General features: G+C 50.5%; 65 protein-coding genes, 1 tRNA gene, 1 pseudogene and 1 other annotated feature. Of the genes and pseudogenes, 45 read left to right on the top strand and 22 right to left on the bottom strand.

Annotated elements, in window-relative coordinates; all coding sequences use genetic code 11:
* Positions 1-221 precede the first annotated feature (221 nt).
* The 3 genes from EVJ33_RS04570 to cls all read right to left on the bottom strand — a co-directional run bounded on the left by EVJ33_RS04570 (position 222) and on the right by cls (position 3,787).
* On the bottom strand, positions 222-1,127 hold the full coding sequence (locus EVJ33_RS04570; RefSeq protein WP_131434854.1) for a sensor domain-containing diguanylate cyclase: 906 nt from the start codon (positions 1,125-1,127) through the stop codon (positions 222-224).
* 135 nt (positions 1,128-1,262) lie between these two features.
* Entirely contained in the window at positions 1,263-2,255 is a 993-nt protein-coding gene (locus tag EVJ33_RS04575; RefSeq protein WP_131434856.1) for a hypothetical protein, read from the bottom strand.
* 74 nt (positions 2,256-2,329) lie between these two features.
* Positions 2,330-3,787 carry a cardiolipin synthase gene (cls, locus tag EVJ33_RS04580; RefSeq protein WP_131434858.1) on the bottom strand — a complete coding sequence of 486 codons (1,458 nt, stop codon included), beginning with the start codon at positions 3,785-3,787 and terminating at the stop codon, positions 2,330-2,332.
* Between the two features lie 94 nt (positions 3,788-3,881).
* On the opposite strand from cls, the gene EVJ33_RS04585 reads away from it, so the two are divergent.
* From EVJ33_RS04585 to EVJ33_RS04600, 4 genes are all read left to right on the top strand, one after another.
* Positions 3,882-4,307: an OsmC family protein gene (locus tag EVJ33_RS04585; protein ID WP_131434860.1), complete on the top strand. Its 426-nt coding sequence runs from the start codon at positions 3,882-3,884 to the stop codon at positions 4,305-4,307.
* Between the two features lie 79 nt (positions 4,308-4,386).
* The gene (locus tag EVJ33_RS04590) at positions 4,387-4,875 is read left to right on the top strand and encodes a GNAT family N-acetyltransferase (protein ID WP_131434862.1); all 489 of its coding nucleotides are present in this window, start codon (positions 4,387-4,389) and stop codon (positions 4,873-4,875) included.
* A gap of 59 nt (positions 4,876-4,934) precedes the next feature.
* Positions 4,935-5,933: a Gfo/Idh/MocA family oxidoreductase gene (locus tag EVJ33_RS04595; protein ID WP_131434864.1), complete on the top strand. Its 999-nt coding sequence runs from the start codon at positions 4,935-4,937 to the stop codon at positions 5,931-5,933.
* A gap of 231 nt (positions 5,934-6,164) precedes the next feature.
* Positions 6,165-7,208, top strand: coding sequence for a lipid II:glycine glycyltransferase FemX (locus EVJ33_RS04600; protein WP_161566894.1), 1,044 nt, complete (start codon positions 6,165-6,167; stop codon positions 7,206-7,208).
* Between the two features lie 41 nt (positions 7,209-7,249).
* Here the strand turns inward: EVJ33_RS04600 and EVJ33_RS04605 are convergent, their stop codons facing one another.
* Positions 7,250-8,284, bottom strand: coding sequence for a PTS sugar transporter subunit IIC (locus tag EVJ33_RS04605; RefSeq protein ID WP_021067347.1), 1,035 nt, complete (start codon positions 8,282-8,284; stop codon positions 7,250-7,252).
* Positions 8,285-8,536: 252 nt separating this feature from the next.
* Between EVJ33_RS04605 and EVJ33_RS04610 the strand changes: the two genes are divergently transcribed.
* Together EVJ33_RS04610 and EVJ33_RS15700 are read left to right on the top strand one after the other, a co-directional pair.
* On the top strand, positions 8,537-11,200 hold the full coding sequence (locus tag EVJ33_RS04610; RefSeq protein ID WP_131434868.1) for a cation-transporting P-type ATPase: 2,664 nt from the start codon (positions 8,537-8,539) through the stop codon (positions 11,198-11,200).
* Positions 11,201-11,256: 56 nt separating this feature from the next.
* On the top strand, positions 11,257-11,391 hold the full coding sequence (locus EVJ33_RS15700; RefSeq protein WP_269088559.1) for a hypothetical protein: 135 nt from the start codon (positions 11,257-11,259) through the stop codon (positions 11,389-11,391).
* 55 nt (positions 11,392-11,446) lie between these two features.
* Here EVJ33_RS15700 and EVJ33_RS04615 read toward each other — a convergent pair whose 3' ends face one another.
* From EVJ33_RS04615 to EVJ33_RS04625, 3 genes are all read right to left on the bottom strand, one after another.
* Positions 11,447-11,725: a hypothetical protein gene (locus tag EVJ33_RS04615; RefSeq protein WP_236634534.1), complete on the bottom strand. Its 279-nt coding sequence runs from the start codon at positions 11,723-11,725 to the stop codon at positions 11,447-11,449.
* A gap of 121 nt (positions 11,726-11,846) precedes the next feature.
* Positions 11,847-12,479, bottom strand: coding sequence for a hypothetical protein (locus EVJ33_RS04620; protein WP_131434870.1), 633 nt, complete (start codon positions 12,477-12,479; stop codon positions 11,847-11,849).
* An 87-nt stretch (positions 12,480-12,566) separates the two neighbouring features.
* Positions 12,567-12,923, bottom strand: coding sequence for a PilZ domain-containing protein (locus tag EVJ33_RS04625; protein WP_131434872.1), 357 nt, complete (start codon positions 12,921-12,923; stop codon positions 12,567-12,569).
* Between the two features lie 146 nt (positions 12,924-13,069).
* Here EVJ33_RS04625 and EVJ33_RS04630 point away from each other — a divergent pair, with 146 nt between their 5' ends.
* Positions 13,070-13,318: a hypothetical protein gene (locus tag EVJ33_RS04630; RefSeq protein ID WP_131434874.1), complete on the top strand. Its 249-nt coding sequence runs from the start codon at positions 13,070-13,072 to the stop codon at positions 13,316-13,318.
* A 32-nt stretch (positions 13,319-13,350) separates the two neighbouring features.
* Here the strand turns inward: EVJ33_RS04630 and EVJ33_RS04635 are convergent, their stop codons facing one another.
* The 5 genes from EVJ33_RS04635 to EVJ33_RS04655 form a co-directional block, all read right to left on the bottom strand.
* A complete protein-coding gene (locus tag EVJ33_RS04635; RefSeq protein ID WP_131434876.1) occupies positions 13,351-14,046 on the bottom strand; it encodes a queuosine precursor transporter in 696 nt (231 codons plus the stop codon).
* 136 nt (positions 14,047-14,182) lie between these two features.
* A tRNA-Thr gene (locus EVJ33_RS04640) sits at positions 14,183-14,253 on the bottom strand.
* 110 nt (positions 14,254-14,363) lie between these two features.
* Positions 14,364-16,736 carry an immune inhibitor A domain-containing protein gene (locus EVJ33_RS04645; RefSeq protein WP_131434878.1) on the bottom strand — a complete coding sequence of 791 codons (2,373 nt, stop codon included), beginning with the start codon at positions 16,734-16,736 and terminating at the stop codon, positions 14,364-14,366.
* Between the two features lie 136 nt (positions 16,737-16,872).
* A complete protein-coding gene (locus EVJ33_RS04650; RefSeq protein WP_131434880.1) occupies positions 16,873-17,667 on the bottom strand; it encodes a class I SAM-dependent methyltransferase in 795 nt (264 codons plus the stop codon).
* A gap of 38 nt (positions 17,668-17,705) precedes the next feature.
* Positions 17,706-18,017 (bottom strand): hypothetical protein, encoded by a 312-nt coding sequence (locus EVJ33_RS04655; RefSeq protein WP_021067357.1) that lies wholly within the window; start codon positions 18,015-18,017, stop codon positions 17,706-17,708.
* A 181-nt stretch (positions 18,018-18,198) separates the two neighbouring features.
* Between EVJ33_RS04655 and EVJ33_RS04660 the strand changes: the two genes are divergently transcribed.
* The 9 genes from EVJ33_RS04660 to EVJ33_RS04700 all read left to right on the top strand — a co-directional run bounded on the left by EVJ33_RS04660 (position 18,199) and on the right by EVJ33_RS04700 (position 25,993).
* Positions 18,199-19,062 carry a cation diffusion facilitator family transporter gene (locus EVJ33_RS04660; RefSeq protein WP_131434882.1) on the top strand — a complete coding sequence of 288 codons (864 nt, stop codon included), beginning with the start codon at positions 18,199-18,201 and terminating at the stop codon, positions 19,060-19,062.
* Positions 19,063-19,148: 86 nt separating this feature from the next.
* Complete coding sequence (locus tag EVJ33_RS04665) at positions 19,149-19,625, top strand: GNAT family N-acetyltransferase (RefSeq protein ID WP_131434884.1); 477 nt, start codon at positions 19,149-19,151, stop codon at positions 19,623-19,625.
* A 47-nt stretch (positions 19,626-19,672) separates the two neighbouring features.
* Positions 19,673-20,659, top strand: a complete 987-nt coding sequence (locus tag EVJ33_RS04670) for a LacI family DNA-binding transcriptional regulator (protein WP_131434886.1) — start codon at positions 19,673-19,675, stop codon at positions 20,657-20,659.
* Between the two features lie 110 nt (positions 20,660-20,769).
* A complete protein-coding gene (locus tag EVJ33_RS04675; RefSeq protein WP_131434888.1) occupies positions 20,770-21,714 on the top strand; it encodes a carbohydrate kinase family protein in 945 nt (314 codons plus the stop codon).
* Positions 21,711-23,141 carry a sucrose-specific PTS transporter subunit IIBC gene (locus EVJ33_RS04680; protein WP_131434890.1) on the top strand — a complete coding sequence of 477 codons (1,431 nt, stop codon included), beginning with the start codon at positions 21,711-21,713 and terminating at the stop codon, positions 23,139-23,141. The genes EVJ33_RS04675 and EVJ33_RS04680 overlap by 4 nt, the downstream gene beginning before the upstream one ends.
* A gap of 22 nt (positions 23,142-23,163) precedes the next feature.
* A complete protein-coding gene (locus EVJ33_RS04685; protein WP_131434892.1) occupies positions 23,164-24,582 on the top strand; it encodes a sucrose-6-phosphate hydrolase in 1,419 nt (472 codons plus the stop codon).
* Positions 24,583-24,702: 120 nt separating this feature from the next.
* Positions 24,703-24,990: a hypothetical protein gene (locus EVJ33_RS04690; protein ID WP_131434894.1), complete on the top strand. Its 288-nt coding sequence runs from the start codon at positions 24,703-24,705 to the stop codon at positions 24,988-24,990.
* 89 nt (positions 24,991-25,079) lie between these two features.
* Positions 25,080-25,496, top strand: coding sequence for a YhfM domain-containing protein (locus tag EVJ33_RS04695; protein WP_131434896.1), 417 nt, complete (start codon positions 25,080-25,082; stop codon positions 25,494-25,496).
* 77 nt (positions 25,497-25,573) lie between these two features.
* The gene (locus EVJ33_RS04700) at positions 25,574-25,993 is read left to right on the top strand and encodes a YhfM domain-containing protein (protein WP_131434898.1); all 420 of its coding nucleotides are present in this window, start codon (positions 25,574-25,576) and stop codon (positions 25,991-25,993) included.
* A gap of 21 nt (positions 25,994-26,014) precedes the next feature.
* On the opposite strand, the gene EVJ33_RS04705 is transcribed toward EVJ33_RS04700, so the two are convergent.
* Positions 26,015-26,860 (bottom strand): alpha/beta fold hydrolase, encoded by an 846-nt coding sequence (locus EVJ33_RS04705; protein WP_131434900.1) that lies wholly within the window; start codon positions 26,858-26,860, stop codon positions 26,015-26,017.
* Between the two features lie 113 nt (positions 26,861-26,973).
* On the opposite strand from EVJ33_RS04705, the gene EVJ33_RS04710 reads away from it, so the two are divergent.
* The 3 genes from EVJ33_RS04710 to EVJ33_RS04720 all read left to right on the top strand — a co-directional run bounded on the left by EVJ33_RS04710 (position 26,974) and on the right by EVJ33_RS04720 (position 29,816).
* Positions 26,974-27,969 (top strand): helix-turn-helix transcriptional regulator, encoded by a 996-nt coding sequence (locus EVJ33_RS04710; RefSeq protein WP_131434902.1) that lies wholly within the window; start codon positions 26,974-26,976, stop codon positions 27,967-27,969.
* Between the two features lie 219 nt (positions 27,970-28,188).
* Positions 28,189-29,049 (top strand): metal-dependent hydrolase, encoded by an 861-nt coding sequence (locus EVJ33_RS04715; RefSeq protein ID WP_131434904.1) that lies wholly within the window; start codon positions 28,189-28,191, stop codon positions 29,047-29,049.
* A gap of 8 nt (positions 29,050-29,057) precedes the next feature.
* A complete protein-coding gene (locus EVJ33_RS04720) occupies positions 29,058-29,816 on the top strand; it encodes a DUF817 domain-containing protein (RefSeq protein ID WP_131434906.1) in 759 nt (252 codons plus the stop codon).
* Between the two features lie 41 nt (positions 29,817-29,857).
* Here EVJ33_RS04720 and EVJ33_RS04725 read toward each other — a convergent pair whose 3' ends face one another.
* Complete coding sequence (locus EVJ33_RS04725; protein ID WP_131434908.1) at positions 29,858-30,265, bottom strand: hypothetical protein; 408 nt, start codon at positions 30,263-30,265, stop codon at positions 29,858-29,860.
* Positions 30,266-30,340: 75 nt separating this feature from the next.
* On the opposite strand from EVJ33_RS04725, the gene EVJ33_RS04730 reads away from it, so the two are divergent.
* The 6 genes from EVJ33_RS04730 (at position 30,341) to EVJ33_RS04755 (ending at position 38,385) form a co-directional block, all read left to right on the top strand.
* A complete protein-coding gene (locus tag EVJ33_RS04730) occupies positions 30,341-30,754 on the top strand; it encodes a hypothetical protein (protein WP_131434910.1) in 414 nt (137 codons plus the stop codon).
* Between the two features lie 309 nt (positions 30,755-31,063).
* Positions 31,064-31,924 (top strand): ABC transporter permease subunit, encoded by an 861-nt coding sequence (locus EVJ33_RS04735; protein ID WP_201739660.1) that lies wholly within the window; start codon positions 31,064-31,066, stop codon positions 31,922-31,924.
* Positions 31,924-32,979, top strand: a complete 1,056-nt coding sequence (locus EVJ33_RS04740) for an ABC transporter permease (protein ID WP_131434912.1) — start codon at positions 31,924-31,926, stop codon at positions 32,977-32,979. Before EVJ33_RS04735 ends, EVJ33_RS04740 begins: the two co-directional genes overlap by 1 nt.
* Before the next feature lie 226 nt (positions 32,980-33,205).
* Positions 33,206-33,904 carry an ABC transporter ATP-binding protein gene (locus EVJ33_RS04745; RefSeq protein ID WP_131434914.1) on the top strand — a complete coding sequence of 233 codons (699 nt, stop codon included), beginning with the start codon at positions 33,206-33,208 and terminating at the stop codon, positions 33,902-33,904.
* A complete protein-coding gene (locus EVJ33_RS04750) occupies positions 33,897-37,583 on the top strand; it encodes an ABC transporter permease (protein WP_131434916.1) in 3,687 nt (1,228 codons plus the stop codon). The genes EVJ33_RS04745 and EVJ33_RS04750 overlap by 8 nt, the downstream gene beginning before the upstream one ends.
* A gap of 385 nt (positions 37,584-37,968) precedes the next feature.
* A complete protein-coding gene (locus EVJ33_RS04755; RefSeq protein ID WP_131434918.1) occupies positions 37,969-38,385 on the top strand; it encodes an SRPBCC family protein in 417 nt (138 codons plus the stop codon).
* Between the two features lie 163 nt (positions 38,386-38,548).
* Here the strand turns inward: EVJ33_RS04755 and EVJ33_RS04760 are convergent, their stop codons facing one another.
* From EVJ33_RS04760 to EVJ33_RS04770, 3 genes are all read right to left on the bottom strand, one after another.
* Positions 38,549-38,968 (bottom strand): DUF7674 family protein, encoded by a 420-nt coding sequence (locus EVJ33_RS04760; protein ID WP_131434920.1) that lies wholly within the window; start codon positions 38,966-38,968, stop codon positions 38,549-38,551.
* 59 nt (positions 38,969-39,027) lie between these two features.
* Positions 39,028-39,444, bottom strand: a complete 417-nt coding sequence (arr, locus tag EVJ33_RS04765) for an NAD(+)--rifampin ADP-ribosyltransferase (protein ID WP_131434922.1) — start codon at positions 39,442-39,444, stop codon at positions 39,028-39,030.
* Positions 39,445-39,584: 140 nt separating this feature from the next.
* Positions 39,585-40,031: a GNAT family N-acetyltransferase gene (locus tag EVJ33_RS04770; RefSeq protein ID WP_236634535.1), complete on the bottom strand. Its 447-nt coding sequence runs from the start codon at positions 40,029-40,031 to the stop codon at positions 39,585-39,587.
* Positions 40,032-40,122: 91 nt separating this feature from the next.
* Here EVJ33_RS04770 and EVJ33_RS04775 point away from each other — a divergent pair, with 91 nt between their 5' ends.
* The 8 genes from EVJ33_RS04775 to EVJ33_RS15415 all read left to right on the top strand — a co-directional run bounded on the left by EVJ33_RS04775 (position 40,123) and on the right by EVJ33_RS15415 (position 44,852).
* A complete protein-coding gene (locus EVJ33_RS04775) occupies positions 40,123-40,641 on the top strand; it encodes a Rossmann-fold NAD(P)-binding domain-containing protein (RefSeq protein ID WP_131434924.1) in 519 nt (172 codons plus the stop codon).
* Positions 40,642-40,689: 48 nt separating this feature from the next.
* A complete protein-coding gene (locus EVJ33_RS04780; protein WP_131434926.1) occupies positions 40,690-41,340 on the top strand; it encodes a hypothetical protein in 651 nt (216 codons plus the stop codon).
* Between the two features lie 53 nt (positions 41,341-41,393).
* Positions 41,394-41,665 (top strand) — a binding site (T-box leader).
* Between the two features lie 68 nt (positions 41,666-41,733).
* Entirely contained in the window at positions 41,734-43,371 is a 1,638-nt protein-coding gene (gene metG / locus EVJ33_RS04785; protein WP_131435293.1) for a methionine--tRNA ligase, read from the top strand.
* Between the two features lie 57 nt (positions 43,372-43,428).
* Complete coding sequence (locus EVJ33_RS15730) at positions 43,429-43,671, top strand: HAD family hydrolase (RefSeq protein ID WP_330857559.1); 243 nt, start codon at positions 43,429-43,431, stop codon at positions 43,669-43,671.
* Complete coding sequence (locus EVJ33_RS04790) at positions 43,634-44,071, top strand: HAD family hydrolase (RefSeq protein WP_330857560.1); 438 nt, start codon at positions 43,634-43,636, stop codon at positions 44,069-44,071. The genes EVJ33_RS15730 and EVJ33_RS04790 overlap by 38 nt, the downstream gene beginning before the upstream one ends.
* A gap of 28 nt (positions 44,072-44,099) precedes the next feature.
* Entirely contained in the window at positions 44,100-44,237 is a 138-nt protein-coding gene (locus EVJ33_RS15410) for a hypothetical protein (RefSeq protein ID WP_161566895.1), read from the top strand.
* An 11-nt stretch (positions 44,238-44,248) separates the two neighbouring features.
* Entirely contained in the window at positions 44,249-44,692 is a 444-nt protein-coding gene (locus tag EVJ33_RS04795) for a serine hydrolase domain-containing protein (protein ID WP_161566896.1), read from the top strand.
* Positions 44,679-44,852 (top strand): hypothetical protein, encoded by a 174-nt coding sequence (locus EVJ33_RS15415; RefSeq protein WP_161566897.1) that lies wholly within the window; start codon positions 44,679-44,681, stop codon positions 44,850-44,852. The genes EVJ33_RS04795 and EVJ33_RS15415 overlap by 14 nt, the downstream gene beginning before the upstream one ends.
* Here EVJ33_RS15415 and EVJ33_RS04800 read toward each other — a convergent pair.
* Entirely contained in the window at positions 44,845-45,681 is an 837-nt protein-coding gene (locus EVJ33_RS04800; RefSeq protein ID WP_131434929.1) for a GGDEF domain-containing protein, read from the bottom strand. The genes EVJ33_RS15415 and EVJ33_RS04800 overlap by 8 nt on opposite strands.
* A 215-nt stretch (positions 45,682-45,896) precedes the next feature.
* Positions 45,897-46,634, bottom strand: coding sequence for a UMP kinase (pyrH, locus tag EVJ33_RS04805; RefSeq protein ID WP_131434931.1), 738 nt, complete (start codon positions 46,632-46,634; stop codon positions 45,897-45,899).
* Between the two features lie 134 nt (positions 46,635-46,768).
* Between pyrH and EVJ33_RS04810 the strand changes: the two genes are divergently transcribed.
* Complete coding sequence (locus EVJ33_RS04810; RefSeq protein ID WP_131434933.1) at positions 46,769-47,680, top strand: alpha/beta fold hydrolase; 912 nt, start codon at positions 46,769-46,771, stop codon at positions 47,678-47,680.
* Positions 47,681-47,760: 80 nt separating this feature from the next.
* Here the strand turns inward: EVJ33_RS04810 and EVJ33_RS04815 are convergent, their stop codons facing one another.
* The 3 genes from EVJ33_RS04815 to EVJ33_RS04825 form a co-directional block, all read right to left on the bottom strand.
* The gene (locus EVJ33_RS04815; protein WP_131434935.1) at positions 47,761-48,984 is read right to left on the bottom strand and encodes an MFS transporter; all 1,224 of its coding nucleotides are present in this window, start codon (positions 48,982-48,984) and stop codon (positions 47,761-47,763) included.
* Positions 48,985-49,185: 201 nt separating this feature from the next.
* Positions 49,186-49,587, bottom strand: a complete 402-nt coding sequence (locus EVJ33_RS04820) for a group-specific protein (protein ID WP_131434937.1) — start codon at positions 49,585-49,587, stop codon at positions 49,186-49,188.
* 28 nt (positions 49,588-49,615) lie between these two features.
* A complete protein-coding gene (locus tag EVJ33_RS04825) occupies positions 49,616-50,062 on the bottom strand; it encodes a hypothetical protein (RefSeq protein ID WP_131434939.1) in 447 nt (148 codons plus the stop codon).
* Between the two features lie 126 nt (positions 50,063-50,188).
* Here EVJ33_RS04825 and EVJ33_RS04830 point away from each other — a divergent pair, with 126 nt between their 5' ends.
* The 11 genes and pseudogenes from EVJ33_RS04830 to EVJ33_RS04875 all read left to right on the top strand — a co-directional run bounded on the left by EVJ33_RS04830 (position 50,189) and on the right by EVJ33_RS04875 (position 56,089).
* Positions 50,189-50,512, top strand: coding sequence for a hypothetical protein (locus EVJ33_RS04830; protein ID WP_131434941.1), 324 nt, complete (start codon positions 50,189-50,191; stop codon positions 50,510-50,512).
* The gene (locus EVJ33_RS04835; protein ID WP_131434943.1) at positions 50,505-51,137 is read left to right on the top strand and encodes a hypothetical protein; all 633 of its coding nucleotides are present in this window, start codon (positions 50,505-50,507) and stop codon (positions 51,135-51,137) included. Before EVJ33_RS04830 ends, EVJ33_RS04835 begins: the two co-directional genes overlap by 8 nt.
* Positions 51,127-51,846, top strand: coding sequence for a hypothetical protein (locus tag EVJ33_RS04840; RefSeq protein ID WP_131434945.1), 720 nt, complete (start codon positions 51,127-51,129; stop codon positions 51,844-51,846). The genes EVJ33_RS04835 and EVJ33_RS04840 overlap by 11 nt, the downstream gene beginning before the upstream one ends.
* 90 nt (positions 51,847-51,936) lie before the next feature.
* Positions 51,937-52,359, top strand: coding sequence for a DUF5412 family protein (locus tag EVJ33_RS04845; RefSeq protein ID WP_131434947.1), 423 nt, complete (start codon positions 51,937-51,939; stop codon positions 52,357-52,359).
* Between the two features lie 44 nt (positions 52,360-52,403).
* Positions 52,404-52,538, top strand: coding sequence for a hypothetical protein (locus EVJ33_RS15705; protein WP_269088560.1), 135 nt, complete (start codon positions 52,404-52,406; stop codon positions 52,536-52,538).
* Complete coding sequence (locus EVJ33_RS04850; protein ID WP_131434949.1) at positions 52,522-53,082, top strand: hypothetical protein; 561 nt, start codon at positions 52,522-52,524, stop codon at positions 53,080-53,082. The genes EVJ33_RS15705 and EVJ33_RS04850 overlap by 17 nt, the downstream gene beginning before the upstream one ends.
* 53 nt (positions 53,083-53,135) lie before the next feature.
* Positions 53,136-53,402 carry a hypothetical protein gene (locus EVJ33_RS04855; protein WP_131434951.1) on the top strand — a complete coding sequence of 89 codons (267 nt, stop codon included), beginning with the start codon at positions 53,136-53,138 and terminating at the stop codon, positions 53,400-53,402.
* Between the two features lie 30 nt (positions 53,403-53,432).
* Positions 53,433-54,209: a hypothetical protein gene (locus EVJ33_RS04860; protein WP_131434953.1), complete on the top strand. Its 777-nt coding sequence runs from the start codon at positions 53,433-53,435 to the stop codon at positions 54,207-54,209.
* Positions 54,210-54,677: 468 nt separating this feature from the next.
* On the top strand, positions 54,678-55,388 hold the full coding sequence (locus tag EVJ33_RS04865; RefSeq protein WP_131434955.1) for a DUF2750 domain-containing protein: 711 nt from the start codon (positions 54,678-54,680) through the stop codon (positions 55,386-55,388).
* A 132-nt stretch (positions 55,389-55,520) separates the two neighbouring features.
* A pseudogene (locus tag EVJ33_RS04870) lies at positions 55,521-55,694 on the top strand (DUF2199 domain-containing protein); the annotation flags it as partial.
* Positions 55,695-55,708: 14 nt separating this feature from the next.
* A complete protein-coding gene (locus EVJ33_RS04875) occupies positions 55,709-56,089 on the top strand; it encodes a hypothetical protein (RefSeq protein ID WP_131434957.1) in 381 nt (126 codons plus the stop codon).
* Positions 56,090-56,318: the final 229 nt, after the last annotated feature.

A 56,318-nucleotide genomic window follows, 5' to 3' on the forward strand; every position in this document is an offset into this window, starting at 1 on the left:
CGAGAGGCCACCCAGGGGCGGCCTCTCACGGCGCTCATCCGACGGCGCCGGAGACTCCTGAGGGATCAGCGAGCGGAGGGAGACCCAGCAGCGACAACGTCGCGATGCGGCTCCCTGCTCGCCCCTAGGAAAGCGGAGGCGCCAAGAGGATGAGCGAAAACATTCTGTTAGTCAACAATCTGAGGATGCCTGTGCATCCTCTTTTTATATATACGATTCGATTAGCGCTTGCTCGACACTTGATTTCGGCCGCGATTCTTGGCGACATACAGTGCCTCATCCGCATCTTGTAGCGCCTGCTCGACCGTCTTTCCGCCCTCGAGCGAACTGACGCCGAACGAACAAGTGACACGGGGGACGGGACCGAATGGCTCGGCGTTAATCTTTTGCCGGAGCTTATCGGCTAGTTGGACGCCATCGATGAGCGTAGACTGGGGTGCGACGATTAAAAATTCCTCTCCTCCCCAACGACCGATCGAGTCCGATTTACGGATATTGCGTCTGAGCAATTGGGCAATCGAGCGCAAAACGAGGTCTCCAGTCGGATGACCAAACGTATCATTGACGAGTTTGAAATAATCGATATCCAGCATGATGACAGCAGCGGGTGCTCGCGATTCGACCGTCTCTTGAGCTGTCGTGGACAACACATCGCCAACTTTTTTCCGATTGTACAGCTCTGTCAAAGGGTCGAGCGACGACAAATGTTCCATCCGTTCTTCATAGCGCCGTTGTTCGGTCGCGTCCTCTAAGATGCCGACACCACCGTCAAGTTGTCCATCCGCTGAAAAACTTGGAGACATCGTCGTCCGGATGAAGCGCACCTGTTGATCTGGTGACTCATACCAGCCGGCCATCCGGACTGTCTCCCCGTTCAAAACGTTTCGGATGGCGCCTGACAAATCGAACGAGGAAGAGGTGCATCGCTCGAACGTTAAGTTCGCGGTCGGAATAACACCGAGCAAGTGGACAAATGATTCGTTGCAACTGACGATATGACCATGTCGATCGAAGGCGAACAGGCCAATCGGGAGCTGGTCCCATGAGGAAGGATCGGGTTTCGTGGTGTGAGTGTCATGATGAGTCCGTTCTTGATCAGCCATTGTATGACATATGCGTGAACGCATACTTCCTCCTCTCCTAACCGTAGCGGTAGTGTAGGACGTTCGTACTGATACTTTATACCCTAAATCGAGGTTTAATTAGCTGAAAAGGTAAAAAAATGTTTTGATTTCAGTCCAGCGTTGAAAATGTAGCATTGGTCACAAATCAAATAGATCGTTTCGGTTTTGTAAGATGATTGAAACGTTCGTTTGGACGCGAGGTACGGGATCATTTTGCTGATATTGAAGTAGTACGCTTTCTATTTCAGATGGGACGGGTTCGAGTATTCTAGGGGATGATTCGGCGACGTAAATTCCGCCGTACCCTTCCACGCAGTTGACCATCGTATCGAGCGCGACTAAACTGAGTGGGCGTCCAAGCTGAAGCCACGCCTTCATAATCGACCATGTGGGTAAACTGACGGCAGCGAGGCTACCCCAATGGTCATCAAACTGTTCACAATGTGATTCTATCCAATCTAGCACGTCCGGAGAACGGAAGCGATATAAACAAAAGAAGGCGGCATTAGGGAGTTCGTTTCGACTGACCGTACTCAATTGATGATAGACAAGTGCCAACCCTTCATCAGGCGGTAAACTACTCGAGGTCGCGGCTGCGAGTGGATAGAGAAGGGGCTCGTCATATGTATACCACAAGTCACGGATCCAATCGGATGCTTCCGTCCCGATGACATCCGCAGCGATTTCCAACATCCGCGATTTCACCTCGACGTTGTTGGTCTCTTGAAATCTCATTTTAACGGCATGTAACGTTTCCAATGCATCATGCTGTTTGAACGCTTGAATGACATCAGCTTCTAAATACCATCTGGTGACGGCGAAATTGAGCAACGGCGTGAGCTCGTGCTGAATATGCTTTAGTGTCGGGGCTAGTTCACATTCTGTCGCGACAAAATCGTCCTCCGGTTGACATGCCAGTCCGTCCTCGTCGTAGAAATCATCATGCAGTAGCGGCTTGGTCGGCGTGTGAATGCTCGCCAGGTTGTACCATTCAATGGGACGAAGGGCGCGTGTATGTAATCTGTGATGACATATAGTACATAGACGATACGGTTGATTCGGGTCATCCATCGTTTCAACGACCTCAACCATACGATTTTGACATGCTTCACAAACTGGTGCCGTCAGCATATTGATCACTCCTAGTTGTAGGTTTATATGCATACTAATACGTCCGCTCCATAGCGAAGCGGACAATACTTGTGTTATAAGATCGGACTGAGCAGTCGTGACACGCCTTCGCGCATCCGAACAGTCCATTTCCGGGCTGCATAGTCATCGACCGTGTACTTGCGGCTGACGGCGACGTCTGACTCGAACAATGAAGCGAGTTCGAGCGCGACCCGCTCGTCATAGAGGACGGCGTTCACTTCAAAATTCAACCGGAAGCTGCGGGCATCCAAGTTCGTCGTCCCGACAGTTGAAATTTCATCGTCGACGACGAGCGTCTTGGCATGCAAGAAACCTTGCTCATACATATAAACGTTCGCCCCGTAGTCGAGCAGTTCACCAAGGAACGACAACGACGCCCACATGACAAACGGGTGGTCAGGCTTCCCGGGAATCATAATGTCCATCTTGACGCCGGACAGGAGCGCCATCTTACAGGCATCCATGAAGCTCGTGTCGGGGATGAAATAAGGCGTTTGAATGATGACGCGATGTTTCGCCGACATGATCATCTTGATCATCATGTTTTTCAAATGTTCCGTGTCCGAGTTCGGTCCGCTCGTCACGATTTGCATCGGCGACTTGTCCTTAATGTCATGGCGTGCGAAACAGAATGAGTTCTCCGGATCGTGATGTTTGCTGCCGGAATAGTTCCAATCGAGTATGAACCGGTGTTGCAAATGATAGACGACGTCCCCTTCGACACGAAGGTGTGTGTCACGCCAATAGCCGAACTTCTCAACGAGACCGAGATATTCGGTTCCGACATTGAATCCTCCGACATATCCAATCTTGCCGTCGATGATGACGACTTTTCGGTGGTTCCGGTTGTTCAACTTGAAATTGATCAACCCGAGCGTCGGTGGGAAGAAGACGCGGACCTCACCATCGTGTGCGATCAACTCTTTAAAGTCGGAGTCACGCAAGCTGCGTGAGCCGACCGCATCATATAGCAAGCGGACCTTGACGCCTGCCTTGGCACGCTCGATCAGCTCATGGATGAGCGCCTTGCCGAGGGCGTCCCGTTGGATGATGTAGTACTGGATGTTGATCTCGGTCTCGGCGCTCCGAATGTCGTCCATGAGCGCTTTGAACTTCTGCTCGCCATCGTGCATGATGGCGGATTTGTTATGGACGCTGATCAAGGATTTGGATGAGCGTAAGTTCATCTCAAGCAGTTGTTCATACTTTTCGAACACAGGTTGAGCCAAAGCGGTCTCTTTCCGGCGAATCTGTTCGATTTGACTGTCGACTTGAAGCGCGTGGAACGAGCGCTCTTCGACGCTCAAATTAAAGAAGTTGTCTTTCTTCAACTGCCGGCCGAGGAAGAGATAAATGATAAATCCGAGAATCGGCAAAAAGAACAAGACGAGGAGCCACGCCCACGTCGCTCCGACATCGCGTCGTTCCGCGAAGATGACGGCTAAAGCGAACAATACATTCAACCCGAGGACGATATACAGTCCCCAACTAATAATGACCGACCAATCCATTCGACCAACTCCTAAACAACGATTTCACTACATAGATTAATCATACCTCATTCTAGGGAATAGTAAGCTATCGAAACATAAGGAGGAAACAAAGATGCATTTACAAGTGAACTGGAAACAAGGGATGGCGTTTCAAACGACGACTCCATCTGGACATGACGTGACACTCGACGCCGGGGAAGATGTCGGTGGTCTCAATACGGGACCACGTCCGACTGAGATGCTGTTGCAGGCAACAGCCGCCTGTACAGGGATTGATATCGTCTCGATTCTTCATAAGATGCGATTGCCGCTCGAACGGTTCGAGATGAAAGTCGATGGGATCCGGGCGACGGAACATCCGAAGAAGTTCACGGCCATCCATATTTTGTACGTTCTCGATGGGGAAATGCCAGAAGAGCGGGTGCGTCGTGCCATTGAATTGTCCGTCGATCGCTATTGTTCCGTGTCGCACAGTTTGAGTGCGACGATGACGTACAGCTATCAATTGAACGGGGGCGAAATCGTCCCGTTCACGTGACGTGAGCAGGATGGTTGAAAAGAGTCGAAACGGTCCGTTATATTTGTATTTCAAATACTGCAATACAAAGGAGGACGTTATGATTCGACTCGCGACGAAACGCGATGCTAACCACATTGCGGACCTAATCGAACAACGAGCCGTAGCGCTAAAACAACAAGGTAGCGACCAATGGGCGGAATATTTGGAGCAAGACCTCATAGACCGGGTGCAGACGGACATCACCTCGGGATTTGTGTACGTGTATGAGCAAGACGAATCGATATTGGCCTCGATCGCCTTACTTCCGGCCGATGACTGGGATCACAATTTATGGGAAGATGGCGAGCGCGGTCAATACATCCATCGAATCGTTGTCAGTGAACGGCTGAAAGGGCGAGGCGTCGGTCAACAACTGATGGAGCACGTCTTACGTGAAGCCGACACGCAGGAACCGGTCCGACTTGATTGTGTGGCCGATAATGATTTCTTGAACAGTTACTATCCACGGTTTGGCTTTGTCTTCGTGGACTCACGAGACGGGTACAATACGTTTGAATACAGCATGGATGAGAGTGTCAGTGCATAAGGGGTCGATTGACTCCTTTTTTGATATACTGATATGTGAATGGATAGGAGGAGAACAGTATGATTCAAACGATACTTGTCGGCTTCGGTTTTTCCGCGACGACATTTCATTTACCATTTTTACAGGAACTCGATGACTTCCACATCGCCGGTGTCGTCTCATCACGACCTAAAGACGTACAAGCCGTACTCGGCGACGTCACCGTCTACGCGACGATCGATGAGGCACTTGCAACTGACGCCTCGTTGTTCGTCATCACGACGCCGTCCCATTTACATAAAGACATGGTCGACCGTTGCCTGAAAGCAGGAAAAGACGTCCTCGTTGAGAAGCCGGCTTTCTTGACGACGGAGGAAGGGGAGGCGTTGATCACGCTTGAACAGGCGAGCAACGGGCTCGTCAACGTCTTTCATAATCGCCGGACGGACGGCGATTTCTTGACCGTCAAGCGATTGCTTGAGGAAAAACGACTAGGAGAGTGGAAAGTGCTCGAATCACGATTCGACCGATTCCGTCCGACTGTCCGTGACCGCTGGCGCGAGAATGCGGGACCTGGGGCCGGGATTCTCTTTGACCTCGGCAGCCATTTGATCGATCAAGCGCTCGACTTGTTCGGGGCGCCGGACAAAGTATCGGCCGATGTCATGATTCAACGTGACGGGGGCCAGTCCGATGATGGGTTCCATGTGACGTTGCATTATGGAGAGAAACGGGTCTATCTTCGCTCGAACCCGTTTATCGCCGTCGAGGCACCTCGGTTCGAAGTGCATGGGACGGAAGGTAGCTTCTTGAAATTTGGACTCGATCCGCAAGAAGCGTGTCTCCGGAAGGGCGAAGTCAAATGCCCCGACCACGAGACGGGGACAGTCGTCACAGATGGTGAATCAGTGATTGACATCGAACCGGGCGGCTATTTGTCGTTTTATCAAGCGCTCGCGGATAGTTATGCGACGCGACGCCCGCTTGTACCGCTTCGTGATGCGCTCTTGACGACGAGAGTGATTGAGACGGCTCGTGAAGCATCAAAGCTACAACGCATCGTCGATTTCAAATCATGACCATGACGGACGACCAGCCATCACAGGCGAGGTCGTCTTTTTTATAAATTAAAAGAAATCGCTATGATTTTATTGTGAATGAACATACTCGCTTCATGTTTGTTAACAACAAAAAGCTATCCCCATCTTTTAAATAGTCAGCTTTGAATGGGAACAGGACATAGGAAACAATTCGAGACTGTCCTGTCACACTTCAAACTATGACGATTTAGAGGAAGAGGGGAACGGATGATGTTCAATCAGATTGTGAAAAATCGATGGGAGTGGGAGAACTGGTTGCGGGAGGTCAGTTGTGATTCGTACGATCATTACGATTATGTATTGGCCAACTGTGAACCCGGCGAGCAGCCTGAGTTGTATATTGCGGCCAAAGAAGACGGTATCTTGCTGTATCCGTACATCCGTCGTCCAATTGCACATCGTCATGATGACCTCGTGACGGCGTATGGTTATGGCGGCCCCTTCCGTGAAGGCAACTTTTCGAACGAGGACGTCGCAGAGGCTAGACGTCTCTTTTTAAAACGTCCTGAGAATCAAGCCACGGTTACCGAGACGATTCGTTATCACCCATGTCGCGTCGACAAGGATTTGATGCGTGTCTTTGGCCACGCCGTCCCGATTCGTCAGACGGTGCACGTCCGACTCGATGAGTCGTTCGAACAGCTCGAGCAGCGTTTCAGCAAAATGACGAAGCGGAACGTAAAACGGGCCATCCGCGAACAGGTAAAAGTCGTGCGAGGACAGGCGGATCAATTATGTGAGTTCATCCGTCTCTACCGGATGACAATGGACCGTCGTGCCGCGAACGGCGTCTACTATTTCTCAGACCGCTATTTCGAGGACCTATGGAACAGCGAAACGTGTGAGACGGAGCTATTGTTTGCTGTCCATAAGGGCATCATCGTGGCAGGTGTCTTCATGTTGTACGGGGACGATGGGGCCCATTATCACCTTGGCGGTTCAGATGCGAACTATTTGGCGCTCCGACCGAACCACTTCTTGTTCCGCGAGATGATTCGTCGTGGGGGCGAGAAAGAGAAAGCATATGTGCATCTCGGTGGCGGAGCGACCGGAGAGGATGCGCTCTATGACTTCAAGCAGAGCTTCTCAGGGGACGAACCGCTTACGTATTACATCGGCCAAGCCGTGCTCAATGAGGCGATGTATCAGCGCTTGAATCAAGACCATTTGCTCCGCTACGGTCCGTCTGACTTTTTCCCGCTCTATCGGACACCGGGCGCAGAAACGGTCGCCAAGGTACAAGCAAAACGATAACAAAAAGGTTCCCACTCTATCAGAAGTGAGAACCTGTTGCATCAAGCGGCCTCTTCGTCAGAAGCGGCCATTTTTTCCGTTTGGCGCGTGATTGGGAAATTACTGAACAATTTACTGCCGACGAGTCCGGCGACAATCCCGACGCCGAACAAGATGAGTGCCGTCACGGTCACTGTTTGCCAGTCATTGAAGCCGTACATGACGAGCAATCCTGGGATTCCGGCAGCGGAACCTGGCGCGTCGTTCACCATGCCGGTCATCGCGACGATGAGCCCCGCGATGGCGCCACCGACGAAGTTGACACTATAGATCGGAATCGGGTTCGCCGAGATGAGGTCGGCTTGCGTGAGCGGCTCGATTGCGACCGATAGTTGATCTTTCTTCGTCCCGATGTTCAAGCGTTTAAAGAGTAAGAAGTTCATCGAGATAGATGCCGTCAATGCAAGTGCGGCAATCGCCATCGGGACACCTGTAAGTCCAAGCATCGCCGTCAGTGCCATCGAACTAAGCGGAGACGTCGACACGACCGTGACAATACCACCGAGGACGAGTCCCATGACGACCGGGTTTTGCGTCGCTGCGAGCTCGATGACCGCCCCGATTTGTGTCAGCGTGTTCGTGACGAGCGGATCGACGCCTGTCGCCACAAGACGGGCGAGCGGAGCCATGATGATGACGTAGAAGATCATGTCGACACCGGCCGGCAAGTGCCGGTCCAATTTTCGACCTACGAGCGCGAGGATATAGCCGGCGAAAAAGCCAGGAAGAATTCCGAAGCCCGCGACCGATAGTCCGAGCATGAGTGCATAGACCGGGTTGATCCCGAGGGCGATCGAGACGAGCGCGGCTGCGGCCGGACCTGATAGTGAACCGGCTGCTTGTCCGACTTCTTCATATAAAGGAAGCGGAAGCAGACCGCCGATGGCATAGGCGTTGAACGCCTCGACTAGAAAACTGGCGATAGCGGCGCCGGCGAGGGCGCCCATCGCTTTCATACCAAATGGGGCTTTGTAGCTGAATAACGTGAATAAGGCAAGAATCAATAATAAAAGTGCAATCCCTTGAATAATGACCATACGTTGTACCTCTTTCTCTCTATTTTATATTTCCTCTATATTTAACCATCTGAACGGTTCTGTAAAGCCATTTCATTCATCTGACACGACTTTTTTTAATGGTAGCGTTTCCACTTATCGTTTTGGAAAATTGTGAACGGAATGTTTGAAAAAAATCGTGAAAAACCGAGCTCATATGTGTCAGTGAGCCCAGGAGTGGGAAATAGGAAGAGGAAAGACTTTTCATATAGGAATGACCAAGGAGGAGTAGAGATGCAGATGGAGAACAAAAATTGGCACGCACTCGAACCGGATGCGGTAAGGAGTTCGCTTGAGACGGACACGGCTAGCGGTCTGTCGAAAGATGAAGTGTCAAGTCGGCAGGAACAGTACGGGAAAAACGTATTGCCCGAGAAAGAGAAGACACCTGAAATCATAAAATTTTTGCGTCAATTCAATGATATTCTTGTCTTCGTCTTACTTGGCGCCGCTGTCGTCACCGGCTTTTTAGGGGAGTACATCGATACGATCGTCATCGTGCTCGTCGTGACGATTATCGCGGTCGTCGGGTATCTACAGGAGAACAAGGCCGAACAAGCGTTAGAAGGCATCAAAAAGTTACTCGAGACGAAAGCGAGCGTCATTCGTGACGGCAAGCAAATTCAAGTCGACTCGAGCGACCTCGTCGTTGGGGACATTTTGGTCCTAGCCGCCGGTGACAAGGTTCCGGCTGACGCACGAGTCATTCAAGCCGAGAAGTTTAAAGTTGAGGAATCGGCTTTAACGGGTGAAGCGACAACAGTCGAGAAAAAGATTCAAGTCGTCCCAGAAGATGCCGTCCTCGGTGATCGCAAAAACATGATCTATTCCGGTACGAGCGTCGCGACAGGAAGTGCGAAAGCGATTGTCACATCGATCGGAGAAGGCACGGAGCTCGGTCAAATCAACGCTTCGATCGCTGAAGTCGAAACGGTCAAAACGCCGCTCATCCGCCAGACGACGAAGTTTGGTCAAACGGTATCCATCGCGATTCTCGTCATCTCAGTTGTTATTTATGCATTTGGTTACTTCGTCCGTGAATTTGATCCGATCGAGTTGATGCTGACGACGATCGGTCTCGCTGTCGCCGCCATCCCAGAAGGCTTGCCAGCCGTCATCTCGATCATCCTCGCACTCGGCGTTCGCAACATGGCTGAGAAAAAAGCCATCGTCCGCAGTTTGCCATCGGTCGAGACGCTCGGTGCCGTCTCTGTCATCTGTACGGATAAGACCGGGACATTGACGAAGAACGAAATGACCGTCAAACAAGTCGTCACTGCGAAACATGACATCGAGGTGTCGGGGAGTGGGTACGCCCCGGACGGCGATTTGGAGATCAATGGGCAGCCGTTCGATTTGGACGACGATGAGTCGATGATCGATCTTCTCACGGTCGGGAAAACGTGTAATGACGCCCAGCTGTATGAAGAGGGCGGAGAATGGGTCGTCAACGGCGACCCGACGGAAGCTTGTCTGCTTACGCTCGCTGAGAAAGCGGAGCGGCCGATCGAGCGTTTGAACGTCATCTCGAAGATTCCATTCGATTCGGAATACAAATACATGGCGACGCTTGTCGATTATAAAGGCGAGCGTATGATCTTTATTAAAGGAGCACCGGACCGCCTATTCGATATGGCGGAAGATACGGAGTTCGACCGCGCCTACTGGGATGAGAAACGAAAAGAGATTGCCGACCGCGGACAACGCGTGCTCGGGGGTGGCTTCAAGCGCGTCGACGCCTCGAAGGAGACGGTCGACCATGAAGACGTCGAGAACGGCATTACGTTCCTCGGCCTATATGGCATCGTCGACCCACCACGTCAAGAAGCGATTGAAGCGGTCGCCGCTTGCCGTGACGCTGGTATCCGCATCAAGATGATCACGGGTGACCATAAAGATACGGCGGTCGCCATCGCCCGAGAACTTGGTATGGAAGTGGAAGGCGCCCTTGAAGGGAAAGAATTGACGAACATGACTGACGAAGAAATCAAAGAGGCGTCAATTCATAATGACGTCTTTGCCCGGACGAGCCCGAACGATAAACTTCGTCTCGTGAAAGGGTTGCAACAGAACGGCTTAATCACGTCGATGACCGGAGACGGCGTCAATGACGCACCGGCCTTGAAAAGGGCCGACATCGGTGTCGCGATGGGGATTAAAGGAACGGAAGTCGCGAAAGAGGCCTCGCAGATGGTACTCGTCGACGATAACTTCAAGACGATTTACAACGCCGTCCGTGAAGGACGCCGTGTCTACGATAACTTGAAGAAGACGATTTTGTTCTTGCTCCCGACAAACGGGGGGCAAGCGCTCCTCGTCGCGATGAGCATCTTGCTCGGCGCCGCGGCACCACTCAGCCCGGTTCAAATCCTCTGGGTCAACATGGTCGTCGCCATCACGCTCTCGCTCGCCATCGCGTTCGAGCCGCTTGAAGAAAGCACGATGAAACGGCCGCCGCGTCCAGCGAACGTCCCGCTCCTCAGTCGATATTACGTCTTCCGCATCACGTTCGTCTCGATTTTGATCGGGGGCGGAAGTTTGCTCATCAATTATATGCTCGGCGACTTTGATTATTCGACCGACAAGTTGCAGACCATCACGCTTAACACGATCGTCATGGCGCAACTGTTCCACTTGTTCAACTGTCGGACCGAGCTCGCACCAGCGTTCAACCGTCACTTCTTTGACAACAAAATCGCCTTCGTCGTCTCGGCGCTATTGATCGGATTGCAGCTGTTCATCACGTACGTCCCGTTCATGCATACGTTGTTCGGTACGGCAGCGCTTGAACTGCAAGACTGGATTTATCCGGTCGTATTCGGTCTCATCGTCTTCGTCATCGTTGAGATCGAGAAAGCGATTTCGCGACGTGTCATCGGCAACAAAGACATACACTGATGTTTTGACCAGTTCCTAATGTGGAATTAGTCCATTATGCAGAGGAGGGATGCTCAATGAAACGCGATGAATCACAACCAGGGGTTCACCCGGACCCAGTACCGGACGAAGAATCAAATCCGGCTACAAAACCGGCTCCGACACAACACCCTGATCCAGACCCTGACGAAGAAAAGAACGATTCCAATTAAATGTGTTAGACCAAAATAAAAGGCTTTCCGATTTCAATTCGGAAAGCCTTTTTTGTCACTTTTTCTTTTTGGGTGCAGGTGTGCGGAATTCGTTCATCTTGTCGAACTCTTTCTCGTTAAAATATTCGACAACGACGAAATCGCCGACCGGACATTCCCAGCGGTCTTTCGCGACTTGACACTCTTTCAGTGTCACTTTCTGGTCGTACATATCAAGTTCGAGCGTATCCTTCAAAAACTGATCCACTTGTTTATCGTTGATTTTGAAATATTCGCTCAAGATGATTTCTTCGGCTTTATCGTTCGTATGCGTCATTACTTTAAAAAATCTCATGTGTGTACCTTCTTTCGTCTATGGCTGAAGTCTCAGTATAAAGCAGCTGATTTGATTTGGGAACCGTGATCCTGATTTCCATTGCAATGCCCCCTCGCAACGAAAGCGAAAGGGGCAGATGTCATTTTAATGTCTGTCGGTTTGGCGGTGCCTCATTGAACGGTTGTTTGTGGCGAATGATCAGCCAAAACAACAAGCCGAACAATGGAATGTAAGGCAACGGGGACAAACTCATTTTATAGCGTTTGGCATCTCGGTTCATCAATGTGATTTGGATGAAGGCGAGTAAGAAGAAGTCGACCGTCATTGTCCGGACAAATTGATTCTGTTCGACGTATGACCAATACTCGGTCACGTTTCCAGTCGTGGATGCGGCAATGAACAAGCCGATCGTGACGAGCAGGAGCAATACGCCAAGCAGACGAGTCGGGAGCGGTTTGATTGGCGTTGGATAAGGCGACTGTCGTGCAAACGCTAAATATGGGGCAATGATGAAACCTCCGACGACGAAACCAGTCGCTGCCGGTAAGAGCGGGTTCGGGCGCAACTGGTTCACCTCGGACCACAGAAGTGGGAACAAGGCGAGCGGATAGACGCCTAGGATGCTGAAGAGCGAGAGCGAATATCCTTCATAGGCATCCGTATTATACGTGAGAAAGTCGAGCAAAAACCGGCTCGAGAACGGTTCGTTCGGGCCAAGCAGCGCGATGGCAATCGCAGCGGCCCACGGAATGAGTAATAGCTTTCTAGTCATACCCTACACCTCGAGTCTGTCTCTGTTTCTTATAGTATACCCCGGAATCAAGCGAACAAAAAATGAGAAGTGTCAATCGACACGTTCTCATTGGTTTTCGCGCGCATACGCCTTGATCATCGTCACGAGTTGCTGGGTCTCGTCAGAGTTCGCGTCGAGTCGAATTCCGTAATCATACAGGCTCCCCATTTGTCCGCGATGACGGACGTGGCCGGTGAGATCGATTGGTTGAATCAACGGAACGAGATCGAGTTTGATTTGAACTTTTAATCCTTCAGAAAGCGGGAATAAGTAGTCGCACCGCATCTTCAGACCGTGGGCACTGATATTGAGCAGTTGTGCTTCCCCGTCATGGAGTTCTTTCTCTTCCCAGATGAGGCGATAAGGGATGAAGCGGGGGTTCGGTAAAATATAGCGAAATGTTTCTTGTCGTCGATAGCGCATCGGTTCACCTCATTTCTCTACCTAGATTATCGGCTATTTGAACCAAATCGTGAAGTACGGAAAACACCGAAAGTTAGGAAGCTCGGTTTACAGAATTGCAAACGCTTTCTATAATGGAAAGACAGAGTGGATAGAGGAGGGGTCGCATGAACGTCAAGGATTTACTCCGACGCTATTCGATCGACGAACCAATCATCTACGCGAAAAATTTACACGGGCAGTGGGTTAAGCTCGAACAACTTCCGCCCTACACCATACTAGAGGTCGAGGCGACGGACGAGGCCATCGAGGTGCTCGCCATCGACGCGTACGTGGCGCTCACCGTTTGTCGGGAGAAATCGTCGCTTGAAGACGCACGTCCTTATGCGGTGCGGCTTCACATCACAGGAAAGTAAAAAACCGCGAGCCCATCGGCTCGCGGTTTTGATTAGGCTACTTTTTCTGTCTCATCGTCCTGTGGAACAGTCCGTTTCGCATAATACATGAACGGAGTCGCCATCCAGGCGATGATGAACTTGGCGACATACGTCGTGATGAAGATGTTCCACCAGATATCCCATTCCATACCCCAAAAGGCAATCGTACAGAACGTGAGCGTGTCGATGAACTGAGAAACGACGGTCGAACCAGTCGTCCGAAGCCATAATTTTTTCTCGCCTGTCTTGGCACGAATCTTCGAATAGATGAAGACGTCGAACAGTTGCGAGACGAGGTACGCGGCGAGACTACCGAGCGTAATGAGCGGAAGCATCGAGAAGAGCGCCTCGAAACTCTCATGCATGAACAACGCCTCCTCAAACGGCTCATAGAGCAATGCGTACTGCATGAGCACGGTCGAGACGACCAAGATGAAGAAACCAAGCCAGACGCCTTTACGGGCGGTGTGACGACCATATTTTTCGTTCAAGATGTCAGTCGCTAAATAAAGGGAACCGTAGACGATATTCCCGAGAGTGAAGATGAAACCACCGATTACAATCTGCTGTGTCACTTGGATGTTGGCGACGACCGAGGCCATCGCGATCCAGGCGAACAGTCCGACGCGTCCGAACAGCTTGTAGCTGAGGACGAGCAGACCGAGCGTGAGCAAGGCAGAAGGAATCCATAACCATTCATTGAGCATGGGGATCGTACTCCTTCCAAATCATTCATTCTGTCAACTTTACAAGTTTATAGAGGAACGGAAACCGTGTCAAGACAGTTTCCATGACCAAAAGAAAAAGCGACCTGTCCTCATAAGGAAAGGTCGCTTCATTTGATGCCTCCGACGAGAATCGAACTCGTGCTGCAGCATTACCATTGCTGAGGTCTGCCACTAACCTACAGAGGCGGTTACAACTAGTATGTTACACAGTCTCTCGAAAAAATTCAAGCTTTTTTAGAATAATAAGACCCCCGTCCTCCTCATAGAGAGAAGGGCGGGGGTGCGTTGAATTAAGCTTACTTCGTCCGGACCCAAACGGCTCCAGCCGAGTTGTCTTTCGCTTCGCCGACGACGTCGACGACGAGTCCGTATTGTGGAAGTTTACGGCCCGCATCTGGGATGAGCGAGTTGATGTACGTGTTGGCGTCGTTGAACTGTTTCACGCCTGGTTGAGCTTTGTAGTCATAAATGCCACGGCTCGGTGAATCGATGTACCAAGGGAGCGTCTTATCTAAGCTGAACGCCGCGTCTGCGATCTGGTAACGCGTGCTGCCTGTGACTGTCTCTTGACCGTTCAAGTTGCCGATAAGGGCCTCAGGGTGTGAATCGACGACACCGAGGAAACCTTCACCCGGGTGGATGCCGACCCAGTTGTCTGAGAACGAGTCATCCGCATACCAGACGACGAGACCTGTGTTGTACTTGACGCCACGGCCGTTCAAGAGACCTGTGTCTGCCCCTTCATGGTTGCGCCATTCGAGGTAGTAGTAGTGCGGTTTCGTGTCATAGCCGTCCGACTTGACGAAGCCGTCGAGCGTGACTTTCTCCGCGCCTTCCGCATCATCTGCGAGAAGCGATTGACCGCCTGACGTGATCGACAAGTTGTCGAGTGCGAACCCTTCAAGCGCAAGTCCGCCGTCCGTCACGTATTCGAAGACGATTTGTACGTCTTGACCAGCGAACTGTGACAAGTCGTACGTTTTGTTCACCCAAGCGCCGTTCGTCGATTCGGCACCGTTTCCAGTGTTGTCATCGCCATAGACGTCAAGAACGACTTCTTTGCCGCCGCTGAGTGCTTTTACGTACAAGTAGTCGTAGTCATACTCGATATCGAAGCGTGTGTCGAATGCGAGCGTACCGTCCGCGCCGAGTTTGACCGTCGGTGTTGCGAGTTCCGTATGCAAGTTATCGCCTTTTGTCGAGTAGTAGTAATACTCGCCGAAAGCTGGTTCGATGCCTTTTACTTTCTTATCTGGAAGGTTTACTTTCAACAATCCAGGGTTCGTCGATTTCGTCACCGATTGATCGAGTTTCGAGACGAAACCTTGTTGCGTGATATCTTCAAGATCAACTTCCGTGATGTTCGCCCAGTTACCGCCCATCAACTTCTGGAAGTACTCTTTGTTTTGTGGCGAGAAGCTCGTCGGCTCCGTACCTGCCACTTTACCAGCCCAGCTGCCGCCACTCATGATCGACCATGATTGGACCGGTTCGCCTTGACCTGTGTACTGTGTGTCGTACTCATCTGGAAGACCGAGGTCGTGACCATACTCGTGAGCGAAGACGCCGACTGCGCCGTCTTCTGGCTGAATCGTGTAATCGAATGCAGCCATTTGACCGCCCCAGTACGGGACGTCTGCTGTCGTTCCAGCTACGCGGTATGGGCTGTTCCCAACGACCCAACGGTGTGACCAGACTGCGTCATCACCGAGGACACCGCCCCCAGCTTCTTGACCGGTACCGGCGTGAATGATCATCAAGTGGTCGACCAAGCCGTCCGGCTCGTTGAAGTCGCCGTCACCATCAAGGTCATAGAGATCGTATTCATCATATTCAGCGAGGTCCATGCCTGAGGCGACCGCCGCGTTCAATGTGTCTTTGACGAGTTGACGTGGACCAGGTCCGATGTTGTCGTTCCCGCCAGCCGGGTTGTCACCACCGTAGTCTTTCGCCGTGCCCGGGACCGTCAACCAGTCCGAGACCGTACCGTCGACCGTGTAGCTACCACCCGATTGTTCTTCATAGTACTGTTTGAACGTTTGGACTTTCTCACCGTTGAACAGTTCGAACGACTCGTCGCCGAACATATACTGCTCGTAGTGCTCTTTACTGAAGTTATCGCTATACAGATAGCCTTCTTCTTGAACGACGTTGTTATGTTTGAAGTCGCTGTACTCGACGAGAAGAACGAGTACTTTGTCTTCGCGGACGGCGCCGTTATAGCCAGCTTGCTGGGCCGGGTCGACTTTGACTTGGCCGTTCGGCTTGCCTTTACGATAGTTCGCTTGTCCTTTTTTCGCTTTGTCGAGGAGACGCTTCGATTCTTTCTCGAATTGGTTATGTATCTTCTCTTTTGCTTCAGCGGCTTTATCGTTCAAGCCATGCTTATGGACATCTTTCGCATTGCCTTGCTTCTTCTCGATATAGGCATCGACGGCCTTGTGACGCTCGGTTGCCGAGAGTCCCTTTTTGATGACGCCTCGTTTCTCGAGGGCTTTAGCGAGTCGATCCTCATCGATAATGTTGTGATCGAATGGAGCGGTCGAGCTAGGGGTTGGCAACGGTGAGGACGCGAGTGGAGCGGCACCGACGGCCGGAATCGCACTGACGCTCATGACCGATGTCAGCGCGACGGCGAGCGTCGTGCGACGGATGGAACGTTTTTTCATTTGTACTAACCTCCTGTGAAAATAATGGGAAATTGTGTGAGCTTGAATCCAACGTTAAACTTGTGTCAGATTAATGTCAATATTCAGAAAATGGGAATCAAAAAAAGAGACTTTCGTCCCTGTTGGTCCTTAAGACCTAAAGAATCGGAGTCTCTACATCGATGATGCCGTAATGAAATTTGGACGTTTTGCGAACAATCCTTGTGAAACCAAACGTTTCAAACGTCTCACTCTCGAAGTGAGCCTTTAGGACAATTCGTTTGGTCGCGACACGACGGGCCTCCGTCATGAGTTCAACAGACAGTGGATTCGTGTTGGCGAGGAATCGTAATGGGTTCAAGTGAACCGATTCTGAAATCGTCTTTTCGAACATCGGATCGAAGTAGACGACGTCGAATGAATCGTCCGGACACGTCTTCAAATAGGTGAGGGCATCCGTCCAGACGACCTCGAGTCGACGCATCGCCTCATTGACCGCATCATGCTTCTCTTCCCAGACGGTCATGCCCTCTTTGACGAGCATCGCGGTGACGAATTCACTCTCGAGTCCGACGGCACGACCGGCCGGACCGACGGCGTGACTGAGGACGATACTGTCTGAACCGAGTCCGAGCGTGCAGTCGAGGACGCGGTCACCTGGTTTGATTGCGGCAGCATCGACGAGCGGGTCGTTCCCGCCACGCGCGAGTTGCTTCACCCGGAACACTGAGCTCGAAGGGTGGAAGAAGAACGGTTCATCGCCGTCGAGCGGTGTATATTCGACGCGACGTTTATCAAATACGAGCACGCCGAGTTGATGGCGCGTCTTCAACGTCTCGATTGAATGTTTGCGCCGGGTGACGAAACGGACGCCATACGTCGCCGCATGGGCCTCGGCGCGTGCGATAATCGCCTCGGTCGGGCGTAAACAAGTCGTAACGATATAAGTCATATGATCTCCTTACCGAAAAAATGAGACGCAGAAGCGTCTCATTTTTTCTTGCTGAGTAAATCCGACAACTCGTCGATGAGCGCCTTATGGGAGGCGAGTTCTTTCTTCTTCTCATCGTTCGGGTTGATTGGACGTTTCGAGCGGCTTTGGAGCGCCTCGAGCGTCTCGTCGATTGACGATTTAAGCGTGTCCCGATCTTCTGGCTTGAGTGTGACCTCGTGCGGGTTTTCACCGCTCGCATCGAGTTCACGTAGACGAGCCATCAATTGTTTTGCTTCGCGGTTCAAATCAGCGAGTAATCTGTCAATTTGTTCCAAACGAAGCTTGATTCCATCACGTTCTGTAAACATTTGTTTCACCTCTTTTATAGGGATAACCCTGTTGTCTCTTCCCATTTACTTTACCATATTTTTCGAACAACGAAACTACCGGGAATATATTCCATTTTTATTGACTGTGGGAAACACTGTTTCTCTATGCCCACACGACATCCGACTGGTATACTGACTTAGCTAAAAAGGAGGTGGTTGGATGCAGTCGACAACTCATCCACCAAAAGCGCTCAAAGGCGCCATTTTATCCATCACGACGTATTTGGTCTTATCTGTATTAAAAGTCGTCTTCGGTTATGTGTACAATTCGGAGGCCGTCCTCGCCGACGGATTCAACAATACGACAGACATCATCGCATCCATCGCCGTCTATATCGGCATTCGCATCGCCGCACTGCCCCGAGACGCCGAACACAAATACGGTCACGCCAAGATGGAGACGCTCGCCGCGCTCGTCGCCTCGCTCATCATGGTCGCCGTCGGGGTGTTCGTCCTATTGAACAGTATCGCTACTTTAGTCGGTGGTGAATATGTGGAACCGAACCCGCTCGCCGCCGTCGTCGCGTTCGTCAGTGCACTCGTCATGTTCGGTGTGTATGCATACAATTCGAGATTGGCCAAGCAAACTCGATCGCTCGCCTTGAAGGCGGCCGCTAAAGATAATCTAGCCGATGCGATGATCTCGATCGGGGCGACGCTCGGCGTCCTGTTTGCCTACTTTAAATTGCCGTGGATGGATACAGTGCTCGCTGTGCTCATCGCTGGGATGATTATCAAGACGGCGATTCAAATCTTTCTCGACGCGACCCATCAGCTCTCGGACGGGTTCCCCCCAGATCTCGTCGATTCCTATGAAGAGACGATTCAACATTTTGATGCCGTCAAGGAAGTGCGTGAGATCAAGGGACGACACCTTGGCAACCACGTCATGCTCGACGTGACCATCGCCGTCGAAGGAAGTCTGACCGTTGAGGAAGCGCACGATCTATGTGATGATATCGAGCGAGAACTCGATGAACATCACGCCGTCGATTCGGTCCACATCCACATCGAACCGGTCTGATTTCGGTTATCTTTTGCGCTTCACGCCGCCGTTCGTATATAATGAGTGTGGAAAGACTATGAGATAACTGGTAAGGAGGGCACGGGATGGAAATCGTGCGTCAACCTATTCGTCAGATTGATGAGATCGAATATGAGCATTTTAAAAAATATGGTCAAAGTTCTTATGGCATCTCAGCCGAAGAGTTAAAAGGTATTTTTGTCGAGATGGGCGAAGAACAGGTGTACTCAGCCGACGCCCATAGCTATGGGGAGGACTTTTATTACGACCTCCGTGTGGATGGTCAAATCGTCGGAAAAGTGTTGCTTTTGAAACTGGCTCGCGTCTATCAGCTCGATTTGATGGTGTTCGACGCCTTCAAGGGTAATGGCTATGCGACAGAAGGCTTGCGCCTCGCGCTCGAACAATCCGATTTAAGAGAAGGACATATTGTCCGTGCTGGCATCCCGCCGACGAGCCCGCATCAGGAAGCGGTACGCCGTGTCCTCGAGAAGAACGGCTTCGAGAAACGGAACGGGCTTTTCTATTTAAACTTTAAAAAGCGATATGTAATCAACCACTGAACTGACGGCGTCTGACGCGTCAGTTTTTTCGTATGGAGGTTTTACCGATGAAACAAGTGACAATCAACGACATCGCCAAACTGGCCGGGGTCGCCAAAAGTACCGTCTCCCGTTATTTAAACGGGGGCTCGGTCGGACAGGCGACACGCGACAAGATTGAGCGGGTCATCGAAGAGACGAACTATGAGCCGAACCAGTTCGCGCAAAGCTTGAAGTCGAAACAGACGAAAATGATTGGTGTCATCGTCCCTCGGCTCGATTCCTATGCGGCTTCGCGCACGATGATGGGCATCGATGAACGCTTGACCGAGCGCGGCTATCAAATGCTGGTCGTCAATACGGCCCAACAGACCGAACGTGAGATCGAGCAGCTGTATAACTTGGCGAAACAAAAAGTGGCCGGCATCATCTGGCTCGGGACGACCGTGACGGAACGACACATGCAGGCAATTCAAGACATTCAAATCCCGGTCCTACTGATCGGTCAAGAGCACGAACAAGTCCATAGTCTCGTCTATCCCGATTTTGATGCGGCGTACGCCCTCGGGAAGCAGTTCGTGGATTGGGGGCATCGCGGCATCATCTATGTGGGTGTCGAGGCTTACGACATCGCCGTCGGCCAAACGAGACGTGACGGTTTCTTGCGCGCCTTCAACGAGGCGGGTGCGGATGTGAAGACATACACGACGTCATTTAAAATCGATGATGCGATTCCGATTGGGATGCAGATTGGACATGAGCTGTCGGCGTCACTCGTCGTCTGTGCGACCGACAACATCGCCCTCGGCGTATTGAAGGGGCTTGCTAACGCCGGTAAAACGGTGCCGGGCGACATCTCGGTGAGTGGATTCGGCGGCTATGATTTCACCGAAGTGCTCCATCCGTCGATTACGACCGTACACCTTCCATACCGACGGACCGGGTCCCGTGCGGCTGACATGATTGTCCAATTGTTAACAGGTGAAACCATCCCGATGAAAACGTTCACAACTTTTGAATTAAAACTGCGAGAAAGCGTTGACATTTTAAATTAAATCGATTACATTTGTGTTGCGGAACCGGTTCCGCAACATTTTTTTATTCGATTTTGGAACCGGTTCGATAAGTGGTACGAAGCACGAAATTTAGACACGGAGGTGGACGGATGAACACCGTACATTGCATTGGTGAACTATTGATTGATTGGGTTTGCGAGGATGCGTCGAGCGACCTCGTCAACGGGACGACATTCGTGAAGAAGGCAGGGGGCGCACCGGCGAACGTCGCCGCGGTCGTCAGTAAACACGGTGGAAGCTCGAGTTTTCTCGGTCAAGTCGGGGCTGACCCGTTCGGCCGGTTTTTGAAACAGACGCTCGTCGACAACGGAGTCGGTGTCGAGAATCTGGTGGAGGAAGGTGACACGACGTTCGCGTTCGTGTCGATCCAAGAAGATGGGGAACGAGACTTTACGTTCCGCCGCGGCAGCGACGGGGATTACGCGTTCGAGTCGATCGACTTGTCGGCATTTAAACCAGGTGACATTGTCCACTTCGGCTCTGCAACGGCGCTCCTCGAAGGCGAGTTAAAGAATGCCTATTTTAAACTGCTTCAGTTCGCCAAACGGGACGGCCTGTTCGTCTCATTCGATCCGAACTATCGGGACGCGCTCGTGACAGATCTTGAAGCGTTCAAACAAGACTCACTTCATTTTATCGCCGAAGCGGATTTCGTGAAGTTGAGTGAAGAGGAAGCACATTTGTTGACGGGACTTGACGATTTAGACCAGGCGGTCGCGTCACTCCTTGAAACGGGTGCGAAACGAATCGCCATCACGCTTGGCTCACGCGGAACGCTCATTGCGACGAAAGACGTCAAAGACGTGATTTCATCGGTGAAAATCGATAGTGTCGATTCGACGGGAGCCGGCGATGCCTTCGTCGGAGCCTATTTATACCGATTGTCGACGCTCGGGCTAGATGACGATCGCTTACTAAAGGACATCGAATATGCGAACGTGACCGGAGCGCTAACGTGCACCGCTTACGGCGCGATTCCTGCCATACCATCACAACAACGCGTGTTTGAAACGCTAGGAGGGAAACCAGCATGAATTACAGACAAGAAGCAGAAGCGATTTTAGAGGCAATCGGCGGAAAAGACAATGTCGCCGCCGCGGCCCACTGTGCGACCCGGCTCCGTCTCGTCTTGAACGATGAATCGAAAGTTGACGAGAAGAAACTTGACGCACTCGATGTTGTCAAAGGAACGTTCTCGACAGGTGGTCAGTATCAAATCATCATCGGTGCAGGTACGGTCAACAAAGTATACGCCGAGTTCGCGGAATTGACAGGTCTCGGTGATATGTCGACAAGTGACGTCAAGTCGGCCGGCGCGAAAAAAGGAAACCCGCTCCAACAGTTCGTGAAGATGCTATCTGATATTTTCGTACCAATCATCCCGGCCATCGTCGCCGGCGGTCTCTTGATGGGGATCAACAACTTGCTCACAGCACCTGATTTGTTCTTCGACGGCAGCTCATTGATCGACCAGTACCCTGGCATCGCCGACCTCGCCGCAATGATCAATACGTTCGCCAACGCCGCTTTCGTCTTTCTACCCGTCCTGATTGGGTTCTCCGCCGCCAAGCGGTTTGGGGGTAATCCATACCTCGGCGCTGCGCTCGGGATGATCATGGTTCACCCGGATCTCGTCAATGCTTACGCGCAAGCAACGGTCGGCGATATTCCGGTTTGGAACATTCTCGGCTTTGAGATTGAGAAGCTCGGTTACCAAGGACAAGTGTTACCAGTACTCGTATCCGCTTATATTTTATCGAAAATTGAAATCAATATCCGTAAATTTATGCCAGCGTCACTTGATATCTTACTCACACCATTGCTCTCACTCCTCATCACAGCGTTCGTCACGTTCGCATTCGTCGGACCGATTACGCGTGAAGCAGGTAACTTGATCATCGATGGTCTCGTTTGGACGTACGACTCGCTCGGCTTCTTCGGTGGTCTCGTCATGGGTCTCTTGTACGCACCAATCGTCATCACAGGAATGCATCACAGCTTCATCGCGATCGAGACACAGCTTCTTGCTGATATCGCACGCACAGGTGGATCATTCATTTTCCCAATCGCAGCGATGTCGAACGTCGCGCAAGGTGCTGCCACACTCGCTGTCTTCTTCTTGACACGTGATAAGAAGATGAAAGGTGTCGCTTCGGCATCTGGTATCTCGGCACTCCTCGGAATCACGGAGCCGGCCATGTTCGGTGTCAACTTGAAACTACGCTATCCGTTCATCGCGGCTATCATCGGTTCAGGGATCGCCTCGGCGTTCATCGTCGGACGTGAAGTCCTCGCAGTAGCGCTCGGTGCGGCAGGTCTTCCGGGAATCATCTCGATCGCACCGGCATCGATTGTCTCGTATATCATCGGCATGGTCATTTCATTCGCCGTCGCTTTCGGATTGACGTTCGTGCTTGCGAAACGCCAAGCGAAAAAAGAAGCAGTGAAACAAGCAGCATAAGAAAGAAAAAGGAAGTGATTGTATGAGTTGGACGAAGGCAGAGCGTTACCGCTCGTTACGTGACGTGAGTGCCCTCGAGATGGAGACGCTCCGCACAAAGACGGCGGCTTCCCCGTGGCGGTTCGGATACCACATCCAACCGCCGACGGGCCTCCTGAACGACCCGAACGGATTCACGTATTATAACGGGGAATATCACATGTTCTATCAGTGGTTCCCACTCGGACCGGTACACGGTCTCAAACATTGGTACCATGTCACATCACCCGACCTCGTCACGTGGACCGACCGCGGGGTGGCGTTAGTCCCGGAGACGACCGAAGACTCGCACGGTGCCTATTCAGGTAGCGGGTTTGTGAAGGACGGGGAGCTCCACGTCATGTACACCGGCAACCACCGGACGGATGACTGGACGCGTCACGCCTCGCAAGTCATCGGCGTGTTGCGGGATGGAAAGATCGAACGTCGTAACGTCGCAATCCCGGACGTGCCGGCCGGGTACACGGAACACTTCCGTGACCCGAAAGTGTGGCTCGAGGATGGCGTCTATTACGCCATCGTCGGGGCCCAACGTAAGAACGAAACAGGTTGTGTCGTCTTATATCGTTCGACTGACTTGGACGACTGGACGTTCCTCGGTGAGATTGAGACAGGACTCGACCCGTTCGGTTACATGTGGGAATGTCCTGACGTGTTCGAACTCAATGGACAACACGTCCTCGTCTTCTCGCCGCAAGGTATTGAGCCTGAAGGCCACCGTTATCACAACATCTACCAGTCTGGCTTCTTGATCGGCAAGCTCGACGTCGAGACGTTGACGTTCACACATGACGCGTTCGAAGAACTCGATTTCGGTTTTGATTTCTACGCCCCGCAGACGACAGAACAAGACGGACGTCGCGTGCTCGTCGGTTGGATGGGACTCCCGGAAATCGACTATCCGACGGACCGGTTCGGCTGGGCACACGCCTTGACGTTACCGCGTATGCTCACAATCGAGGACGGATCGCTCAAGCAGCGTCCGGTGGTGGAGATGGCAAAGCTTCGCCAAGACACATTCCTCGACGCGTCCGACACGTCAGTCAGCGTTGCGACACCGGACCGGTATGAGCTTGAGGTGAAAACGGATGGGACGGACTTTAGCCTCGAATTGTTGCAAGTTGAAGATGAGTCACTCGTCATTCGTTACGATGCAACGGCAGGCGAGTTGACGATCGATCGGACGAATGCTGGAGAGCCGTTCGCGACCGAGTATGGCACGACACGGACGAAAACGATTGCTGTCGAATCACTTCACGTCTTCGTCGACTCGTCGAGTGTCGAATGTTTCGTCAATGACGGCGAAGCGGTCGCTACGCTCCGTGTGTTCCCAAGCGAGCTCGAGAAACAGTTGCGCTATGAAGGGGCGACGGCGAGCCTGACCGGTTGGACGTATCAATAAGGAAAAGCTGAGCTTCGGCTCGGCTTTTTTTGTTGTTCCAAAATGTAACGATTTCAAGTTTTGCTTATGATACTGTGAAAATAGGTAATTGATTACATAAAAATGGAGGTTGAATCGCTAGTGTGGATAATATTTGGAGTACTGACGGTCGCTGCGACATTGTTCAACTTGTATACGTTCATGGTCGGAAAAGATTTCAAGCTGCCGATGGCGATTGCGTTGTCGCTGACGGCGCTCACCGTGTGCGCGGACTACAGCTATTTATCAGTTTGGGTCGAAGCGGAGGATTGGGGTGCGTTAGCGGATGTCATACCAGGTATGGGACGGGCGTGGTGGGTCTTGACGAGCATCTCGATTCTATTGAACCTATTGCCGATATTTTTAGAGCGCAGCAGAAAGCGTGTGTGACGAGTTTCTTGATAGTATGTAAAAATTTGCGAAACCTTTCGTCCGGATTTTCGTAAAAGATAACGATCAACATGAATGGGGTGAAGCGCATGAAACTAGATCGGGCAATCTTCACAGGGGCTTCGGCGATGTTCAAAGCATTTATGAACTCAGAGGAGAATGAGTTGAACAGAGAAGAGATGATTCAAGCGAGAGTTGCTGAGTCTTCAGGAATTGGTTCGTTCAATGAGACAGATTTCATCATGTTCAATGGAATCGAAAAAGTGAGTCCGTTCGCGGACATGCTGCGTAATGCAGATGATGCGTTCGAAGATTCCATTCACGGGGAACCGGACTTTGACTTGGAGCTTCATTGGAAGGGCAGGATGATGGCACAGTATCATCTTTGGCTCGGACAGAAACATCAACCGAGCTTTTTGATGGATGTGACGCATCCGCATCTCATCTATCGCGTGTCGAGAGATATGACGAATCAGTTGATTCAAGTGCTCGGGGTGGATGAGTGAACGAGTGACGTGGAATGTGAAACTTTACTTGCTTGAATCGCGTATATCATCCATATACAGACAGAGGGAGTCTATTTATGAAACATCGACATACACCAGTCTTTGCTCTCGTCAGGTTATCACTTACCTTGACCGGTTGTGCCTCGAACGATTTCCGGACGGATGGGATTGAAGAAGTCCGCGTCTCGGAATCGGACGGATTCAGCAGTTTTCAAGAGCGCGATCTCGTCACGTTCGACGAACCGGAAGCGATTCAAGTATTCGAAGACATGCTGCGTGAGGCAGACGAACTTCCAGGTGTCGCCAATGTGGTTGGGCCGGAATACGATATCGAAATCCGCTTCGAGGACGGGGAGACGGACCGCTATTACCTTTGGCTGAACGATGATGCGAAGTCCGCAAGCAGTCTTTACGACGCGGACGACACAAATATCGGCTACCACCTTCCGGCTGACGTGACGGACGAATTGATCAATCTGCTCGAGTCAGGCGACTAAAAAGACGCCTAAATGGGCGTCTTACGAGTTGAAGCGGATAAAGCGTTCAATCTGTTGCTCGCTCTTTCGCGCTTGACGGCCGATCCAAATCAGATGGCCGGGGCTGTTCAAGATGGTGAGCTGGGCGTGCGGGATGAGCCGTTTCGCATGATGCGCGTGACGGACCGGCACGGCCTTGTCATTTTTAGAGTGGACGATATACGTCGGGCACGTCACCCCGAGCAACGCTTCATCGGTCACTTGTTGACGAAGGTCGAACTGGGCACCCAGACCGAACGCCATTTGACTCGCGACTCGCTTCAACAAGAAGATATCGTACGGGGTCACTTCGTCTCGAATCACGTCTAATGCGAGCAGGCTCGTCGATTGAATCATGCGGGCCGTCGCTTCGAACGGTTGTTTTTGAATCGCCCGGAAGACGAAATGTTTCATCGCGAACTGAAGCGCAATGAAAGCCGGTTGGGCGACGTTTCGGCTGATGTAGCGCCGATACGGGAAGTCGACGACACTCGTCACCGCGGCCGCAAGCGTCAAGCTGAGCGCGTGGTCGTTCTGCGATGCGAGCTCGATGGCTGTCGGTCCCCCGGCCGAGATGCCGTACACGTGATATTGTTCGATTGCCATGACTTCCATCAGACGACGTAAGTTGGCGGCGAACGCTTGCGGCGAGGCTGAAAATGAGTACGGAGTCTCACCGTAACCGGGACGAGATGGGACAATGACCCGAAAACCGGACACGACGAGCCGGTCCACATGGTACGGTTCGAGGCTTGATGATTGGGTCCCATGAATCAGAACGATGACCGGACCGTGACCACGGTCCATATATTCGATTTTCGTGCCGTTGACGTGCGCGTAATGTTTCACTGCGGAAGGGCCTCCTTAAACGATTTGTAATGGAAAATACCTTTATTTCATGGAAATAACATGCTACTGTCTGTTTATACATATTTTACAAAGAGAAGTGAGGGGATTAAACCGTGAACAACCGAGAACGGTTACTCGAGGTGAGACGGTTTTTCGAACGCCATACAGATGATAACCATCCGAAGACGTTAGAAGACTTGCTCGAATATTTATCTACTATCGGAGATACTTCTAAGTTAGCAAAAAAATCAGTGAAAGACGACATCCAAGCATTGACCGATTCGGGGTTCGAGGTGCAGGATGAGCTCGAGAAAAACGGCCTCGCCAAAAAATATTGGCATTCGGCCCGTCTGTTTGAAATTCATGAGCTCCGGATGATGGTCGACGCGATTGTCGCGGCGAAGTTCATCTCAGAGGACGTGACGGAACGCATCGTCGAGAAGCTTCAAAAACTGACGAGCATCCCGGAAGCGGAAACGCTTCAATCGATTATTAAGACACCGAAAAAGAAACATGGACAAATCCCGTACCATATCGACCGCATCCAGCGGGCGATTCAAGAACAAAAGGCGATCTCGTTCCAATACACGGACGTCGTCGGCTTTGACGCCACGAAACGGACGTTCCCACTTCGCCGTGATGGCGAACGTTACGTCGTCAATCCGATCGACCTGCACTGGAACCATGAGCAGTACTATTTGATTGGTATCGATGAATCAATCGGGGAAATCCGAAACTATCGTGTCGACCGCATCGTCAATTCGGAAATCGTCGAGGACGATACGCCGCGCATGAAACAGCATTTGCCGGACGACTATTTCCAAAAGTCGTTCAATATGTACAACGGACTCGACGAGGAGATTGTCCTTGCCGTTGACGAGCGCGTCCTCCCGGTCATTTTCGACAAACTCGGCGAAGACGTCTCGATCACGCAAGACGGAGACCGCTTCCTCATCCGCTTCGATGCGGCCGTATCTGACGGTTTCGTCTATTGGCTCTTGTCACTCGGCACGCAAGTCGAAGTGCTCGAACCGGTCACACTCCGCGATCATATGCGCGAGACGATCGAGGCGATGGCCGGTCGATACGCAAAGGCGAGCATTCACTGAAACGATTGAAATGTAGATATGATATACTGCTTGCGACACTTGTAGAAGGGGGACAGGCGGATGTTAGATTGGATGCCATTAATCATTCCGATTGTCGCTGTCATTTTTGTCGCCGTCGTCGCAAGACGCGCCATGAAAATGGACCAAGAGAAATAAGCTAGGACGGACATCCTTCTCGTCATGAGGGGGATGTCTTTTCCGTCCAAAAGGAGGAGACCGTTGGATACCATCACACATACGCTGTTCGGTCTGACGCTCTACGGGGCGGCCGACAAGCGAGAGCTTCAGAAAAACGAAAAACGGGCCTTGTTCGTCACGACGCTCGTCGGGAGTCAAATCCCAGATAGTGACGTCATCTCGCGATTATGGGATACGGAAGGGATGTACCAGATGTGGCACCGCGGCATCACCCATTCGATTTTCCTCGTCCCGTTATTCGCGCTACTCATCTACATACTCGTGCGCGTTTTGTTCAAGGTGACCGATATCCGTTACTTCTGGTGGGCGCTCATATCCGTGTTCATCCATAACACGGCGGACTTGTTCAACGCCTGGGGGACCGGCTACTTCGAGCCATTATCTGATGTCCGAGTCACGTTCGGTGTCATCCCGATCGTCGATTTCGTCTATTGGGGCATCTTCCTCGTCGCCTGGCTGATTGCACGGCGAACGGACGTCCGCCATACGGTGTATCGCTACGCCTGGGCCGCCATCGTCGTGCACGTCTTGATTCAAAGCGCGCAAGGGGCGTACTTGTATCAGTCGTATGCCGCCGATCACGATGAAGTGGCGCTGTCGGCCTCGTTCATCCCGACCCAGTTCACGGTCGTCACAAAGACAGATGAGTCGGTGTCGATTTACAGTGACTCGGTCTATCAAGAACCTGAAGTCCTTTACGAGTTGACGAGTGCAGACGATGCTGATTTGACCCCGCTCTTCGTCGAGAATAAAGAAGCGATCACGCTCAAACAGTGGTCCCCATTCGTTGTCATTGTCGAGGATGATGAGCGCCTTGGCCTTTACGATCCACGCTTCTTTGACGGTGAGTCGTCATTCCTTTACGAATACATCGAATTGTAGGTGATTCTATGCGTCGCATCCGTTATTTGTTCATCTTCGGTTACGAACAGGCACTCAGTTGTATCTTCCCGGTCGCCATCTTCGGGGCGCTCGCGTTGACAAAATGGTTCGACTTTCCGATTCCGCGCTATGACGTGCTACTCATTTGGTGCCTATTCGTCCAAGTCGTGCTCGTCAAAACCGGGCTCGAGACGATGGAAGAAGTGAAGGTCATCAGTTGGTTCCACGTCATCGGGCTCGGCCTCGAGCTGTTCAAAGTGCAGATGGGGTCATGGAGCTATCCCGACGAGGCGTTGACGAAAGTGTTCGGTGTCCCGCTCTATGCGGGGTTCATGTATGCGAGTGTCGGCAGCTACGTCGTCCAATCGTGGCGCCGCCTTGATTTGGAGTTTCTCAAGATGCCGCCACCGCTCATCGCGTTCGGTCTGGGAATCGCCATCTATTTCAACTTCTTTTGGCACCACATTTGGCTCGATTTGCGCTGGGTGCTGATTGGTCTCGTCTTTCTCGTCTTCGGTCGGGCCATCGTCACGTACCGGCTCGACGATCGTCGCTTCACGATGCCAGTCGTCGTCGCTTTCTTTTTGATCGCCTGCTTCATCTGGTTCGCGGAAAATATCGTCACGTTCTATAACGGTTGGGCCTATCCGAATCAGTTGAGCGGCTGGGCACTCGTCGACCTTGGCAAGCTGTCGTCCTGGTTCCTGCTCGTCATTATCAGTATCTTGCTTGTGGCGTGGCAGAAGCGAAGGCAGGAAATTCTATGAAAAAACGTGTGCAGCCACATCGGGTCGCACACGTTTTTTGGTTATGTCGTTGGTTGTTTGGAGCGGGCAATCATATGGACGATGAACACATACAGGGGAAATGTGAACGTGAGCGCGATGATCAGCAGCCCGACGGCCGGACTTGGCCATGCCGCTTCATTCGGAGCGGGGACGATCCGTGTCCAGACATAGGTGAACAGCGCTAAATAGGGGAGCCATAGCACGTACAGGGATAGGTTCCATGGTGAAGGAGCCAGTCGCCTGATCTGTTTGACGATGAGCCGCGCGAACAACCAGAGTGAAGCAAGAGCGATAGAGACGATGACTAGCATATAAATATTGCCTATGATCAAATAGAGCCGTCCGCTGTTGGCAAGCAGTTGAATGTTTACGAACAGGGTGAGCGCGAGCTGGATGGAGAGGGTTTGTATGTTGAGAAAGTGTGTCATAGAGATCTCCTCGAAAATGAAATGGTGATGAAACTTTGTCTGTTAGTAACCGTAAAAAGAGGTGAGGTGATAAGTTTGATTGATTTAATCGGGTTTTGGTGTATCGCGCTCGCGCTTGTTGGCGCGACAGTCATGTATTTCGTCCAATGGTGGAAAGACCGAAAGTTAGGAAAGTTGTTTGCGTCCATTGGATCGCTCATGTTAGTCATGCTAGTGTTGCTCGTAACGGTTCCAGATACATATGACCGGATGTATAGTCGCTACATGACAGAGACGGGAATGTGTTATGTAATCGATAACGGTGCGAAAGCCCGTGACATCGATGTATATCTGAATGGCGTGCCGTACGAAACGCGCGATCGTCCCGATATTCCGTTCGGTCCTGGCGTTGAATATGAATGTACGATCACGTTCACGCAGGAGTTGAAGACGCTCGTCAATTATGAGTTACGATCTGAGGATGGTGATGTACTATTTTCGACATACTAAGGTGTTCCTTTCATGAAGGAATACTTTTTTGTTTATCTCTTGATTGGGATGTTCGATGTAGCTGGAACACTTAAAAATTGTGCCTGAGTATATGAGCAATTTAATAGTAGCATAATTTATCTCTTTATTTTTTGAATATTGTTATTATTTACAATATTTCTGTGATAGAATCAAAAAAACACATATGGCTTTTTTTTACTTTTAAATTGAGGAAATGTTTTATTTTGGAGAGCCTTCTTTTTTGTTTGTGTTATTAGGCGATCAAATTTAAAAGGAAAGAATCTCATGGCTCAAAAGGGAGAGAAACAGATGAACTGGATTGCTCAAAAATCGGCTCAGTTTTTTATCACCATATTTGTATTGATTGCGATCAGTGCCTTGCCTTCACTCGTCGTGCAACTCGAGTTCGTCCCATCGAACTACTGGCACGGGATTCAACAACAATTCAGTCAGTTGGCGAAACTCGATGAGATTACATATTTCAACGTCACCGCGCAACGCGAGTTACCGTTATTGCCAGATCTTGCCCCGCTCATGAAAGAGACAGTCATCATCTTTGTGACGTCACTCATCGTCTCGGTCGGGTTTGCCCTTTTGTACGCCTATTTCTTTTATCGGAGCGGGAAGCGCGTGCGCACGGTGCTTCAGCAAACGAGCCAAACGCTCGAGATGATTCCAGATTTGTTTTGGCTCATCTTTTCGCAATTCCTCGCCATCACGATTTACAAGAAGACGGGGTTTGATCGGATTGAAGTCGCAGGTGGGTTCGCTGAATACATACGCTTTTTACCGATTGTGACGTTGACACTCACGATTCTGTTCTTCTTCCTTAAATGGTTGACGAAACATATCCTCGAAGAAGAAGTGTCGTTGTTTCTCGAGCTGGCACGGGCCAAAGGCGTCCGACCGGCCGCCCTGTTCTGGAGACACTTGCTCCCGAATTTGGTGTATCGCTTCTACCTCTTTTTCCGCTCGAACTTGATCACGGTGCTATCGAGTCTACTCATCATCGAATATTTATTTAACGTGCAAGGAATTTTCCGGTTTGCCGTTTATAATCCGGTCATGCCGATTCTGCTCGTCATCTTGTTGGTCGTCTATATCCCGATCTTCATATTGGATTTACTGGCGGAGTGGATCATCCCGAACGCCTGGAAAGGAGGGATTTGATGCGTCGGACGCTACTGCGTGACCCGATTTTCATCATCGGGTTCGTGATTTTTGCCAGCTTACTGTTACTCAGTATCGGGAATACCGTATTCCGCGATGGCCAAGTCGATCAATTTTTGAACCGTTACTCCGACGAAGGTCGGTTGATTGGCATTCCACCGCTCGAACCGTCCAAAGATCAGTGGCTCGGTACCGACCGGGCCGGGAACGACTTGTTCCAGATGATGATTGAAGGCTTTAAATGGACGGTCGGTATTTGTGCGACCGTGGCGCTCGGACGGATGGCGATCGGCCTATTAATCGGGATTCCACTCGCGTTTCGCGGGGCGCGCGTGAACCGATTGTTCAAAATGGTGTTAGATGGTTTTTTGATTCTGCCCATCTCGTTATTGGCCATGATGATGCTGTTCCCGTCCTTTTTCTTCGCAGACTCGACCGTGGTGCCACCGCTTCTGGACCGCGTGACGCTACAGTTGACGGTCTTCGTGGCGCTCGGGTTGCCTGCCGTCACACTCTATCTCATTACAGAAGTCCGACAATTGCTCAAACAAGAGTTTATGATTGTCGCCGAGACGTTAGGCGGCAGTGTGTGGCATCGGACAAGACGACACCTGTGGCCGCACCTCGTTCCAACGCTGGTCATCGTCTTCATGCAACAATTCGTACAAACGTTGATGTTACTCATCCATCTATCTTTGTTCGGCGTCTTTTTCGGAGGAACCGTCTTCTTGTTTGAAGGGGTCAGACCGACGCTGTTTGAATGGTCGTCGATGTTCGGTTTTTATTTCACGCAGTTCACGGCGACGACGTGGGTGACGAACCATATGTTCCTCGTTCCGGCTCTCGGACTGTCCATGCTCGTCTTCATCAGCAATTTGTTGACGAGTCGGCTTGAGCGAGCGTTCCGGTTACGACGCCAAGAGGCGGTCGTCACGGAAGAGACGATGTCTCAAGTCGAGGCGGCGGCTGCGTCGCTGGCTGATTCGTTCACACTCGTGCATGCGGATGGAAAGTTTGCACTCGATGGAAAGAGACACAAGGACGATATCGTTTAGAGTTGTTCGATGATATCTCAACAGTGTCAGCGATTAAAAAAGTAAGATGTTTAAAGTGAATACAAATCTGGTGTTCCCACGAGTGGGAATGCCTTTTTCTATTGTTATTAACGGGCTTTATACTCATTGATATCTGAATAATCAAATAAAACAATAGTCATTTGGATAAATCTTGCTATAATTAATCCAACTAATAATTACCAAATGATACCTTGGAGGTAAAAATATGGGTGAAATTAAATGCTTACAGATGACTCGAAAATTTGAAGGTGACGGAATTGACACATATGCGTTGAAGCCAATCACTATAGATTTTAAAGCGGGTGATTTTGTATCCGTCATTGGACCATCAGGGTCAGGAAAATCGACACTACTAAGCCTCATAGGAACGCTTGACGTGCCGACAAGCGGTAATCTTTATTTCGATGGGAAAAAGCTAAGTCAATTGAACGCGAAAGAACTAGCCGATTTTCGTTTCGAGAAAGTCGGATTCATCTTTCAACAGTTCCATTTGATTCCCACATTGACCGCAATTGAGAACGTAATGGCACCGCTCTTTGGTCGTAAGGTCGACTACGACAAAAAAGAGCGGGCCTTATCGCTCTTGGAACGAGTCGGGTTACGGGAGAAGGCGGAGTCGTTGCCGTCCCAATTGTCGGGCGGACAACAGCAGCGCGTCGCGGTCGCCCGCGCCCTCATCCATGAGCCGGAATGGTTGCTCGCCGACGAACCGACCGGGAACCTCGATTCGGAGACGGGCGAGGTCATCTTCGAGCTGTTACGAGAGTTGAACCGGGAGAAGGGGTGTGGCGTCATCTGTGTGACTCACGACCCGAGTATCGCCGAGCGAGCGGATGTACAGATTCGCATGAAGGATGGCGCGGTCATCGAGGTGATCGACACGAGGGTGACGGGACATGCTTAAGTTCATCTGGAACTCATGGTGGCGCAACAAGGAACGGTTCATTCTGCTTCTCGTCGGCGTCTTGATCGTCAGTACCGGGTTGTCCTATCTCGTCGGGCTCACCGAGTCGAACAAGGGCACGGTCGTCTCCGAACTCGAGAAGCGATGGAAGTCCTCGTACCACATTGTCGTCCGGCCACCGGGCACGCGGAGCGTGACCGAGGAGTTGGACCTCCTCGAGCCGAACTATATGAGCGGACTTCAAGGAGGCATCACGCTCGAACAATATGAACAGATCAAACAGATCAGTGATATCGAGGTCGCGGCACCGATCGCGATGATTGGGTCATACGACTATTACACGGAAGTCGGAGAGTTCAAGTTGGATGAGACGGCGGTATATCGTGTCAACTTCAAAGAGGAGACGAACACGGGAGCCCATGTCGAAACAGACACCTCGACAACATATTTTCTTGGGAATTGGAGACCGATGGATGCCGATCCGAACTATGGGATGGCCCCGGTCCCGACTGGTACGACGTTCCGTCCTTCTTTTGGATCGAATTTCATGATTGCCGGGGTCGATCCGAAAGCCGAGTCGGAATTGGTTGGTCTTGATCAAGCAATCGTCGGCGGTGCTGATATCAGTCGCTATTTGCCCGAGGGAGAAGCAGAGGTCTCTCCAGAAGGAGCTGTACAGGTTCCGGCCATCATCAGCACGGATATGTTCGTGGATGCGAAGATGTCATTTGAATTGGAAAAGATCGATCTTCCTTTCAAAGGAGAAAGTGCACAGGAAATCGCAGAAAAGATACGTGATTCAGGCGGAGAATCGTACCTGAAGACCTTGTCCGGCGAAAAAATCGATCAAATCAATCCGGTGTCGACGGGAGATCTTCATCAAGAGCTCATCGATCAGTTTATGGCGGGACAAGGTTTTCAGTTGAGTGAGGACTTCACTTCATACAATTTTTTGGCGATGCGTCCCTCGTCTCTAAACTATGAGACCGTCACCAGTCCGTTCGCGGACCGCTGGCCGTTCGCCTATCAAGTGAAACCATATGAGGTGCCTGAGGATAGTCTATATCCCTACAAGCAGTTGTATCGTCCTCTCAACATGTTCGGGGAGACGAGTGCCGATTGGCCGAAGGTGAAACTCGACTATATCGGGGTCTTCGACCCGGGCAAGCTCGACATGGCGCGCGACCCGCTCACCGACCTGCCGATGGAGACGTATTTCCCGGCCAGGGCCGACTGGGTCATCGACGCGAACGACGAGCCGGTCAACCCGGTGAAGGAGATGTTGCCGCTCAACAACGACCGCGGCTTCCTCACACGCCCGCCGCTCGTCCTGACGACGCTCGAGGCGGCCGCTGCGATCCTCGGCGACCAGCCCATCTCGGCGATCCGGGTCAACGTGAGCGGGGTCGACGAGCTGAACGAGGCGAGCGAGGCGAAACTGCAGGCCGTCGCGAACGAAATCGAGGAGACGACAGGGCTCATCACCGACGTCACGCTCGGGTCGTCCCCGCAGATGGCGCTGACGTATCTGCCGGGTCTCAAAGAGGGCGAGGCGCTCGGGTGGGTCCAACAGCCTTGGGTCCGGCTAGGTTCCTCGTTCACCATCTTCGAGGAGACGAAGATGGGGATGGGTGGCGTCATCGCGAGCGTCATCCTCGTCGCGATTCTATACGTGTTCACGTCGAACGTGATCATGTTGTACGCCCGGAAGAAAGAGTTCGCCGTGCTCCTCTCTCTCGGCTGGGGACCGAGACAACTGTCTCGTCTTCTCTTGATAGAGGCGTTGCTGCTCGGTGGTGTCGTCGCCCTCATCGCGTGGTCGATCTTGGGTGCATTCCTACTCGCCGGCGATACGGCGACGACCGGCCTTCGCGTCGTCTTGATCGGGTTTGGCGGACTCGGGATTTATGTGCTGGGCTCGCTCGTACCGATGCTGATGATTCGACAAATCAAACCATACGAGGCGCTGCGCTCCGGTGCGACGACGCACGGGCTACGGCTCGTCCGGGCTGAGGGCGTGCTCGGGATGGCGTTCAACCAGCTCGTGACACAATGGAAACGGACGCTCTTGACGCTGCTCGCAATTGCCGTGCCGACGAGTTTGTTCATGTTCTTCCTGTTCGTCTCGGTCCGGCTACAGGGGGTCATGTTCACGTCGCTCCTCGGGGAGTACGTCGCCCTCGAGGTCGGGACGATGCACTATGTCGCCATGGGTGTGTCTCTCCTTATCGCCGTCCTGACGACGACGGAGGTCATGTGGCAGAACATCAACGAACGCAGAAGTGAGATCGCCATTCTCAAGGCGACCGGCTGGCGCTCGGCGAACGTACGAGGACTCGTGCTCGTCGAGGGAGGACTGCTCGGGCTCTTGGCTGGACTGCTCGGCCTGGTCGTCGCGGGCGTGCTCGTCTGGAACGTCTATGGGTCGCTCCCGCTTACCGAGGTGCTCTTCCTCACGGCTACGCTGCTCGTCCCGGTGCTGACGGGCTTGATGGGCGCGTTACTGCCGGCCCAGATGGCCGTCAACGTCTTGCCGTATCAGGCGATGCGCGGAACGCAGGTGAACACGAGACGGACCGAACGACGCTTCAAGTGGGTCCTCGGGACCGTCGCAGGCGGGCTCGGCGCAGCCGTCTTGACCTTGTTCTTCTTCGCTCTCCCGGAAGGCCAACAGGAGTCGGTGCCGCGTGAAATGGTCGATGTGCAAGGGACGCAAGGGGAGAAGTTAGGTGACCTCGATTCCGACTCGAAAGATCCAGAATCTTCGCCGGCGTCCTCGAAGACGGGTGCGGTTGAGTCCCGCGGCAGCCAGGCATATCGTTATTATGAATATGACGACCCGACCTACCGTGATGAACTCGTTAGCATCGAGAAAATCGTCCCGACTCCTGATGAGGTTGCCCCAGCTAAGCCAGGATACAAGTTGGTTTCGGTGGCGGTACGTGGGAAGACGCCTCAAGACGATGTGCATGCAAACGGTGGAACCATCAAGTACCATCCGCCAGGTTTTAAGTTACTAGATGACAAGGGTGAAGAGTACAAGGTGAAATCATTTAGTGTAGTTGAACGAGGGGGATGGGAACATAACTCTTGGCTTCGAGTCCCTTCAACGTCTTTAGTCACATTGACATATGAAGTTCCAGAAGACACAGTACGGGTCGCGCTTATCGTTAATGGGGATATAGTGGCCGGTGAATATGTGATTGGTGTGGATATTTCTAATAAACCTTCTGAGTCTTCACGAGAAATCGAAAAACGAGGAAATGATTCGTATCGTTATTATGAATATGACGACCCGACCTACCGTGATGAACTCGTCAGCATCGAGAAAATCGTTCCGACTCCTTCGGAAGTCGCCCCTGCTAAGCCAGGATACAAATTGGTTTCGGTGGCGGTACGTGGTGACACACCGAAGGCCGGGACGGACTCAGATGGGGGAATTATCAAATACTATCCTCCGGGCTATAAGTTGCTTGATAATCAAGGAGAAGAGTATAAAGTCAAAACATTCACGATGGTCGAACGAGGAGGCTGGGAACACAACTCCTGGTTACGTGTTCCGTCTACATCTTTGGTCACCCTGACCTATGAAGTTCCAGAAGAAACTAAGCGTGCAGCGCTCCTTGTGAGCGGAGAGATTGTCGGAGGAGACTACGTGATTGCCTTCGATATCAACTAAGTAAAGTCACAGTGGAATTAAAACGTGTTCAAAGCATCGATTATTGCTTTGTGCACGTTTTATTTTGGATTAATTTCGCATCTGAATTCTTCTTAAGAATATACGCATTTATTTTCAAACGGCCTAAACGATTAGAGAATCTGCATGTCCGTTGATAAGGTTTTGCACTATGGAAAAGAACGTCTAATTAGCGCTATTCGCATCTCTCAATCTGTCGAAGAGTCGACTTAATACAGGATTGCAATCAAGTATATGTCAGAGAAAGTGGAGGAAGGATTTCAACGAATGCATATCGAATGATGTGATGTAAAAGATGTTATTTGTTGTTCATTCAGAGTCGACGTTAAAGCGTGTAGAAACAATTCATTTCAAAGGAGATTATTAGATGGAATCAAATACAGTGACGGTATCATCTCTCGTTGATGCGCCAATCGATAAAGTATGGCGACTTTGGACAGAACCTGACCATATTAAGCAATGGAATCATGCATCAGAAGATTGGCACACGACGGAAGCAGAGAATGACTTGAGAGCCGGTGGAAAGTTTCGAAGTCGGATGGAGGCTAAAGACAAAAGTATGGCCTTCGATTTTGAAGGTGTATATGATGAAGTATTAGTCAATCAACTCATTCAATATCACTTTGAAGATGAACGCAGAGTACACATTTCATTTGTTTCAGAAGGTGAGCAAACAAAAATTGTTGAAACGTTTGACGCGGAATCGATGAATCCGCTTGAGTTACAGCGTCAAGGTTGGCAAGCAATCCTTGAGCATTTTAAAAAGTACGTTGAAGAAAACTAACGTATGCATAAAAAAGTTTGAGAGGAGACACTCTGTACACTTTTCGATGTCGAAATGTAAACAGAGTGTCTATTCTTTATTTTTTCAGAGGTGAGGATATTATTGTATGAATTCAATGAAGTAGAGCTCAACCCATTAAAAATGGTTTTTCCTAGAAGTAGGATTATCTCTCAGGACCACCAACGTATTTCGTTTTTCCATCCCAAAAATCATTAAGATGATTCCACCATTCAAGTGATTCTTGATGCAAATATTCATGAAATACACTCGTCTCTCTTCCGCTGTATAATAATTTGTTTTGCATATCTTCCAATAATCCGATTGTCACAGCTTCTTTAACGTAAGGATCACCAGTTGTGTGAAATAATTCAATGACATGAAACACCGCCGGAAACTCTTTCAACTTGTTTTGTCTATACAAGTCAACGATGTGCGCAGCAAGATCAGCAAAATCGATATACAGTAACTGCTCATCTCCAGTCTCGTAATTGTCTTCAACATATGCATTCCATCGATTTCTATAGGAAGGACACGCTTGTAAAAATAGTTCCATCACTTCGCATTTAGAGATTTCTTTTTTCATAGTTTTCCCTCGCTGATAGTATTGTGTAAAGGAATGATTCAAGGTGCCTCGCCTTCGTATCAGTCGTCAATCACATCTTCTCCTGATTGCCGCAGGTTCTCAAGCGATTCAAGCATATGCGTGATCACATCATCCGGATGGCGTTCCCACGTCCCGAGCTCGGCCACGACTTTGAGCGGGGCGTTCGACCGGTACGACCGGGTCGGATTGCCAGGGAAGCGCTTGTCCGTCAAGTTCGGGTCATTCTCGAAGTCACCCGTCGGTTCGACGAGATAGATGCGTTCACGAGCCTCACCGCTCGCCAGTTCGGCACCCCATTTGGCGGCGTCGAGGGTGGCCGTGAAATAGATGTAATTCGACTGCTTATCTTGATAGTTTGAGCGTCGCTTCGGTTCTAGCAAGTCACCTAGCTTCAGTTCGGCTTTCGTGCCGTGAAAAAACGGGCCTGGATCGAGCGGTCTCATGTCATCAGTCATGCTTCATCTCTCCTTCAGTCAGGTTGTCTTCACAGTATAGTGGATGAATTTAGGAGAACACAGTCTGTTTTTGGTTCGAGAATCACGATATAATAGAGACGGGAAGAGCGACAGGCTCTTCCTTTTTCGTTACAACGAATTCAAAGCTGTTTACGAAACGAATAGCTCGTGATGGCATAGTCCATTTTGTCTTTATAAAAGCGGTGCGCCTCGGTCCGGGCAAGTCCTGACTCAAGGGCGACGTATTTGGCACTATGGTCGCGGGCGTATTCGTGGACGAAGTGAAGCAGCATCTCACCATATCCGTTCGAGCGATGGTTCGCGCACGTCACAAGGTCGTAAATGAAGACGTGTTTCTCGAGATATAGATTGACGCGGAGCTCAATACCCGCAAGCGATACAATCGCATCGTCGGCGTATAACGCATACAGTTCATAGCCTTGCGGTCGCATGGCGGCTACGATTTCACGATACGTGTCGAGCGTCAGGTCGGTACGCAGTTGGTTCATGACTGGGAACGATTCATCGAGTTCGTGTGGCGACTCGATTGGTTTGATGAAATAGATGGTCGATGGAATGGGAATCATGCCTCCTTGAGGGGATGTTATATGTGGATTTCGCTCTCGTAAGACAGGATTCCTTCCATACTTATAAACGGACAGAAGGGACAGATATATCGTGAAACATGCGCTAGTGATCGGCGGCAGCGGGATGCTGGCGGGGACGGTCCTTTGGTTAGCAGAGGTTGGGTATCACGTGTCCATCATCGGACGGGATGCCGAGAAAATGAACCGATTGACCGATCAATCGCCAGATCGGCTGTCTGCCATATTGTTCGACTATCGGGACGACTTGCGTCTCAAGGAAGCGTTGCGAAGTTCGATTGCGGATCACGGAGATTTCGACTTGGTCGTTGCCTGGATTCATTCGGACGCAGCTAACGCCTTACCGTGTGTGTTGTCAGCACTGCGCGGGGGCACGGACGTGTTCCATGTTCTCGGGAGCCGCGCGAATCCGAGCGGTGTGAGGAACGGGCTGAGGATCCCTAAAAATGTCCGTTATCACCAAGTACAACTCGGCTATCAGGTCGTGAAAGGTCAGCGCCGCTGGTTGACGCATGAAGAGATTGCCGGAGGCGTGGTCGAGGCGATTCATGAGAAGAAACCTCTTTGTTTAGTCGGCTTTGCAACGAAGTGAGAATATTGATTTTAAAAAATGTAAATTTGAGAAAGGTGTGCCGTACATATGAAGATTCTGATTGGCCAACCCAAAATGGAAAAACACCTAGAGCAATTCAGTCAAGACATCAAAGCGAACCCCGATGTGGACTTGATCTTGTACCCGGAAGGCTATTGTCAGGTTACCCATCTTCCCGAGGTCAAGAAACTCGCGAAGCGATTCCAGACAGCGGTCGTGATGGGCTATCGAAACGAGCAGAACGTGGACCGCGCCTTTATCATCAACAAGCGAGGGGAGATGCTGTTGGACCGTGCCAAGACGCCGGAAACGATGCCGCTCTTCATGCCGTCAACCGTCGAGGACGACGTTCACCGATACGGATATGTGCTCTGTCGAGAAATCTTCATGGGGCTCGACGGACTCAAATCGAAAGATAACATCCAACGCATCTTCAATCCGATTGGCGTCGGCATGTTCAGCGAAGTACAATATGCGGACTGGTCCGGCGAAGCGAAGCAAATCGCGATGCAACAACGCTCAATCATACTCGGGACGAGCCACGCCGACGGGTCGTATCGGAACTGTGGATTTTCAATTCCAATCGCTTACTGTTTTGACGAGACGGGCGAGACCGTATTGCTCTCGAAAAACGATACGCACACCCGGATTATCGATACGGTGACGAAAAAAAACAACGTGCTTCTTCCACAAACTTGAAAATTTTGATTGACTAAAAATTCCAATACGAATATGATACTCTTACATATTCGATAAAGGCATAGATGAGAAAAGTAGAGTGACTCGATTTTTATACAGAGAACTTCGGTAGCTGAAAAGAAGTTGAAAATCCCCACTTGAAAATGGTCTCTGAGCTTCGACCCGAAAGTACGAAACGTATGAGTAGGCTTCGACGGGAATTGGCACCCGTTATCAATGTCACGGTATACGAACGATTTTTTGTTCTGTACTTGAAGAGGCAAATGGTGTAAGCCATTTTGCGAACTAAGGTGGTACCACGGGGAATCCAAACCTCGTCCTTAACTGTTATGAACAGTTGAGGGCGAGGTTTTTTTGTTTTCTATTCAACTAATTAACTGGAGGAATGAAGTCATGGCTGTATTCATTGGTGGGGCTTGGGTGTATGCGAACGGATCTTTACATTTAGGACATGTTTCGAGTCTTCTTTCTGGAGATATTTTAGCAAGATATTTTCGGCTAAAAGGAGAAGAAGTACTGTACGTGTCAGGCAGCGACTGCAACGGGACCCCGATTACAGTCAGGGCGAAACAAGAAGGCGTATCCCCGGCTGCTATCGCGGATCGGTACCATGAAGAGTTTGAAGCATGTTTTTCTAAGCTCGGATTTTCATATGATGTGTATACAAGGACGGACACCGCGTTCCATCATCGGAGCGTGCAACGCATCTTTCTCAATTTGCTTCAAAAGGGACTGATCTATAAAAAAGAAGTCGAACAAAGCTATTGTACCCATTGTGAACAATTTCTTCCGGATCGCTATGTGGAAGGAGTTTGTCCGCAATGTCATGGTCAAGCGCGTGGCGACCAATGTGACCATTGTTCTAAAATGCTCGAGCCGCTCGATTTGCTGGAGCGCCAATGTAAGCTTTGTGGGAACGAACCGACGACACGTTCGACTGAACATTTTTATCTTTCATTGAGCTCGTTTCAAAAAACGTTAGAATCGTATGTGACCCATGCGCAGACCCATTCACTTTGGCGTGAGAATGCGATCTCACTGACGAACAGATACTTGAGCGAAGGGTTGCAAGACCGTGCCGTATCACGAGATTTATCAATCGGTGTCAGCGTGCCAATCAAAGGATATGAAGCGAAAAAGATATATGTGTGGATTGAAGCGGTAGCAGGCTATTACACGGCGAGTCAACTATGGGCGCATACTAACGGAACTGATGATTCACCGTTTTGGTCACCTGCTGTGCGATCATATTACGTACATGGAAAAGACAATGTCCCTTTTCATACCGTGATATGGGCCGCGATTCTTGATGCCTTGGGAGACAAAGCGTTACCGACGCACATTGTCTCGAACGAGTATGTAACGCTCGAGAAACGAAAATTATCCACGAGCAAGAACTGGGCAGTTTGGGTACCGGATTTGTTAGAGCGGTACGATGCGGATTCGATTCGCTATTTTATGACCATCAACGCACCTGAGAACAGGGATGCCGATTTTTCGTGGAAAGAATTCATCTATAGTCACAATGGTGAATTGCTAGGAGCTTACGGGAATTTTGTCAACCGAACGCTTAAATTCATTGAGAAATCATTTGAAAGCGTCATTCCCGACGTAGACGTATCGATCGAGATTCAATCAAAAATTGAAACGTTGTATGAAGATGTGGGTCAACTCATTGAACAAGCGAAATTCAAGCAAGGCTTGGAGACGGTTTTTGAAGTGGTTCGATTTTCGAATAAATATTTCGATCAACAGCAACCTTGGAAAGAAATCAATACAAGTGAACAAGAGTGTCAACAGACGCTAGCGAACTGCGTTCATTTGATTATTAATTTGGGACGTATCTTGGAACCGTTTCTGCCATTCTCGAGTGAGAATATTTACGAAATGATTAACGTGGTGGGCGAGGGATGGAATGTTGTAAGGATCAAATCACATCGTTTGAACAAGGTGGCTCCGTTATTTGACAGAATCGATGTGGCCAACATTGAGGAAGAACGGGCGAGACTTTACGAGCAATCAATCACATGACGGGATGGAGGTGTATTCCTCATTTCGAATGATGAATATGTGAAAGGGGCCATATCGATGATTAAGGCCGTCATATTCGATTTAGATGGCACGCTGCTAGACCGTGATGAATCCGTGCGACGGTTCATCCATGACCAGTATGCGCGCTTGAAAGAACGTCTGAAAGGCATCGAAGAACGAGATTATGTCACGTGCTTCATCGAACTCGACAATCATGGATATCGATGGAAAGACGCGGTGTATGACCAGTTGATTCAGGAATTTGAGATTAGTAGAATCACTCGACGACTATGTGAATGAGTTTCAGCATTGCTGTGTCGCTTTCCCGAATCTCGACTCGATGCTGAACGCCTTAAAAGCGCGTGGTCTTCGACTCGGTATCATCACGAACGGATTTGGCGAATTTCAAATGAAGTCCATCCATGGTTTAGGGATCAGTGACTATTTCGATTGTATTCTCGTCTCTGAATGGGAAGGCATGAAGAAACCAGATCCCGAGCTGTTTCATTGGGCTCTCGAGGCATTAGACGTTACGCCAGAAACTGCCATGTTAGTCGGGGATCACGCGCTCCATGATATTCAAGCCGCTAAGCGAGTCGGCATGCGGACGGTTTGGAAACGGAACGACCGGTGGGAGGAGTCTGAAGCAGACGCCGATGATTCGATTGACGATTTGTCCGAATTGATTGTGATGCGGTGAGATTATCTTTAGGAGAGGAAGTTGCGTGATGCCGTTAGATGTAGCGTATATCGAGGAGCGGATGAGACATCATCGCGTTCCGGGTTGTAGCATCGTCTGGCTTGAACATGGGCAATTGATGGATCGGTACGGTAGCGACGGAGAGCGGTCAACTCGTGACGGCTGACACGCTCTTTATTGAACGGAGAAACGCCGTATCACGACGGACCGGTTCAGGTGACTGGCGAGCCGGGCCAAGCGTTTCATTATTCGGAGGCTGGATTTGGTGTGATTCAACTGTTGGTTGAGGACGTCCTGAAGCGCCCGTTCGCGGATGTGATACGTGACGAGCTGTTCTTCCCGCTCGGTATGCATGCGAGTGGGTGTGACTTCGAGGTGGAAAGTGTGACGTTCGCGAGCGGCCACGACAAGCGCGGCCATTCCGTCGCCCCCATCATCCCGCACTATCCATATCCATCGGAGGCCGGGCTATGGACGACGACAGAGGATTTGATGCGCGTCGTCATCGAACTGATGGAGGCGGTGAAAGGGAACAGTCGCGTACTGTCTCCTCGGATGGTAGAAGACATGCTGTCTGCTTCGTCGTTGAACCCCGGTGTCTTTCTTGATGGGAAACAGTAGCAGCGAGAGCTATCCTCGCTCGGCTGGGGATTGGTTTCAAAGCATGCTCGTGGCGTACCCGGACATCGGTAAATCACTGATCATCATGACGAATGCAGATTTAGGGGTACATCAAATAGATGGTCTGATTGGGGATGTTTATCGTGCGACATTCAACTGAATGTCGACATGTTCGCATTGATTTCATCAACGGCTGCGTTGCAATTTTCTAGATTCACGTCATAAAACGTATGCTCATGCGTCAACGACACGTGTTCACCGCTTTGAAGCTCGTACTGTTCGAGTAACGGGCGAATCCGATCATGGACGACGCGGGCGGCCTCAGGGGACGTGTGCGGATAGATGATGGCGAACGTGTCTAGAGCGACTCGGTATTTATGATCTGTTCGTCTCGTGGCCAGGTGGAGCTCGTCACTGAAGTAATTCAAGAACCATTCATACTCGGTCCGTCCAAACCGTTCTTCGAATTGTCTCAGCTCATGAATCTGAATGAACGAGACCGTGAAGGCGTCACCGTGGCGAATGAGGCGATCGCGTTCGGCATTCAAGTCCATCCGAAACCGTTCGGCGTTATCGAGCCACGTCTCAGGGTCGACGGCCACGAGCTGTCGGGTACGCTCCTCTAACTCGAGACGTGACAGTTGTACGTTCTTCACGAGTTGATGAACGAGACCGGACAAAATGGACATGACGAGCAGCAAAATCGTAAAACTGATACCTCTGCCGTTGAAAAACTGAACGTTTCCTGCTTCATAGATGGATGCGAACCATCGGAAATAGATGAATAAAAAGAGAAGGAGTGATACAGACAGGGTCAGCCCGGCCCGCATTCCGAAGATAAGGGAAGATAGAACGACGGCCGGTAAAATCAAGTAGCCGAGAAGACCGGTGTTACTATCGGACAAAAGAACGGTGAATGCCATCGAGCCGACAATCATACAGGCGATGAGCCCGAACAAATAAGTCGATTCATTGGTCCATTGCTTCATGTTTAACCCTCCATCTGTTTTAAATCAGCTCGCGATGAGCCACCATCTCAATTACCCGCTATGTGTGGGAAATAACCAATCAAAGATGTCCGTCACCTTCATTATAGAACATCAGATTGGGACGATGAGCTCGTTTTTCGAATCGGAGCAAGTGCGTTTCTTCGAGCGGATGAAGTAAACGACACCACCGGGACAGATGTCGGTGGTGTCGTCAGTTATGTGGCAAAGTTAGTCCTGCCATCGTGAATCAACGTGCCAATCGATTCGCCCATACAGATGCGCTTCATCGCGCCCGTCTCGTCAAAGTCGAACACATGGACCGGGAGATGATTGTCTCGCGCGAGAAGCAGCGCCGATTGATCCATCACCTTCAAGTCATGGCGCAACACATCGTTATAGTGGAGCGATGTATATTGTCTCGCCGTGCTCGAACGATTCGGGTCGTCCGTATAGACGCCGGAGATTCCGTTTTTGGCGACGAACAGGGCGTCACAGTGCATCTCGACCGCGCGTTGAACCGCCGGATAGTCAGTCGAGACGAACGGCTGACCGTTACCACCTGCGAAGATGAGGACGTATCCTTTGTTCAGATGGGTGAGTGCCTTCAGTCGAATGTACGGCTCGGCCATACTCGGAATCGGCATGGCCGTCATGACCCGAACTTCGCGGTCGGTCTTACTCTTCAGGACCCCGCGAAGCATCAAGCTGTTGATGACGGTGCCGAGTGTGCCGATGTTGTCGGCCTCGACGCGGTCGATACCCCATGCGTCGGCCATGTTGCCTCGGAAGATGTTCCCTCCGCCGATCATCAGGGAGACGTTGATGCCCATATCGATCAATGACAGGATTTCAACCGCAATTTGATCGAGGTTGTGTGCATCAAAATTTGAGTTGTCTTCGCCGGCGATGGCTGCCCCGCTCAACTTGATGAGCACGTTCTGATAGTTGTTCAACGCTACACTCCCTTTCTGATTTCAAATCTCCAAAATTATATAGGTTCTTCAATTATTTAGCAATGATTTTAACGGGTCAGCTATAATGAAAAGTGAGATTGTTGGAAACGGGAGACGATTAGGGGGCGATATCCATGAACCATTTTGTGAAAGTGTTTGAGACAGAACTTGAAGTGAAGCGTAAAGGAGAGCATGGTATACCAATCGTCATCATGACTGGAATGGGTTGTTCGTTCGAAGAGTGGCATGAGGTGACAGAGAAGCTAAGTGTAACGAATCAGGTCATCCTGTATCACCGCCCGGGGATTGGCAGAAGTGAACAGAGTCAACGCACACGCAACACCGAAGCGACTGTACGTGAATTAAAAGAACTGTTATACGTTCTGCGTATTGACAGTCCTATCATCTTACTCGGACATTCCTATGGAGGGCTTTGCGCCCAGCATTTCGCGAAGCGTTATCCGTCTGATGTGGCTGCACTCGTGCTCATCGACTCCACATCGCACGACTCGGAAAGACTCGATACGCTAGACTTGCCAATCATGAATGAGGGAGCGTCAGATGAGGATTGGCTGAAACAATGTGAGGCCTATGCGGAACAAACCGAATCAGCGTTAACACAATGTATTCAAACCGTATTGACACCCAATCAGCGGAAGCTTCCGAGTGATGTTCAAGCAGAGTTGATCCAATTTTTCCAAAGGCCAAATCTGTATAAAACGATGATGGATGAAGTCAAGAACTGGCATGCGGATGCTCGGTTCATCAAACAGTTAGGAAGTCTCGGTTCGATGCCGGTATATGTGATTGGACGTGACGCCGACCATGAAGTCGAACAAGGCCAGTTAAACGGTTTGCCTGAATCTGAGTTAAAGTTATTAGAAGCAACGTGGCATCAACTCATGCGTGAACAAACGATGCTCTCGATAACTAGCAAGCTGGTGATTGCGGAACGGTCATCGCATGCGGTTCATGTAGATCGTCCTGACGTTATTATTTCAGTGGTAGAAGAACACATGTATCAGATGACTCAAGCGTTAAAATAAGCCATTGTTGTCGCGACAGCTTAAAGAGAGCCGATTGAGAGTGAAGTCTCAATCGGTTTTTCTATAGTTTCAATTAAAGATTAAGATGCTTCCTCCTCACGTAGAACCGCCTCATACAGTGCTCGTTTTGAACGCTCTAACACAACACGAACCGTGACCAAGCCGACGAGTAAGAAAGCGAACGAGAAGGCAACGTACGTTGAACGAATCCCGACGTATTCAGCGAGGAGGCCGATGCCGAACGTCAACCCGATGATGAGGATGGACTCGACTACATTGATCACTCCCGAGAAGCGGCCCATCAGTTCGGTCGGCACGTTGTTCTGATAAAACGACAAGAAGCCAGTGTTCGCGAACGATAGGGCGAACGTGAGCAGGAAGAACCCGGCGGATGCGAGCACGAACGATTCCGAGAAGGCGAAAACGAGATAGCCGACAGGTGTTAGGATGGCGCCGAAACTGATTAGAAACGGTAACGTCATCCGAGCACTGAACGTCGCATTGATGATGGAGCCGGCGATAATCCCGGCTCCGGCGACACTGACGAGAAAGCCGTATCGACTCTCGGAGAAACCGAGCACTTGCGTCGCGAACGACGCCTCGAGTGAGTCGAGCCCTGACATGAAAATCGTCATGACACAGAACAGAACATAGACGAGCGTCACGTAACGCATGGTCGACGCGAACCGGACGACTGTTTTCCAGTCCTCGAGAATCATGCGCAGGCTGAACACCTCGACCTCGTCGCTGGCCGTGAACAGCCTCGGCAAGCATGCGAGGATCCCGACGGACACGAGCAACGCCAGTGCGTTCAACTGGATGGCAAGCGTCGGGCTGCCGAGCATGAACAAAAGTCCCGCAATGGCCGGGCCTAAGATGAAACCGGCTGATTGGACGAAATTCTTCATGGCGTTAAACCGTTGCCGGTCGCCGCTTGGGACGAGCTTTGTCATATACACGAGAGAAGCTGATTCGAAGACGGAACTCGCGATATTCAATATAAACACGAGCACATAGATGAGCGCGAGTGAGTCGGTGAAAGCGAGACTGAAGACGACGACGGCACGGAGCGCATCGAGCCACATCATCAAGCGGCGCGTGTCGGTGCGGTCGATGACCGAGCCTGACCAAACATTCGCGCATAGGGCCGCGAGCGGGACGAGGATGTAGAGGACCGACACGGCGAACGGCGATTGCGTCATCTCGAGGACGATCAAGTTGAGGGCGATGAAGTACACCCAGGCCCCAAGGTTCGAGATGCCGACGCCAGTAAGTAAAAGTAAAGGTTGTTTCCAAGTACGCATATCCATCGTCCCCGTTCAAAAGTAGATTTTGAACAGTATGTCACAAAAATGATTGATGTACCAGATAAATCCAATCGATTTCAAAATTTTATATAATTGATTATCCGGCTCGCTTCCTTTCCATAGATTGGGCAAAGAGGATGAGATATACTTTTTGTTAGAGCCAGATAGCTGTCGAATGTGTAGAAACGAATAATTGGCTTAACGCGTTTTACCGGCAAAGTGGGCGGTGATGTTCCGAGGCACGTCCTCGAGCGATCCGGTCAATTGGATGACGTGGGGTAGATGATAGAACGTGCTCGTCGTCTCAAAATCGTCGAAGCGATTTGTGGCATCATGTATGAACACCGTCACACCTGCACCGAGGGCGATCCCGAGCTCGACATGGCTGCTGTTGCCGGCCGGCAGTAAGATGACGACGAAGTCTGACGCCGTGATGGCCTCCAACTCGCTCGTGCCGATGGCTCGCAAGTCCTCAAGTGACGTGGCGCGGTCGTTCGTCGTCCAGTCGTATGTATGGGTATGGCCGTCGTTGATTAGGTGATTGCGTAGGGCTCTGACCTGTTCGATGTTCGAGAAGCGGGAGCCGATATAGAAGTGCATATAAGTCCTCCTCATAAAGTTTAAAAGCTTAGTCGACGTTACTGAATCGTGTCACCGCGACCTCATGGATGACGAGCAACAAAATCGCGATGAAAAAGACGAGCAAGGAGACGTATTCCGGATTTACGTTTAGAAAGAAGTTCAGCCCGAACAGCGGTGTCACGAACAGGATATAGAGCGGATACTGAATCGAAAATAAGGCATCTAATAATACGATGTCATACATGTATGTCTCGAAGCTGATGAGTGAAAAAACGGTCACACTTGCGAACAGAATGGCCATAATCAATAGTTTGGCGACTCGGTTCCGCAGTAAACACGTCCCGAGCATGCAAACGAGCAGTAAGCCGGAGGCGGCAGCATGAATTGGTTGAATCGTCGCATCGGGAAACATGATAGATGGAATGAGGTTCACGGCGAACGCGATAACATAGATCGATGACAAGACGACGAGGCATCTTTTTGAATTGCCCATTATGGCACCCCTTTCTTAACGAGGGTTATATTTACATTTACTTACAAGTGTAATTTTACACCAAGGTCATAATATGTCAAGATGAATGGGTGAAGTCAGCCTGAAAAATAGGAAGGTGGGACAACAATGACAAAAGAGGATTTGAAAGCACTATTGCCGGCGGACGAGGTCGAAATCAAACTCGAGAATGGGGAAGGATTGCCTCGCAACGCATTCATCAACGAGCGCGAACGTTTCGAGGAAGTACAGGAAGAGTTTGAAGACGACGAAGAGCCATGGCCGGACGGGATATATGTCGTCGGGTATGAAGATTTTTTAGGCGACCCGGTCTGCGTGAATATCAAGACGAATCATGTCGTCATCGTCAGCCATGAGACGTTTGAAGTGGAAGAGACGTTGTCGATTTCCTTCGAGGGTTGGTTACGATCAGGTGGGCGGGCCATTGATTGAGCAGGAAGTCATCTTCTCATCTCTGGGTGACGAGGAAGTGGAACGTCAGCTGTTCACGACAGACGGTGCTTCAAAACAAGCAATGTTGTTGGCGAGGGCCGACGCTACACAACTTCGTACGTTACAAGACATTGACGTACGTTACATTCGCATTGGTTACGACAACGAAGGGAGTTGGCTAGCTATTGACTTGGGCAATGGGGAAGTCTTTTCGTGTGACGACGAATATAACCTGGTTGACGTGATTCGCACACCGCTCGAAACGATTTTGAACTGGCCCCCGACGGCAGAGCGACTTTTGCTTTTGACGCAACGTTTGAATCATAGGGAGCTGTCTAAGGAAGAGCTTCCTAGAAAGCGTAATGTTCCTAAGTCAGAAGAGATGATCGAATGGATGTTGTATGTGAAGGCGGGTGTGGTCACTCGAGAAAACGTCTCCGATTGGGCTGGACATGTGCTCAATCAATCGGAGGACGAGATGATTGAACGAACGGCGCTAGATGGACTGATCTTGTTGAGTGGAATCGATCTTCTAGACAACGAAGGGCACTATTTACATAGGGAACAAGACTTAGATGATTGGATCGAGCAATTGCGGAAAAGGATGCGTCAACATGAGGATTGAGGTTCAGCGAGTGGTTGAAGAAGATGATGCGTGGCAGATTTATGATGTGGGCGGCGTTGATTCGCTGCTTTGGCTGTACCATCAGAAGATGCGTCAATTGAAGCTAAAGCTCCCTAAAGCGTCGAACATCACCATCCTATGTTGTGATGTAGCACAACGTGAACAGGTTGAGGAGATTAGACACTCGTTCGGCGCATATCCAGTCTACATCACAACGTTGAACGACAACCTGTCACTCTTGCCGGCTGTATTGACTGAGATAGAATGGGCCCTTCAGTCTTATGATGTTATGGTTTTTACCGATGACATCATCCGGACGCTACGTGATCACGTCGAAGCACATGAATATGTGTTCTCTTCTCAGCTGATGTCAGAAGTAAATAAACCCAGATCGGTTCGGGCGACACTGAAGGTGCAAATTCATTCGGGTGATGCAGAACTGATTTTGGAGTTATTTGATGTACGCGAGAAACGCAAGTTCATTCAGCGTGAGCCGGTCATTCGTCTCGACCCATATGAATTTGTCACCTCGTTCCCCACCTCTTATCGCTTGTCTCGTCAGTTGTACCGGCTTCACTGGGAGACGATGTATACAGTGGATATCATCGGATGGTTCGGTGATCGTTTTCGGTACCGCATCTATCCAACACATGATGGTCGTTGGGTTGTCCACGCTGATCAGCTCGAGCAAAGACGATCAGAGCGCTAACATCATCTCATTGTTGTCTTACCGCTCGTTTGGGATAACACAACACACATCAATGCTATATATGATACGAGAGTGGAAGGACGGATTGATATGAAAAGGTATCAAATAAGCCATAAACTGATTCTGATGGTGGCCACTGTAGGGATTATTCTTCTGTTGATTGGGTGTACCTACGCCATCTATGATTTCTTAACTGCGGCTGATACGATTGACGGCGTCCCTGTCGGAGACCTCGTCTATGAAGAAGTCTCTCCAGACGGCGCTCTCACAGTCGAATTTTATCGAACGAGCGGAGGCGCGACGACTGGATTTGCCATGCTCGGGGTGATGGAGGAGAAAGAAACAGGAGAACGGGCTCGAATCTTTTGGGAGTATCCGTGCGAGACGGTTAAGGTCGATTGGGACGACGCACACATTTATATAAATGACATCAAACTAAAGAAGATGACGGAAGTATATGATTTTCGATATGGCATCGAGAATCGGGAGGTCGATTCATCCGTTTCAAATTGATGACTGATGAAACGATTTTAGAATCGAGGAGGCGATGAGATGCGTTGGATGATTCGGTTTGGATGGACGGCTATGCTGACGGTGTGAGCAGTCTTCGTCGGACTTCGGCTCATCAGCTTCTTGATCGAATGGTGGTATCGACCTCCGACGTCGGGCTTGAAATTGAGACCGACACCTGAAGCGGCTGAGTATTCGAACGAAATGTTCGAAGGTGAGATGAGGAATCCGAAAGAAGATGAACAGTCTCATCTGAAATTGGACGATTTGGATTATACGTTTGATTCGGTGACGACCATCATCGTACGAGGCGATGGCTTCTTCTATTGGTTGGTGTTATTAGCTTTTATATTGCTTGGCGGACTGGTATTTGCCGCTACCAGTCGTTTTCAGCACCGCAAACGAGCTGACGAATCATCTTCGCTCAAGCCACGTACGTTCTCCCGTCACTCAGTCCCGCATTCGATGTCGAGTATCGAAGAGCCGGCTTGGACCGGTGTGGTGATTCGAGACACCCTGATCGCCTTCCATCAGACGTTGCCGCCGACGAAGAAATGGGTTCCGTCGGAGACGTTATCGGAATGGGCGCGCCGTATCGGATTGATAGACACCGATTTCAAGCCATATTTGGACGAGCGCTATGGGATGACGGATCCGGTGACGCCTGAGCAGGTTGCCCGTTTCCGTAAGACGCTCGAGCAGTATAAGAACCGCTTGCAGCACTGAACGGATACAGTAGAATCTGGCTAAATATACGAAACACGACAGGGGATATGGCGATGGCTCGAATCAAATCATTTACGTTTTGGCTCACATGTGTTGCGATGCTGATTTGTCTCTATAACTGGAGCGGCGCAGACGACAAATCGCTCCTCTTCTTTCTAACAAGTCCACCGTTTTGGATCATGGAGACGAATTGGTTCGTCGAGATGTTCACGCATCCCTCGAATATCCCGATGTGGGTCAAATATGGGGTGACCATCCTATTTTGGGCGGTGATCGGTACAGGGCTCGACCGCTTACTGCTAAAACGAAAAACGCGATAAATCGACTCGAACGAGGAGAGGTGAATCCAGATGGAACTACGTGTTGAGACGTTATATGAAACGAAAAATTTGCGAATCATTGATGCTGATGTTTTAGGTGATGACCGAATTGTTATTTTGGATGAGAATTGTCCCATCGTCCATTGGAACGAGCGGAAACTAAGACTGCAGCTTCATTTGAGTTCGCCATTCATTCGCCTCCTTGATTCAAAAACGTTTCTCGTCGTCGATGTGACGATGGAAGGGACTGCCATCAACGCTTGGGTCATCGATGAGCGAGGGTCGATCCTTCATTCGTTCCATGCGGGCAACGCCATCGGAGCGGTCGCCGTCAACGACACGGGGATTTGGATTGGCTATGCCGATGAAGGGGTGTTCGGGGAAGGGATATCCAGCGAGGCACTCGTCTGTTTCTCGAGGACAGGTGAAGTGTTACAACGCTATCAGTCCGATGTTGTGCGTCCGCCGACCATTGTCGACTGCGAATTGTTGCAAGCGGATCGAACCGGGGTTTGGCTCTGTCCGTCGATTTGGTATGACTTGATTCAAATCGATCTGAACGGTCGACTCAACACGTTTAAGACGCCGAAGCTTCTTCACGACAGCTCGGCACTGACGATTCAAGGACAGGTCGGCTATTTTGTGAAGGATGGATGGTTGTACAAGTGGCCGTTCGGTGCGCGTAAGCGCCCTGACGTTGTAACTGAGTTTTTGGGAACTGCTAGAGGATTAGGGGAGGGCGAACCGTTCCACTTCATTCAAATCGGTGATTATGAAGTGAGCGGCGTTCAGATTGTCGACAGGTGATGAACATTTTACAGTCAAACATGTCAGGGTGCTGATTGATGTAAGGGGGCGTTGCAAATGGAGTTCCATTTACCGAAGCAGATTAAGACGTTTTATTGGCGAGTTTTTCCGATACCGTTTCTACTAATTACCTATTATCAAATCGTTCATGATTGGCAATTGGAGAAGTTCGGTTTTGACGAGTTTGAAGATATCGGGACATTGCTGTTTATCCTTGGCGTAAGCGCATGTGAAGCTGCGTTAGTCACGCTATTCCTTTGGTGCGTCGTCGTATCGTTGAAGAAGCTACTGCGCACAACCGGATAATTTCTCGTGATAAAGGACCTGTTGAATAGGTCCTTTTTTACGTCCTCAACCGTTTGATCGATAGAATTGTGCTAATCACGGCATCAACTTGTCGGAATCAATTCCCTCTTTTTTGTAAATTCAGTATACTCATGTTATTGATGTTAGAAAGAGGGCGATGAGATGATACTGGAGACGAACCTTCCAGGGTTCACGATTGAAGCGATTGAACAGGTGGAGCAACAAGTGGGGGCACGCTTCCCGGACGGCTTGCGTGACGCATGGGGTCATGGGAACAAGTTTGAACTTGGAGATTGGTTCTTTTATCCGATCAAGGACGAGCGGTTTTTCAATAAAACGTGGGATGATGTCATTCGAGCCAACGAATTGAAGCAAGAGAATTTGCCGCAAGGGTTCGTGACGCTTGCGACGAATGGATCTGGTGATGAGCTCGGTTTTCTAAAAGACGACCGGGAGACGATTTACGTCTGGTGGCACGAGATGGATGAACTCGAGGTGGCGGCGCATTCGTTTGAGGCGTTCGTCGAAGTGACGCAGGCGGAAAGCGACGTGCTCGAGACGTTTTGCGAACGAGTCGAGGCAAGCGGTGTCGTCTTTGGTTTATCAGCGGAACAAGACGAGGGATGGGCGTATGCACCATCGCACGTGGAAGAGACAGACGTCTTGTTGTTCTTTTCGACCCAAGAGCTTGCGCTCGCTTGCCGGGCTGACGAATGGGCCAACTATCATGTGATTGAGTTGCCTTTTGACTTGTTCCTCGAACGCTGGTTGCCGAACATGTCGGAGGATGAGCTGTTGTGTGGCCTCGATTGGTCGAGCGAACTGGTTGGATTGGAATATGACCCAGAAACCATTCTAGAGTATTTTGAATAATTTTATTTCACTTACCGTATGTATATGTTGTAATCGAAAAAGAGAGCAACAAATATGATGAATCCCTTTTCCAAAAAAACGCGATCATCTCGACAATTGTTCATGTTCGGTCTGCCACTATGAACTCGGGACCCCATTAGTCCAGACACGCTCAACTTGAAGACGAACGGTCATATCCGAGAAGTGGGGATGCAATCGTTCATCGAATTGGAGCCAACCGATCATCCGCTTGCCGTTGAGCAGCGAGACGGGATCACCCACGGACGGACTGAAGAACTGGCACGCATCATGGAAAGCGACGCATGAGAGGAGAGCACAACTTGCTAGAATTCGTCCGGCATTCGCAAGCCGTCGTTTACTTATTTTATCCCGCATCGAAACGTCTCGTGATACATCGTCAGTTGAGTCAGTGTCTAGATGGTTCAATCGAATCGTTCGATGTCATGTACAAGACGCATGGTTCAGGTGCCTCTCAGATTCAAACGCGTCTGACGGTACAACGTGGTGACCTATCTTCGCTTCAGGTTGAGAAAACGATGATCACACTGACATTACCCGAAGCATCGATTCAAATGTGGATGAACGGACTTGCGACCGAGTCCAATATGTATCGTGACTCTGAAGTTCCGGCCGTATTTATAGGAACGTCGAGCCTTGCTCGAGTCGAGTGGGTGATGTTGAGCAGACGTTCTTCAATCTAGACGTTTTTTAACTGAATTAGGCGAAAATTCTCCCACCTCTAAGCGTCTCAGGGCACGGCCCAGCGTAGGTGGGAGATGAACCGCCTGCTTGCGAACCTTTTTAATGTCCCTGTGAAAAATATAACGAACAAAAGTTCGCAATCCCGTCAGATTTCCTCGCCTCCTCCTCGGGTATCGGAATGGGACGAGAATCATCCTGACACCGGGCAAAGGAGGGACGGACATGCTG

Source organism: Exiguobacterium sp. SL-10 (assembly GCF_004337025.1).
Classification (GTDB): domain Bacteria; phylum Bacillota; class Bacilli; order Exiguobacteriales; family Exiguobacteriaceae; genus Exiguobacterium.

Bases quoted from the DNA above. Each gene is read 5' to 3' on its own strand.
- EVJ33_RS15410 (WP_161566895.1), top strand. From the start codon at position 44,100: ATGCCGTTAGATGTAGCGTATATCGAGGAGCGGATGAGACATCATCGC.
- EVJ33_RS04755 (WP_131434918.1), top strand. From the start codon at position 37,969: ATGGAATCAAATACAGTGACGGTATCATCTCTCGTTGATGCGCCAATC.
- EVJ33_RS04600 (WP_161566894.1), top strand. From the start codon at position 6,165: ATGTTCAATCAGATTGTGAAAAATCGATGGGAGTGGGAGAACTGGTTG.
- EVJ33_RS04670 (WP_131434886.1), top strand. From the start codon at position 19,673: ATGAAACAAGTGACAATCAACGACATCGCCAAACTGGCCGGGGTCGCC.
- EVJ33_RS04595 (WP_131434864.1), top strand. From the start codon at position 4,935: ATGATTCAAACGATACTTGTCGGCTTCGGTTTTTCCGCGACGACATTT.
- EVJ33_RS04630 (WP_131434874.1), top strand. From the start codon at position 13,070: ATGAACGTCAAGGATTTACTCCGACGCTATTCGATCGACGAACCAATC.
- EVJ33_RS04625 (WP_131434872.1), bottom strand. From the start codon at position 12,923: ATGCGCTATCGACGACAAGAAACATTTCGCTATATTTTACCGAACCCC.
- EVJ33_RS15700 (WP_269088559.1), top strand. From the start codon at position 11,257: ATGAAACGCGATGAATCACAACCAGGGGTTCACCCGGACCCAGTACCG.
- EVJ33_RS04650 (WP_131434880.1), bottom strand. From the start codon at position 17,667: ATGACTTATATCGTTACGACTTGTTTACGCCCGACCGAGGCGATTATC.
- EVJ33_RS04700 (WP_131434898.1), top strand. From the start codon at position 25,574: ATGAAACATCGACATACACCAGTCTTTGCTCTCGTCAGGTTATCACTT.
- EVJ33_RS04845 (WP_131434947.1), top strand. From the start codon at position 51,937: ATGAAAAGGTATCAAATAAGCCATAAACTGATTCTGATGGTGGCCACT.
- EVJ33_RS04665 (WP_131434884.1), top strand. From the start codon at position 19,149: ATGGAAATCGTGCGTCAACCTATTCGTCAGATTGATGAGATCGAATAT.
- EVJ33_RS15415 (WP_161566897.1), top strand. From the start codon at position 44,679: ATGGGAAACAGTAGCAGCGAGAGCTATCCTCGCTCGGCTGGGGATTGG.
- EVJ33_RS04680 (WP_131434890.1), top strand. From the start codon at position 21,711: ATGAATTACAGACAAGAAGCAGAAGCGATTTTAGAGGCAATCGGCGGA.
- EVJ33_RS04685 (WP_131434892.1), top strand. From the start codon at position 23,164: ATGAGTTGGACGAAGGCAGAGCGTTACCGCTCGTTACGTGACGTGAGT.
- EVJ33_RS04780 (WP_131434926.1), top strand. From the start codon at position 40,690: ATGAAGATTCTGATTGGCCAACCCAAAATGGAAAAACACCTAGAGCAA.
- EVJ33_RS04830 (WP_131434941.1), top strand. From the start codon at position 50,189: ATGACAAAAGAGGATTTGAAAGCACTATTGCCGGCGGACGAGGTCGAA.
- EVJ33_RS04675 (WP_131434888.1), top strand. From the start codon at position 20,770: ATGAACACCGTACATTGCATTGGTGAACTATTGATTGATTGGGTTTGC.
- EVJ33_RS04570 (WP_131434854.1), bottom strand. From the start codon at position 1,127: ATGCGTTCACGCATATGTCATACAATGGCTGATCAAGAACGGACTCAT.
- EVJ33_RS04800 (WP_131434929.1), bottom strand. From the start codon at position 45,681: ATGAAGCAATGGACCAATGAATCGACTTATTTGTTCGGGCTCATCGCC.
- EVJ33_RS04770 (WP_236634535.1), bottom strand. From the start codon at position 40,031: ATGATTCCCATTCCATCGACCATCTATTTCATCAAACCAATCGAGTCG.
- EVJ33_RS04820 (WP_131434937.1), bottom strand. From the start codon at position 49,587: ATGCACTTCTATATCGGCTCCCGCTTCTCGAACATCGAACAGGTCAGA.
- EVJ33_RS04760 (WP_131434920.1), bottom strand. From the start codon at position 38,968: ATGAAAAAAGAAATCTCTAAATGCGAAGTGATGGAACTATTTTTACAA.
- EVJ33_RS04815 (WP_131434935.1), bottom strand. From the start codon at position 48,984: ATGCGTACTTGGAAACAACCTTTACTTTTACTTACTGGCGTCGGCATC.
- EVJ33_RS04735 (WP_201739660.1), top strand. From the start codon at position 31,064: ATGAACTGGATTGCTCAAAAATCGGCTCAGTTTTTTATCACCATATTT.
- cls (WP_131434858.1), bottom strand. From the start codon at position 3,787: ATGGATTGGTCGGTCATTATTAGTTGGGGACTGTATATCGTCCTCGGG.
- EVJ33_RS04855 (WP_131434951.1), top strand. From the start codon at position 53,136: ATGGCTCGAATCAAATCATTTACGTTTTGGCTCACATGTGTTGCGATG.
- EVJ33_RS04635 (WP_131434876.1), bottom strand. From the start codon at position 14,046: ATGCTCAATGAATGGTTATGGATTCCTTCTGCCTTGCTCACGCTCGGT.
- EVJ33_RS04585 (WP_131434860.1), top strand. From the start codon at position 3,882: ATGCATTTACAAGTGAACTGGAAACAAGGGATGGCGTTTCAAACGACG.
- EVJ33_RS04725 (WP_131434908.1), bottom strand. From the start codon at position 30,265: ATGACACACTTTCTCAACATACAAACCCTCTCCATCCAGCTCGCGCTC.
- EVJ33_RS04720 (WP_131434906.1), top strand. From the start codon at position 29,058: ATGCGTCGCATCCGTTATTTGTTCATCTTCGGTTACGAACAGGCACTC.
- EVJ33_RS04745 (WP_131434914.1), top strand. From the start codon at position 33,206: ATGGGTGAAATTAAATGCTTACAGATGACTCGAAAATTTGAAGGTGAC.
- arr (WP_131434922.1), bottom strand. From the start codon at position 39,444: ATGACTGATGACATGAGACCGCTCGATCCAGGCCCGTTTTTTCACGGC.
- EVJ33_RS04740 (WP_131434912.1), top strand. From the start codon at position 31,924: ATGCGTCGGACGCTACTGCGTGACCCGATTTTCATCATCGGGTTCGTG.
- metG (WP_131435293.1), top strand. From the start codon at position 41,734: ATGGCTGTATTCATTGGTGGGGCTTGGGTGTATGCGAACGGATCTTTA.
- EVJ33_RS04610 (WP_131434868.1), top strand. From the start codon at position 8,537: ATGCAGATGGAGAACAAAAATTGGCACGCACTCGAACCGGATGCGGTA.
- EVJ33_RS04590 (WP_131434862.1), top strand. From the start codon at position 4,387: ATGATTCGACTCGCGACGAAACGCGATGCTAACCACATTGCGGACCTA.
- EVJ33_RS04865 (WP_131434955.1), top strand. From the start codon at position 54,678: ATGATACTGGAGACGAACCTTCCAGGGTTCACGATTGAAGCGATTGAA.
- EVJ33_RS04810 (WP_131434933.1), top strand. From the start codon at position 46,769: ATGAACCATTTTGTGAAAGTGTTTGAGACAGAACTTGAAGTGAAGCGT.
- EVJ33_RS04660 (WP_131434882.1), top strand. From the start codon at position 18,199: ATGCAGTCGACAACTCATCCACCAAAAGCGCTCAAAGGCGCCATTTTA.
- EVJ33_RS04620 (WP_131434870.1), bottom strand. From the start codon at position 12,479: ATGACTAGAAAGCTATTACTCATTCCGTGGGCCGCTGCGATTGCCATC.
- EVJ33_RS15730 (WP_330857559.1), top strand. From the start codon at position 43,429: ATGATTAAGGCCGTCATATTCGATTTAGATGGCACGCTGCTAGACCGT.
- EVJ33_RS04695 (WP_131434896.1), top strand. From the start codon at position 25,080: ATGAAACTAGATCGGGCAATCTTCACAGGGGCTTCGGCGATGTTCAAA.
- EVJ33_RS04655 (WP_021067357.1), bottom strand. From the start codon at position 18,017: ATGTTTACAGAACGTGATGGAATCAAGCTTCGTTTGGAACAAATTGAC.
- EVJ33_RS04645 (WP_131434878.1), bottom strand. From the start codon at position 16,736: ATGAAAAAACGTTCCATCCGTCGCACGACGCTCGCCGTCGCGCTGACA.
- EVJ33_RS04605 (WP_021067347.1), bottom strand. From the start codon at position 8,284: ATGGTCATTATTCAAGGGATTGCACTTTTATTATTGATTCTTGCCTTA.
- EVJ33_RS04750 (WP_131434916.1), top strand. From the start codon at position 33,897: ATGCTTAAGTTCATCTGGAACTCATGGTGGCGCAACAAGGAACGGTTC.
- EVJ33_RS04860 (WP_131434953.1), top strand. From the start codon at position 53,433: ATGGAACTACGTGTTGAGACGTTATATGAAACGAAAAATTTGCGAATC.
- EVJ33_RS04575 (WP_131434856.1), bottom strand. From the start codon at position 2,255: ATGCTGACGGCACCAGTTTGTGAAGCATGTCAAAATCGTATGGTTGAG.
- EVJ33_RS04615 (WP_236634534.1), bottom strand. From the start codon at position 11,725: ATGAGATTTTTTAAAGTAATGACGCATACGAACGATAAAGCCGAAGAA.
- EVJ33_RS04825 (WP_131434939.1), bottom strand. From the start codon at position 50,062: ATGGGCAATTCAAAAAGATGCCTCGTCGTCTTGTCATCGATCTATGTT.
- EVJ33_RS04840 (WP_131434945.1), top strand. From the start codon at position 51,127: ATGAGGATTGAGGTTCAGCGAGTGGTTGAAGAAGATGATGCGTGGCAG.